General features: G+C 56.1%; 53 protein-coding genes, 1 tRNA gene, 5 pseudogenes and 1 riboswitch (1 of these 60 only partly in view). Of the genes and pseudogenes, 36 read left to right on the top strand and 23 right to left on the bottom strand.

Features of this window, described 5'->3' with window-relative positions; translation table 11 throughout:
• Positions 1-74 precede the first annotated feature (74 nt).
• The 13 genes and pseudogenes from HA48_RS03910 (at position 75) to HA48_RS03975 (ending at position 8,273) form a co-directional block, all read left to right on the top strand.
• On the top strand, positions 75-653 hold the full coding sequence (locus tag HA48_RS03910; protein WP_128599874.1) for a recombinase family protein: 579 nt from the start codon (positions 75-77) through the stop codon (positions 651-653).
• 80 nt (positions 654-733) lie between these two features.
• Complete coding sequence (locus tag HA48_RS03915) at positions 734-1,903, top strand: phage tail sheath protein (protein WP_128599875.1); 1,170 nt, start codon at positions 734-736, stop codon at positions 1,901-1,903.
• Between the two features lie 12 nt (positions 1,904-1,915).
• A complete protein-coding gene (locus HA48_RS03920; RefSeq protein WP_128599876.1) occupies positions 1,916-2,425 on the top strand; it encodes a phage major tail tube protein in 510 nt (169 codons plus the stop codon).
• A gap of 59 nt (positions 2,426-2,484) precedes the next feature.
• Positions 2,485-2,763 carry a phage tail assembly protein gene (locus HA48_RS03925; RefSeq protein WP_128599877.1) on the top strand — a complete coding sequence of 93 codons (279 nt, stop codon included), beginning with the start codon at positions 2,485-2,487 and terminating at the stop codon, positions 2,761-2,763.
• Between the two features lie 32 nt (positions 2,764-2,795).
• Entirely contained in the window at positions 2,796-2,921 is a 126-nt protein-coding gene (locus HA48_RS03930; protein WP_128599956.1) for a GpE family phage tail protein, read from the top strand.
• Positions 2,911-3,759, top strand: coding sequence for a phage tail tape measure protein (locus HA48_RS03935; RefSeq protein ID WP_128599878.1), 849 nt, complete (start codon positions 2,911-2,913; stop codon positions 3,757-3,759). The genes HA48_RS03930 and HA48_RS03935 overlap by 11 nt, the downstream gene beginning before the upstream one ends.
• 90 nt (positions 3,760-3,849) lie before the next feature.
• On the top strand, positions 3,850-4,842 hold the full coding sequence (locus HA48_RS03940; RefSeq protein WP_128599879.1) for a phage tail tape measure protein: 993 nt from the start codon (positions 3,850-3,852) through the stop codon (positions 4,840-4,842).
• 2 nt (positions 4,843-4,844) lie between these two features.
• Positions 4,845-5,314 (top strand): annotated as a pseudogene (locus tag HA48_RS03945) (phage tail protein).
• Positions 5,311-6,465 carry a phage late control D family protein gene (locus tag HA48_RS03950; RefSeq protein WP_425270656.1) on the top strand — a complete coding sequence of 385 codons (1,155 nt, stop codon included), beginning with the start codon at positions 5,311-5,313 and terminating at the stop codon, positions 6,463-6,465. Before HA48_RS03945 ends, HA48_RS03950 begins: the two are co-directional and overlap by 4 nt.
• Positions 6,466-6,546: 81 nt before the next feature.
• Positions 6,547-6,747: an ogr/Delta-like zinc finger family protein gene (locus HA48_RS03955; RefSeq protein WP_128599880.1), complete on the top strand. Its 201-nt coding sequence runs from the start codon at positions 6,547-6,549 to the stop codon at positions 6,745-6,747.
• Between the two features lie 467 nt (positions 6,748-7,214).
• A pseudogene (locus tag HA48_RS03965) lies at positions 7,215-7,414 on the top strand (cell filamentation protein Fic); the annotation flags it as partial.
• Between the two features lie 4 nt (positions 7,415-7,418).
• Positions 7,419-7,873: pseudogene (locus HA48_RS22385) on the top strand (phage tail tape measure protein); the annotation flags it as partial.
• A gap of 182 nt (positions 7,874-8,055) precedes the next feature.
• Positions 8,056-8,273, top strand: a pseudogene (locus tag HA48_RS03975) (ogr/Delta-like zinc finger family protein).
• Between the two features lie 41 nt (positions 8,274-8,314).
• Here the strand turns inward: HA48_RS03975 and HA48_RS03980 are convergent.
• The 3 genes from HA48_RS03980 to HA48_RS03990 form a co-directional block, all read right to left on the bottom strand.
• Positions 8,315-8,680 (bottom strand): hypothetical protein, encoded by a 366-nt coding sequence (locus HA48_RS03980; protein WP_128599881.1) that lies wholly within the window; start codon positions 8,678-8,680, stop codon positions 8,315-8,317.
• Between the two features lie 184 nt (positions 8,681-8,864).
• Positions 8,865-8,940, bottom strand: a tRNA-Ile gene (locus tag HA48_RS03985).
• A gap of 193 nt (positions 8,941-9,133) precedes the next feature.
• Positions 9,134-9,922 (bottom strand): SDR family NAD(P)-dependent oxidoreductase, encoded by a 789-nt coding sequence (locus tag HA48_RS03990; protein ID WP_128599882.1) that lies wholly within the window; start codon positions 9,920-9,922, stop codon positions 9,134-9,136.
• Between the two features lie 135 nt (positions 9,923-10,057).
• Between HA48_RS03990 and HA48_RS03995 the strand changes: the two genes are divergently transcribed.
• Together HA48_RS03995 and mug are read left to right on the top strand one after the other, a co-directional pair.
• Positions 10,058-10,645, top strand: a complete 588-nt coding sequence (locus HA48_RS03995; RefSeq protein WP_128599883.1) for a TetR/AcrR family transcriptional regulator — start codon at positions 10,058-10,060, stop codon at positions 10,643-10,645.
• Positions 10,642-11,151, top strand: a complete 510-nt coding sequence (mug, locus tag HA48_RS04000) for a G/U mismatch-specific DNA glycosylase (RefSeq protein WP_128599884.1) — start codon at positions 10,642-10,644, stop codon at positions 11,149-11,151. Before HA48_RS03995 ends, mug begins: the two co-directional genes overlap by 4 nt.
• Before the next feature lie 67 nt (positions 11,152-11,218).
• Here the strand turns inward: mug and rpoD are convergent, their stop codons facing one another.
• The 3 genes from rpoD to rpsU all read right to left on the bottom strand — a co-directional run bounded on the left by rpoD (position 11,219) and on the right by rpsU (position 15,398).
• Positions 11,219-13,063: an RNA polymerase sigma factor RpoD gene (rpoD, locus tag HA48_RS04005; protein WP_128599885.1), complete on the bottom strand. Its 1,845-nt coding sequence runs from the start codon at positions 13,061-13,063 to the stop codon at positions 11,219-11,221.
• Between the two features lie 255 nt (positions 13,064-13,318).
• Positions 13,319-15,064 carry a DNA primase gene (gene dnaG, locus HA48_RS04010; protein ID WP_128599886.1) on the bottom strand — a complete coding sequence of 582 codons (1,746 nt, stop codon included), beginning with the start codon at positions 15,062-15,064 and terminating at the stop codon, positions 13,319-13,321.
• A gap of 118 nt (positions 15,065-15,182) precedes the next feature.
• On the bottom strand, positions 15,183-15,398 hold the full coding sequence (gene rpsU / locus HA48_RS04015; RefSeq protein ID WP_001144069.1) for a 30S ribosomal protein S21: 216 nt from the start codon (positions 15,396-15,398) through the stop codon (positions 15,183-15,185).
• A gap of 279 nt (positions 15,399-15,677) precedes the next feature.
• Between rpsU and tsaD the strand changes: the two genes are divergently transcribed.
• The gene (gene tsaD, locus HA48_RS04020; RefSeq protein WP_128599887.1) at positions 15,678-16,691 is read left to right on the top strand and encodes a tRNA (adenosine(37)-N6)-threonylcarbamoyltransferase complex transferase subunit TsaD; all 1,014 of its coding nucleotides are present in this window, start codon (positions 15,678-15,680) and stop codon (positions 16,689-16,691) included.
• 30 nt (positions 16,692-16,721) lie between these two features.
• Here tsaD and plsY read toward each other — a convergent pair whose 3' ends face one another.
• Positions 16,722-17,324 carry a glycerol-3-phosphate 1-O-acyltransferase PlsY gene (gene plsY, locus HA48_RS04025; protein ID WP_128599888.1) on the bottom strand — a complete coding sequence of 201 codons (603 nt, stop codon included), beginning with the start codon at positions 17,322-17,324 and terminating at the stop codon, positions 16,722-16,724.
• A gap of 107 nt (positions 17,325-17,431) precedes the next feature.
• Here plsY and folB point away from each other — a divergent pair, with 107 nt between their 5' ends.
• Together folB and bacA are read left to right on the top strand one after the other, a co-directional pair.
• The gene (gene folB, locus HA48_RS04030) at positions 17,432-17,791 is read left to right on the top strand and encodes a bifunctional dihydroneopterin aldolase/7,8-dihydroneopterin epimerase (protein ID WP_128599889.1); all 360 of its coding nucleotides are present in this window, start codon (positions 17,432-17,434) and stop codon (positions 17,789-17,791) included.
• Between the two features lie 191 nt (positions 17,792-17,982).
• Complete coding sequence (bacA, locus tag HA48_RS04040; protein ID WP_128599891.1) at positions 17,983-18,801, top strand: undecaprenyl-diphosphate phosphatase; 819 nt, start codon at positions 17,983-17,985, stop codon at positions 18,799-18,801.
• Between the two features lie 18 nt (positions 18,802-18,819).
• Here the strand turns inward: bacA and HA48_RS04045 are convergent, their stop codons facing one another.
• Positions 18,820-20,052: a multifunctional CCA addition/repair protein gene (locus tag HA48_RS04045; RefSeq protein WP_128599892.1), complete on the bottom strand. Its 1,233-nt coding sequence runs from the start codon at positions 20,050-20,052 to the stop codon at positions 18,820-18,822.
• A gap of 141 nt (positions 20,053-20,193) precedes the next feature.
• Positions 20,194-20,817, bottom strand: a complete 624-nt coding sequence (locus tag HA48_RS04050; RefSeq protein ID WP_128599893.1) for a TIGR04211 family SH3 domain-containing protein — start codon at positions 20,815-20,817, stop codon at positions 20,194-20,196.
• A 205-nt stretch (positions 20,818-21,022) separates the two neighbouring features.
• Between HA48_RS04050 and HA48_RS04055 the strand changes: the two genes are divergently transcribed.
• From HA48_RS04055 to hldE, 3 genes are all read left to right on the top strand, one after another.
• Entirely contained in the window at positions 21,023-22,339 is a 1,317-nt protein-coding gene (locus tag HA48_RS04055) for a CYTH domain-containing protein (RefSeq protein WP_128599894.1), read from the top strand.
• A gap of 23 nt (positions 22,340-22,362) precedes the next feature.
• Complete coding sequence (gene glnE / locus HA48_RS04060) at positions 22,363-25,218, top strand: bifunctional [glutamate--ammonia ligase]-adenylyl-L-tyrosine phosphorylase/[glutamate--ammonia-ligase] adenylyltransferase (RefSeq protein ID WP_128599895.1); 2,856 nt, start codon at positions 22,363-22,365, stop codon at positions 25,216-25,218.
• Between the two features lie 139 nt (positions 25,219-25,357).
• A complete protein-coding gene (hldE, locus tag HA48_RS04065) occupies positions 25,358-26,782 on the top strand; it encodes a bifunctional D-glycero-beta-D-manno-heptose-7-phosphate kinase/D-glycero-beta-D-manno-heptose 1-phosphate adenylyltransferase HldE (RefSeq protein ID WP_128599896.1) in 1,425 nt (474 codons plus the stop codon).
• A gap of 44 nt (positions 26,783-26,826) precedes the next feature.
• Here hldE and ubiK read toward each other — a convergent pair whose 3' ends face one another.
• Positions 26,827-27,132, bottom strand: coding sequence for a ubiquinone biosynthesis accessory factor UbiK (ubiK, locus tag HA48_RS04070; RefSeq protein WP_034828368.1), 306 nt, complete (start codon positions 27,130-27,132; stop codon positions 26,827-26,829).
• Positions 27,133-27,303: 171 nt separating this feature from the next.
• Positions 27,304-27,453, top strand: a riboswitch (FMN riboswitch).
• Between the two features lie 109 nt (positions 27,454-27,562).
• Between ubiK and ribB the strand changes: the two genes are divergently transcribed.
• Positions 27,563-28,219 (top strand): 3,4-dihydroxy-2-butanone-4-phosphate synthase, encoded by a 657-nt coding sequence (gene ribB, locus HA48_RS04075; RefSeq protein ID WP_128599897.1) that lies wholly within the window; start codon positions 27,563-27,565, stop codon positions 28,217-28,219.
• 53 nt (positions 28,220-28,272) lie between these two features.
• Here ribB and HA48_RS04080 read toward each other — a convergent pair whose 3' ends face one another.
• Complete coding sequence (locus HA48_RS04080) at positions 28,273-28,656, bottom strand: cell wall hydrolase (protein ID WP_128599898.1); 384 nt, start codon at positions 28,654-28,656, stop codon at positions 28,273-28,275.
• A gap of 142 nt (positions 28,657-28,798) precedes the next feature.
• On the bottom strand, positions 28,799-29,566 hold the full coding sequence (gene zupT, locus HA48_RS04085) for a zinc transporter ZupT (protein ID WP_128599899.1): 768 nt from the start codon (positions 29,564-29,566) through the stop codon (positions 28,799-28,801).
• A gap of 199 nt (positions 29,567-29,765) precedes the next feature.
• Here zupT and ygiD point away from each other — a divergent pair, with 199 nt between their 5' ends.
• Positions 29,766-30,551, top strand: a complete 786-nt coding sequence (ygiD, locus tag HA48_RS04090; RefSeq protein WP_128599900.1) for a 4,5-DOPA-extradiol-dioxygenase — start codon at positions 29,766-29,768, stop codon at positions 30,549-30,551.
• A gap of 57 nt (positions 30,552-30,608) precedes the next feature.
• Here ygiD and HA48_RS04095 read toward each other — a convergent pair.
• The 3 genes and pseudogenes from HA48_RS04095 to tolC form a co-directional block, all read right to left on the bottom strand.
• Positions 30,609-31,769: pseudogene (locus HA48_RS04095) on the bottom strand (glutathionylspermidine synthase family protein).
• 8 nt (positions 31,770-31,777) lie between these two features.
• Positions 31,778-32,452 carry a DUF1190 family protein gene (locus HA48_RS04100; protein ID WP_128599901.1) on the bottom strand — a complete coding sequence of 225 codons (675 nt, stop codon included), beginning with the start codon at positions 32,450-32,452 and terminating at the stop codon, positions 31,778-31,780.
• Between the two features lie 141 nt (positions 32,453-32,593).
• A complete protein-coding gene (gene tolC / locus HA48_RS04105; RefSeq protein ID WP_128599902.1) occupies positions 32,594-34,066 on the bottom strand; it encodes an outer membrane channel protein TolC in 1,473 nt (490 codons plus the stop codon).
• A 213-nt stretch (positions 34,067-34,279) separates the two neighbouring features.
• Between tolC and nudF the strand changes: the two genes are divergently transcribed.
• The 10 genes from nudF (at position 34,280) to HA48_RS04160 (ending at position 46,473) form a co-directional block, all read left to right on the top strand.
• The gene (gene nudF, locus HA48_RS04115) at positions 34,280-34,915 is read left to right on the top strand and encodes an ADP-ribose diphosphatase (protein WP_128599904.1); all 636 of its coding nucleotides are present in this window, start codon (positions 34,280-34,282) and stop codon (positions 34,913-34,915) included.
• Positions 34,912-35,337, top strand: coding sequence for a DUF1249 family protein (locus HA48_RS04120; RefSeq protein ID WP_128599905.1), 426 nt, complete (start codon positions 34,912-34,914; stop codon positions 35,335-35,337). The genes nudF and HA48_RS04120 overlap by 4 nt, the downstream gene beginning before the upstream one ends.
• A 42-nt stretch (positions 35,338-35,379) precedes the next feature.
• Positions 35,380-36,207 (top strand): 3',5'-cyclic-AMP phosphodiesterase, encoded by an 828-nt coding sequence (gene cpdA, locus HA48_RS04125; RefSeq protein WP_128599906.1) that lies wholly within the window; start codon positions 35,380-35,382, stop codon positions 36,205-36,207.
• Between the two features lie 3 nt (positions 36,208-36,210).
• Positions 36,211-36,792 carry an esterase YqiA gene (gene yqiA, locus HA48_RS04130; protein ID WP_128599907.1) on the top strand — a complete coding sequence of 194 codons (582 nt, stop codon included), beginning with the start codon at positions 36,211-36,213 and terminating at the stop codon, positions 36,790-36,792.
• Between the two features lie 46 nt (positions 36,793-36,838).
• The gene (gene parE / locus HA48_RS04135; protein WP_128599908.1) at positions 36,839-38,734 is read left to right on the top strand and encodes a DNA topoisomerase IV subunit B; all 1,896 of its coding nucleotides are present in this window, start codon (positions 36,839-36,841) and stop codon (positions 38,732-38,734) included.
• 192 nt (positions 38,735-38,926) lie between these two features.
• A complete protein-coding gene (locus HA48_RS04140) occupies positions 38,927-39,826 on the top strand; it encodes a LysR substrate-binding domain-containing protein (RefSeq protein ID WP_128599909.1) in 900 nt (299 codons plus the stop codon).
• A 250-nt stretch (positions 39,827-40,076) separates the two neighbouring features.
• Positions 40,077-42,200, top strand: coding sequence for an Ig-like domain-containing protein (locus HA48_RS04145; RefSeq protein WP_128599910.1), 2,124 nt, complete (start codon positions 40,077-40,079; stop codon positions 42,198-42,200).
• 59 nt (positions 42,201-42,259) lie between these two features.
• On the top strand, positions 42,260-43,138 hold the full coding sequence (locus HA48_RS04150; RefSeq protein WP_128599911.1) for an OmpA family protein: 879 nt from the start codon (positions 42,260-42,262) through the stop codon (positions 43,136-43,138).
• A 207-nt stretch (positions 43,139-43,345) separates the two neighbouring features.
• Positions 43,346-46,090: an Ig-like domain-containing protein gene (locus HA48_RS04155; RefSeq protein ID WP_128599912.1), complete on the top strand. Its 2,745-nt coding sequence runs from the start codon at positions 43,346-43,348 to the stop codon at positions 46,088-46,090.
• Entirely contained in the window at positions 46,084-46,473 is a 390-nt protein-coding gene (locus HA48_RS04160; protein ID WP_128599913.1) for a hypothetical protein, read from the top strand. Before HA48_RS04155 ends, HA48_RS04160 begins: the two co-directional genes overlap by 7 nt.
• Positions 46,474-46,541: 68 nt before the next feature.
• On the opposite strand, the gene HA48_RS04165 is transcribed toward HA48_RS04160, so the two are convergent.
• Positions 46,542-46,850: a putative quinol monooxygenase gene (locus HA48_RS04165; protein ID WP_128599914.1), complete on the bottom strand. Its 309-nt coding sequence runs from the start codon at positions 46,848-46,850 to the stop codon at positions 46,542-46,544.
• Positions 46,851-46,885: 35 nt separating this feature from the next.
• The gene (locus tag HA48_RS04170) at positions 46,886-47,467 is read right to left on the bottom strand and encodes an NAD(P)H-dependent oxidoreductase (protein WP_128599915.1); all 582 of its coding nucleotides are present in this window, start codon (positions 47,465-47,467) and stop codon (positions 46,886-46,888) included.
• A 163-nt stretch (positions 47,468-47,630) separates the two neighbouring features.
• Here HA48_RS04170 and HA48_RS04175 point away from each other — a divergent pair, with 163 nt between their 5' ends.
• Complete coding sequence (locus tag HA48_RS04175; protein ID WP_128599916.1) at positions 47,631-48,395, top strand: transporter substrate-binding domain-containing protein; 765 nt, start codon at positions 47,631-47,633, stop codon at positions 48,393-48,395.
• Between the two features lie 88 nt (positions 48,396-48,483).
• On the opposite strand, the gene HA48_RS04180 is transcribed toward HA48_RS04175, so the two are convergent.
• From HA48_RS04180 to HA48_RS04205, 6 genes are all read right to left on the bottom strand, one after another.
• A complete protein-coding gene (locus HA48_RS04180; RefSeq protein ID WP_128599917.1) occupies positions 48,484-49,347 on the bottom strand; it encodes a ketose-bisphosphate aldolase in 864 nt (287 codons plus the stop codon).
• A gap of 156 nt (positions 49,348-49,503) precedes the next feature.
• Complete coding sequence (locus HA48_RS04185; protein WP_128599918.1) at positions 49,504-50,355, bottom strand: class II fructose-bisphosphate aldolase; 852 nt, start codon at positions 50,353-50,355, stop codon at positions 49,504-49,506.
• A 9-nt stretch (positions 50,356-50,364) separates the two neighbouring features.
• Positions 50,365-51,456, bottom strand: coding sequence for a PTS fructose transporter subunit IIC (locus HA48_RS04190; RefSeq protein ID WP_128599919.1), 1,092 nt, complete (start codon positions 51,454-51,456; stop codon positions 50,365-50,367).
• A gap of 11 nt (positions 51,457-51,467) precedes the next feature.
• On the bottom strand, positions 51,468-51,782 hold the full coding sequence (locus HA48_RS04195; RefSeq protein ID WP_128599920.1) for a PTS fructose transporter subunit IIB: 315 nt from the start codon (positions 51,780-51,782) through the stop codon (positions 51,468-51,470).
• Between the two features lie 16 nt (positions 51,783-51,798).
• A complete protein-coding gene (locus HA48_RS04200; protein WP_128599921.1) occupies positions 51,799-52,269 on the bottom strand; it encodes a PTS sugar transporter subunit IIA in 471 nt (156 codons plus the stop codon).
• 17 nt (positions 52,270-52,286) lie between these two features.
• A complete protein-coding gene (locus tag HA48_RS04205) occupies positions 52,287-53,849 on the bottom strand; it encodes a BglG family transcription antiterminator (protein ID WP_128599922.1) in 1,563 nt (520 codons plus the stop codon).
• Between the two features lie 407 nt (positions 53,850-54,256).
• On the opposite strand from HA48_RS04205, the gene parC reads away from it, so the two are divergent.
• Entirely contained in the window at positions 54,257-56,527 is a 2,271-nt protein-coding gene (gene parC, locus HA48_RS04210; RefSeq protein WP_128599923.1) for a DNA topoisomerase IV subunit A, read from the top strand.
• A 39-nt stretch (positions 56,528-56,566) separates the two neighbouring features.
• Positions 56,567-56,664, top strand: the beginning of a protein-coding gene (locus tag HA48_RS04215) for a 1-acylglycerol-3-phosphate O-acyltransferase (RefSeq protein ID WP_128599924.1). It continues 640 nt past the right edge of the window; only the first 98 of its 738 coding nucleotides appear in the window; it begins with the start codon at positions 56,567-56,569; the stop codon falls past the right edge of the window.

Below are 56,664 nucleotides of genomic sequence, written 5' to 3' on the forward strand. Positions count from 1 at the left end.
TTTCCGCGAAATAAACTACTACCCCGTTAAACCCCGCGGCTGGCACACTGCCTGGCATTTGCCGGGAGAAAACGATGCTGATTGGCTATATCAGGGTGTCAACAAATGACCAAAATACCGATTTGCAACGCAATGCATTAAACAGCGCAAATTGTGAGCTGATTTTTGAAGACAGAATCAGTGGTAAAACGCACGAGCGGCCGGGATTGAAAAAGGCGCTGCGTACGTTAAAGCCCGGTGACACGCTGGTGGTGTGGAAACTGGATCGGCTGGGGCGCAGCATGCGGCATCTGGTCGTGCTGACCGAAGAGCTGCGTGAGCGTGGTGTTAACTTCCGTAGCCTCACTGACAGCATCGATACCAGCACGCCGATGGGGCGCTTTTTCTTTCATGTCATGGGCGCGCTGGCGGAAATGGAGCGTGAGCTGATCGTCGAACGCACCCGCGCCGGGCTGGTGGCGGCGCGTGAAAAAGGGCGTGTTGGCGGCCGGCGGCGCATTATGACGCCTGAAGTTGTTCACCGCGCCGAAAGAATGCTGGCGAACGGTGCCACGCTGCAGCAGGTTGCGCTGGTGCTGGAAGTCTCCGTTAAAACTCTCTATCGCTACATACCCGCCGCGCAACAGCGAAATTTGCGCGCTTCTGTCTGTTGATATAACAGCGGGCGGCAATGAAATGCGGGCCCGGGCGCGGCCTGACATCCTAAGCACACCATTAACCAGGAGTGCAAAAGATGGCTGATTACCACCACGGTGTCCGCGTCGTTGAGATCAACGACGGTACGCGCACTATTTCCACTGTTTCAACCGCCGTTGTTGGCATGGTTTGTACTGCAGAAGATGCAGATGCCACTACGTTTCCCCTAAACCAGCCGGTGCTGATCACTAACGTGCAGGGCGCGATAGCGAAAGCGGGCAAAAAAGGCACGCTGGCGGCTGCGCTGCAGGCGATTGCCGATCAGTCGAAGCCTGTCACAGTTGTCGTGCGCGTGGCAGAGGGCACTGACGCCACCGAAACCACCTCCAATATCATTGGCGGGACGGATGAAAACGGCCACTACACCGGCATGAAAGCGCTGCTGGCCGCGCAAACCCAGCTGGACGTCAAACCGCGCATCCTTGGCGTGCCGGGCCTCGATTCACTGGAAGTGGCTACCGCGCTCGCCAGCATCGCCCAACAGCTGCGCGCCTTTGCCTATGTCTCGGCCTGGGGTTGCAAAACCATTGCCGAAGCGCGCTTGTATCGCCAGAACTTCAGCCAGCGCGAAGTGATGGTGATCTGGCCCGATTTCCTCGCGTGGGATACCACCACCAATCAATCGGCTACCGCCTTCGCCACCGCACGTGCGCTTGGCCTGCGCGCCAAAATTGACAACGATACCGGCTGGCACAAAACGCTGTCCAATGTTGGCGTCAATGGCGTGACCGGTATCTCTGCCTCGGTGTTCTGGGACCTGCAGCAGGTGGGTACCGATGCCGACCTGCTTAACGAAGCCGACGTCACCACGCTCATTCGTAAAGACGGTTTCCGCTTCTGGGGCAACCGCACCTGTAGCGACGATGCGCTGTTTCAGTTTGAAAACTATACCCGCACTGCGCAGGTGCTGGCCGATACCATCGCTGAATCGCACATGTGGGCCGTGGATAAGCCGCTGACGCCAATTCTGGTGCGCGAAATCATTGCCGGTATCAATGCGAAATTCCGCGAGCTGGTCAGCGCCGGTTATCTGTTGGGTGCCTCCGCCTGGTATGACGAAAGCGCGAACGATAAAGAGAGCCTGAAAGCCGGCAAGCTGTTTATCGATTACGACTACACGCCGGTGCCGCCGCTGGAAGATCTCACCTTCCGTCAGCGCATCACGGACACCTACCTGGCGACATTCGCCGCATCTGTAAACAGCTAAGGAGCAGAACACATGGCACTGCCACGTAAATTAAAGGCGATGAACCTGTTCAATGACGCCAACAGCTATCAGGGTGTGGTAACCGCCGTCACCCTGCCAAAGCTGGCGCGCAAGCTTGATCCCTACCGTGCCGGCGGCATGAACGGCGCGGCGCATATCGATAATGGCCTGGAAGATGACGCGCTCGACATTGAGTGGAGCATCGGCGGTATGGACGAACTGGTGCTGTCGCAGTGGGGCGCATCAGACGTGCCGCTGCGTTTCACCGGCTCTTATCAGCGTGATGACACCGGTGAAGAGATCGCGGTGGAGATTGAGGTGCGCGGCAAACATCAGAGCTTTGATTTTGGCGAAGCCAAACAGAGCGAGGATAGCGAAACCAAAATCACCAGTAAAAACAGCTACTACAAGCTGACGTTTAACGGCAAGGAGCTGATTGAAATCGATACCATCAACATGGTGGAGAAGGTCAACGGCGTGGATCGCCTGGCGCAGCGCCGTAAAAACATCGGACTGGTGTAACCCTGCCGCCAGCGTCCGGCGCTGCGTTTTCCCTCTTATTGCAAAGCGAGAACAACGTTATGGATCTCAACCAACCTATTGTGGTGCTGGAAACGCCAATCGTGCGCGGTGAAAGCGAAATCAAACAGGTCGAAGTGGTGCGACCAAATGCGGGTAGCCTGCGCGGTGTACGGCTGGCGGAGCTGTGCCAGTCTGATGTCGATGCGCTGCTGCTGGTACTGCCGCGCATCACCGTTCCGGCGCTGACGAAGCCTGAATGTCATGCGCTTGATCCGGTCGATCTGATTGCACTGGGCGGCAAGGTGATCGGTTTTTTGCAGCCGAAGTCGGCTGCATAAGCTGGGCGCGTGACCTGACGGTGAACGATTTGATGGCGGATATCGCCACGCTGTTTCACTGGCCGCCGTCCGTGATGTATGAGATGCCGTTAGCCGAACTGCTCGACTGGCGGCACAAAGCCTTTATTCGCAGCGGAGCCACTCCGGATGAGCAATAACACCAGTATACAGGCGCTGCTGAACGCGGTTAGCAACGCCGTGCGGCCCTTTAGCGCGCTCGAAAATGCCAGCAAAAATCTGAAGATCGAGATTCAGCAGACGCAGGAAGGCATTGCGGCATTGGATGAGCAGCTGGCACAGGTTAGCCGGTTCCGGCAGAGCAGTCGCGATCTGGCGGCTACCCGTCAGCAGTTGCAGGCAGCCAAAGCGGATACCGCCGCGCTGGCGCTGGCCTTCAAAAACAGCGCCAACCCGACACGGCAGCAGGCAGCGGCGCTGGATGAGGCGCGTAAATCGGTTTCGGCGTTGCAAATCCAGTCCGGCGCGCTGCGCTTGTCGTTGCAACAACAGCGGCAGGCGCTGCTGGCGGCTGACATTGCTCCGCGCAATCTGGCGCGGGCTCAGCAGCAGCTGAAACAGTCCGCCGCGCAGGCAAACCTAAAAATGGTGGCGCAGCAGCAAACGTTGCAGCAGACCACAGACCGGCAGGATAAACTTAACCAAACCCGCGAGCGTTATCGTAAAGGCCAGGCGCTGGCCGGGCAGATCCGCAGCGGCAGCTCTATGGTATTGGACGTGGCAAAGAGCGGGGTGCAGCGCGCGGCTTCGCTGCTGCGGCCGGGCTATGCATTTGCCGAAGCCAGCAGCCAACTGCAGAGCACGCTGGGCCTGGAGAATAACGCGCCTCAGCTCCAGGCATTGCAGGCGCAGGCACGCAGCCTGAGCCACAGCGGATCGTTCTCTGCAATCGAGGTCGTTCAGCAACAGCTCGCGCTGGCGCAGGCCGGCAGCAGTGCGGATGAGATTTTTGGCACAAACGCCGGCGGCGCTGACTAAGCCACCCGCCGGACCTGCTGCTCAGGCCGGCAGCGCATCGGTACCACGCGGGTTAACTGCCCCTGACAGCGCGGGCGCAATCTCAAGGCCCTGCAATCGGCTTACAGCAACATCAGCATCGATCTCTACGACAAACTGGATGGCAGCCTGCGCACCCTCACGCAGGACGCCACGCAGTTCCTGTTACTGGTTGACGGCTGGATTCAGAAGAATCCGGTGCTGGCCAGCGGTATGGCGCAGGTCGCGATGGCTGGTGTGATATTTATCGGTGCGCTTGGCACCGTTGGGTCGGTGGTGGCACCGCTGATTACCGGCGTCAACCTGTTGATGGCGGGGGCGGGCATGCTGGGCAGCGTTTTCAGCGTGGTGGGCGGCGCAATTGCCACCGTGCTCGGCGGATTAACGCTGCCAATTGTGGCAGTGGTTACGGCGGTGATCGCCGGTGCACTCATTATCCGCAAATTCTGGGAGCCCATCAGCGCCTTTATCGGCGGAGTGGCGCAGGGCTTCAGCGCGGCGATGGGCCCAATTGCCGACGCTTTTGCGCCATTACAGCCGGTGTTCAGCTGGCTTGGCGACCGGCTCAAAATGCTGTGGGACGGATTTGGCCGCTTACTGGAGCCTGTAAAGCTGACGCAGTCAGAGCTGGCTTCTGCCGGTGAACTGGGCCGTAAGTTCGGCACACTGCTGGCCGATGCGCTGAAAATCCCCGGTGAGGCGCTAAATCAGCTGCGCGGCGGCATTGATTGGGTGCTGCAAAAGCTGGGTGTTATTGACAGCAAATCCGACAACCTGAAAAACAAGGTGCCATCGCCCGATGCGATGGCTACTGGCGGCGCCGGTGTTGACAGCAGCGGACCGCGCTATGACGTGGCGCTGGGCGGTGCAACGTATCGTCCATTACCGGCGGCATCCGCATCCGCCGGTATTACTGATAACAGCCAGCATAGTTATCAGTATGAAATCCATCTGCCGCCGGGCGTTACAAAAGAGGACGTGCAGACAATAATTGAGCGCGATCGGGCCAGCCAGGCGCGCCAGCAGTGGGCGAATAGATACGGCATTCTGAGTACGGGGAATTAACGATGATGATGATTTACGGCATGCTGCCGTTTGTGCGTCAGACGCTGCCTTATAACCAGCTGCAGCACACCATCAACTATCGCTGGCCATCCAGCAGCCGCGTCGGGCAGCGCGCGGCTGCACAGTTTATCGGTCCGGGCGATGAAAATATCACGCTAAACGGTGAGCTGCGTCCGGAGATCACCGGCGGCGCCATCTCCCTGCTGGCGCTGCGTCTGCTGGCCGATCAGGGGCTGGCCTGGCCGTTGATTGCCGGCAACGGCACCATTTTCGGTATGTATGTGGTGGAGTCGCTGGACAACACGCAGAGTGAATTCTTTGCCAATGGCAGCGCCAGTAAAATCACTTTTACCCTGAAGCTAAAGCGGTAGATGCCTCGCTGACCGCGCTGTTTGGTGACTTGCAGGAGCAGGTTAGCGGACTGGCGGACGAGGCGAAAAATCTTGCGGCGCAGGTTAGGGGGGGGATGTGATAAATCCGCTCAGCAACGTGCTGCTGCAAACCGGTGCGCAACTGACGCCGGATTTTAGCCTCAGCGTGAATGCACAGGATATTACTACCAACGTACGTCAGCGCTTGATCTCGCTCACCCTGACTGATAACCGTGGCTTTGAGGCCGATCAGCTCAACATTGAACTGGACGATGCCGATGGTCAGCTAATGATGCCGGCGCTGGGCGAGGAGTTGCAGCTGTCGCTGGGCTGGCAGGGGTTTGCGCTAACGGACAAAGGCCGCTTCACGGTCGATTCGATACAGCACCATGGCGCGCCAGATGCTCTGACCCTTACCGCGCGCAGCGCTAACTTTCTTGGCTCACTCAATCAGCAGCGTGAAGTCTCGTACGATAACACCACGCTGGGGGAGATTGTGGCGCAGATCGCCGCGCGCAATCATCTGCAGCCGCATCTGGCTGCGGGGTTTGCCGGTATCAGCGTGCTGCACATCGACCAGACGCACGAGAGCGATGCCGGTTTCATGACGCGGCTGGCCACGTTGTATGGCGCGGTAGCCGCGGTGAAAGCCGGTAAGTTACTGTTTATTCGTCCCGGTAACGGCACCAGCGTGAGCGGCAAGCCAATTGCGCCGGTTATCCTGACGCGTAAAGAGGGTGACGCGCATTCGTTTAACCTGGCAGGGCGCGATGGCTACACCGGCGTAACGGCGCACTGGCTCTCAACCAAAGCGTCAAAACCGCAGCAGGTCAATCTGCAGCGCAAGACGAGCGAACAGGCTGCGTTCACGGTGGACCATCCTGCGGCCAAAACGCCTGGCATGCCCGCCGTGGCTAAACCGGGGCAAGAGAACTACCTGGCAGGCAGTAAAGAGAATGTGTTTACGTTGACCACGCTTTACCCTACCAAAGAGCTGGCGATGCGTGCAGCTGAAGCGAAATGGAAAAACCTGCAGCAGGGGCACGCGAGTGTTTCCCTTAAGCTGGCGAAAGGGCGAGCGGATCTGTTCCCGGAAACGCCGGTTACGCTATCCGGTTTCAAAACGGTGATCGACAGGCAGCCGTGGCTGATAACGAAAGTCACTCATCTGCTGAACGCCGGTGGTTTTATCACGCAGCTGGAGTGCGAGATCCTACTGGAAAATGCGGAGTACGAGGCAAAGGAGAAATGATGATTCACATAAAGTGAATTATTGTTGCTCTTTTTGTGAATGTGGCGCACTATGTTGACAAGCTTACGAGGAGACAAACCGATGATGCATTGCCCGCTTTGCCAGACTTCTGCCCATACCAAAAGCAGCCGTTACATCTCGAAAGAGACCAAGGAGCGCTACCACCAGTGCACCAATATCAACTGCAGCTGTACCTTTAAAACGCATGAGTCGATCACCGCGATGATTTCGAGTCCGGGGAATGTGAATAAAGGGCAGGCCACACCGCTAAGCCGCGCTTAATAGCAGCGAAATGACGTTTACCAGGTTAATGCAACGAGCGATGACAGTCGGTGCCGACGTTAAGTTAACCCTCCACGCTGCCTTAACCGCGCGTTAAGGCAGCGAATTCCGTTTTTATATTCAGCAAATTCACGCTGTAATTCACGCTGTAATTCACGCTTTAATCACTGATGCTCTGCCATCTAAATTGGGTGGAACTGCATCTGATATCGCTACAATCAAGGCGGCGGATTTTTACCCCAACCGTGCGATACGCGTTCTGACCTCGTTAAGGTGATGGCGCAGTGCCTCAAGACAAGGGGCGAAATTGGTGGAAAATCGCTCACAACAGCTGGCCACAGCAAAGAAGTTTTCACCGCGCGAGGTTTATGTCGCACTTGTAAAATCCTGATGGGAGGATCGGGTCACCAACTATCAGCGACAGCAAGAAAACAACGTTGTGAACTTGTTTAGGCGGAGGTAATGGCTTGTCAAAATATGCGCTAAATTCAGCAGAAGAGCGGTATCAGCCGGGTTCTGGTGACCAGGCACTTGCCAATAAGCTGGGGATCGCCGATGCAGAGGAGATGGGGGCGCTTGAGTCTGGCCTATTGCCGCTGCTGACAGCGTTCCACTTCTTCTTGATGGTTTCGAGAAGCAGTTTCTCGCTCGTTCTGATGAACTGAAATAAGGCATTTTTAGGCAGTGTGGTAGATACGTTTAAAGCCACCGGTCCCATCAGCGAGGCGTTTTCACTGTTCCAGCCGCTGTTTCAGTGGATTGGCGATAAGGTGCAGGAGATTTACGGCTGGTTTAAAGATTTGCTGACGCCAGTGCAGTCCACGGCGGCGAAGCTAAGTAGCGCCGCAGCGAAGGGCAAAGCATTCGGCAGGCGCTGGCAGACGGACTGAACATGGTGATGTATCCGCTGAACTCGCTTAAAGCCGGGATCGTCGAGCTACTGGATAAGTTCGGCCTCGTCAGTGAGGCTGCGGCGAAGACCCGACTGCTTGCCGCACCAGCAACGGCCATCGTGAAGTCCGGCGGCTTTCCTGCCTTTGCGGGGATGTACTACAGCGGCGGAAATATTCCGGCGAGCCAATTGGATGTCGTGGGTGAGAATGGGCCAGAAATCCTCGGCAGGCCGGTGATCGATGCACAGCCGTGGCTGATCAGTAAGGTCACGCACAATTTGAGCAGCGGCGAATATACCACACAGCTTGAATTTGAAGTGTTGCTATCGGATGTTGAGTACTAAGCAAAAGGTTAAAATTCACAATGAATGAATCTATAGTATTAAAGCTACGAGCCAACAGGGAGATTTCACCGATAATGCAATGCCCGCTATGCCAGAACACAGCACACGCCAAAAGCAGCAGATATATTTCCAAAGAAACAAAAGAACGTTATCACCAGTGTTCTAATATACATTGCAGTTGCATCTTTAAACACATCAATCAATTGCTGCGATGATTGTCTGTCCTGGCACAGTGAATATGGTTAAACCTCACAATCAACATAGTCAGCAATCGTTGGTATTACACTAAATTCGCAGGTAGCCCACCGAATATCCGGTGGGCTATTTCTTTTACCAGGTAAGCTTTTCGCCGCTGGCTTTTAAATTTTGCTGATACATCATTTCGATAGTTGTGTAGTTGCACATGTCTAAACTCCCATTGCAATAATCTTTGATTACACGATCCATTACTTTTCTATCTTTCGCTTGTGTGAGCTTTTTAAAGGCTGACAGGTTTTGCTGTTCCATCATGCGCAATGTAGTGGGCTGACACATATCTAATTGCCCATTACAATAATCAGCCTTAACCCGTGATTGAATGAAATCGATGACTTCCTGCTTTTGTGCATCGGAACCATTAAAGTCAAGTGGGTGAATGAAATCAGCCTGAGCGGCAAAAGTTGTAAGTAGGGCAGCTAACCCCAATAGTTTTTTCATGGCTTGTTCCTTGTTTAAAACTCAAATGGCTATGGCCAACTATCGGCAAGATGCGTGAAATTTTGAGGGCAGGGGGTTAAAGCGGTGGCGATCGCCATCGCCATTTTATCGCCACTCTGATTTCTCTAAACAAAAAAGCCACCCTCAAAGGTGGCTTAACTGCATGATTTTTTTTCACTAAATTTGGTGGCCCCTGCTGGGTTTGAACCAGCGACCAAGCGATTATGAGTCGCCTGCTCTAACCACTGAGCTAAGGGGCCAGCGGAGCGGGGATTATAAAGTATCTCGAATAGGTGATCCAGCATTCGCCAACCGGTTGGCGAAAATTAGCACAATCCCTGAGTCATTGATCTCTCAGCAAAAATCCTCAAGCTCTGCCTTTACAGCGGAATTAACGCACAATCCCAGCCGCTTTTTGAGACAAGGCTGGCTGCTGCCTTGTCTCAACCTGCTTTACTGCTGGCGATAACGTGAAGCCGGCTGGCTAAGCGAGATAAACGGCAGAATCGCACTGCGTGACTGCTCGAACGTCTGCCACAGGCCCATATCCTCTACCGAAGGGATCGTGATGGGCTCACCGGCATCCAGCCCGCGCAGCGCCGCCGCCACTAAATCCTCCACCTCCATCACCATGTGCGCCGGCAAGTCATCAATAGAGCGGCCGGTGCGCTGGAAGATCTCGGTACGCGTCAGGCCCGGTAGCACCGCCTGAATACGTAATCCGCTATCAGCCAGCTCACGCTGCATGTTACGCGTTAAAGAGAGCACATAAGCCTTGGTCGCGTTATAAGCGCCATTGGCGTTCTCGTTAACCAGCGCCAGTACCGAAGCGATATTCACAATGGTTCCTGCACCGCGGCTGCGAAAAGCTTGTGCCGCGGTATAAGCCAGCTGGGTAAGCGCGACCACATTTAGCGTCAGCATGGTCTGGGTTTGGGCGATATCCGCCGTCACAAACCCGCCATCCACCGTCATGCCCGCATTATTCACCAGCATGGTGATCTGAGGATTATCCTGCAACTCGCGGTCGATGCGTGCCAGCGCGTCCGGCTGGGTAAGATCGGCTGCCAGCACTTTCACCTCTACGCCGTGCGCATCCCGAATCGACTGCGCCAGCTGCTGCAGACGTGCCGCATCGCGCGCCACCAGAATCAGGTTGCTGCCCCGGGCGGCGAGCTGTGTTGCGTAAGTTGCACCAATGCCGCTGGATGCGCCGGTAATCAAAGCCAGTTGTTGTGTCATGTTTTTGCCTTTTAAATGATGGTTATCATATCTGCGTGCGGCCAATATGACGCTCATCATATATTTCGTCAAGCTGGAATATGATGGTCGTAATAATTACACTGATTGTCATTAACGATAAGCAGGATCTGAGAGATGGAAAAGCTGAACCACAAAGCGCAGACGCGTCAGCGCATTCTGAATGAAGCCGCCGTGGTAATGCGCGAGTGCGGTACGGAAGGGATCGGTGTGGCGGCCCTGATGAAGCGTGCCGGGCTCACGCATGGCGGCTTTTACGCGCATTTTGCTTCGCGTGAAGCGTTAGTAGAAGCAGTAATAGAACAGATGTTCGTGGATTCCACGCAGCGCTTCGCTGAATACACGCGCATCAGCGATCCGACACAGCGCCTGCATCAGCTGATTGATAACTATCTGTCTGAACATCACCGCGACACGCCGGGCGAAGGCTGCCCGATGCCGGCGCTGGTCAGCGAAATGGCGCATCTGCCGCTGGAGGCACGCAGGCTGTTCTCGGCGCGGCGTGCCGGACTGCGTCAGCGGTTGGTGGATACCCTGAATGAGCTCAACCATCCGCAGGCGGAAGCGGCTGCAACCAGCATGCTGGCGGAGATGGTCGGTACGGTGGCGCTGGCGCGCGCCTGTCCGGATGAGGCCGAAGCACGCGAGATGCTGGCGGTAAGCCGCCAGTCGGTAAAACAGCGTGCCGGGCTGGAGAGCGCATGAGTAATCACGACATTCGCGATATTGTCGCGCCGGCGTTGCAGGTGCTGTTCTGCGGCATCAATCCGGGAAAATCCTCAGCGCATATCGGCTATCACTTTGCACATCCCGGTAATCGCTTCTGGAAGGTTATTCATCAGGCTGGCTTTACCCGCGAGCAGTTAAAACCGGAGCAGGAGCAGCGGCTGCTGGAGACCGGCTGTGGCATTACCATGCTGGTGGAGCGTCCCACGGTGCAGGCTAACGAGCTGGCGGGCGATGAGCTGCGGGATGGCGGGGAGCGGTTACAGCAGAAGGTGCTGCGCTATCAGCCGCGTGCGCTGGCCGTGCTGGGGAAAGATGCGTTCCAGAAAGCGTTTCGTCAGCGCAAAGTGGAGTGGGGCGAGCAGCCGCTGATGCTGGGCGAGACGCAGATTTGGGTACTGCCGAACCCCAGCGGATTGAACCGGGCCTCGCTGGAGGAGATGGTAGCAGCGTATCGCCAGCTTTATGCGCGGTTGCAGAGCTAGCGTGTGGCAGGCACAAATAAAAAACCCCGGCTTGCCGGGGTTTTTCTTTGCGTATCGACAGATGTGATTAATCGTCGAGGAAGCTACGCAGCACTTCAGAGCGGCTTGGATGGCGCAGTTTACGCAGCGCTTTGGCTTCGATCTGACGGATACGCTCACGCGTAACGTCAAACTGTTTGCCCACCTCTTCCAGAGTATGGTCGGTGTTCATATCGATACCGAAACGCATACGCAGCACTTTCGCTTCACGCGCGGTCAGGCCAGCCAGCACATCGTGGGTGGCAGAACGCAGGCTCTCGGACGTTGCAGAGTCCAGCGGCAGCTCCAGCGTGGTGTCTTCGATAAAATCGCCCAGATGCGAATCTTCATCATCACCAATCGGCGTCTCCATGGAGATCGGCTCTTTAGCGATTTTCAGCACTTTGCGAATCTTGTCTTCCGGCATCAGCATACGCTCAGCCAGCTCTTCCGGCGTCGGCTCGCGGCCCATCTCCTGCAGCATCTGGCGCGAAATACGGTTGAGCTTGTTGATGGTCTCAATCATATGCACCGGAATACGGATGGTACGCGCCTGGTCGGCGATAGAGCGGGTGATAGCCTGACGAATCCACCAGGTGGCATAAGTCGAGAACTTATAACCACGGCGATATTCAAACTTATCAACCGCTTTCATCAGGCCGATGTTGCCTTCCTGAATCAGATCAAGGAACTGCAGACCGCGGTTGGTGTATTTCTTCGCGATAGAGATAACCAGACGCAGGTTCGCTTCAACCATCTCTTTCTTCGCACGACGCGCTTTCGCTTCGCCAATCGACATACGACGGTTAATGTCCTTCACCTGCTCGATAGTCAGGCCGGTCTCTTCTTCAATCTGATGCAGCTTCTGCAGCGAACGCATAACGTCATCTTCAACTTCTACCAGCTTCTCTGACCACGGCTTATTCATGGCCAGCGCGGCTTTGAACCAGCTTTCACTGGTCTCATTACCGGTGAACAGCGTGATAAAGTTCTTCTTCGGCATTTTGCACAGTTCAACGCACAGCTTCATGATCAGGCGCTCTTGCGTACGCACGCGCTCCATCATTTCACGCATGTTGTTGACCAGGTAATCGAACTGCTTCGGTACCAGGCGGAACTGTTTAAACACTTCAGAGAGGTTATTGATCTCAGCAACAGCGTCAGCATGGCTGCGACCTTTAGCCTTGATGACGGTGCGCGTGGCTTCGTATTGCGTACGCAGATCGCCAAACTTCTCGCGCGCCAGTTCCGGATCGATAGAGTTATCGTCATCGGAGCTGTCGTCATCGCTCTCTTCGTCTTCTTCTTCGTCGTCGTCGCGATCTTCTTCAGAGAGCTCAGAACCCACGTGCGTTGCGGTTGGGGCGAGATCTTCTTCCGCGTTCGGGTCAACAAAGCCAGTGATTAGATCGGACAGGCGGGATTCGCCCGCTTCTACGCGATCGTACTGATCGAGCAGATAGGTGATGGCTTCCGGGTATTCGGCAACGGAGCACTGAACCTGGTTGATACCATCTTCGATGCGCTTCGCGATGTCGATTTCGCCTTCACGCGTCAGCAGTTCAACGGTACCCATTTCACGCATGTACATGCGCACCGGATCGGTGGTACGGCCAATTTCAGATTCAACGCTGGATAAAACCTGAGCGGCGGCTTCCGCGGCATCTTCGTCAGTATCGGTGCTGTTCTCATTCAGCATCAGATCATCGGCATCCGGGGCTTCTTCCACCACCTGAATACCCATATCGTTGATCATTTGGATGATGTCTTCGATCTGATCGGAGTCGACGATATCTTCCGGCAGATGGTCATTGACCTCAGCATAGGTCAGATAGCCCTGCTCCTTACCACGGGTGACAAGCAGCTTCAGCTGTGACTGCGGGTTTTGCTCCATAAGACGGTATCCACACTTCTGTTAATTAGATTGGTGTCGGTCGGCAGCGAGCCAACTATAACAGTGAAGGCGTTGTGTTTTTGCCGCTGCCTTCAACGCGGCCAGGGCTTCGGCCCTTTATAATTCGGCACTTAAGCCGCTTAAAATTCTGTTTTATGCTTCCGGCTTCGCTTATAGCGTCTAAAAAACCGGAAACTATAACGGACCAGAGGGGGAGACGTTCATCGTACTCACCGTTCCGGCCCGAAAAAATGCTTATTTCTTCGCTAATGCCTGGCTTAATGCCCAGAATTCGCGACGTTCGGCGGCACTCAGGCCCTCGGTACGATCGCGTGCAATTAAGGCTTCGAGGCGCTGCTCCAGCGCAGAGTCGTAAATGCTGGCCAGCGAATCCTGAAAAACTGCTTCCGCCTCTTCATCCACTATCATGTGGTTCCAGGTGGCCAGTGTTTCAAGGGGCTGACTAAATTCTGTTCCGCGATATAACTCTAGTAGCTGTCCGGTGGTCAGGCCAGGATTCTCATTACAACGGCTGACTAACTCCACAAACAGGGGCAAACCCGCCAGCTTTGCCTGCTCCAGTCCGTCCAGCGCAGGAACGATGGCGGCAAATTGCGGATTCTGCACCAGCAGGGCAATCAGCACGCGCATGGTAGTGCGCTTTAACGGCGGTGCCGTGGGTGCTGCACCGCTCTCAGCCAGCTTCGGCATGAGCTTGTCTAACTGGTTATCGTCAAGAATGCCGAGTTTATTACCCAGCGTCTGACGCATATAGATACGCAGCGTTTCGCCCGGAATCTGGCTGATGAGCGGCAGAGCCAGCGTTGCCAGCTTGGTGCGGCCATCGCGCGTGCTCAGATCCACCTGCGGCATCAGGCTGTCGAACAGAAACGTGGAGAGCGGCATCGCCTGCTCCATCCGCGCTTCGAAAGCCTCTTTGCCCTCTTTACGCACCAGCGTGTCGGGATCTTCACCATCGGGCAAAAACATAAAGCGTAGCTGACGACCGTCATTCATGTAAGGCAGTGCGGTCTCAAGCGCGCGCCATGCCGCTTCACGTCCGGCCCGATCGCCGTCGTAACAGCAGATCACCGTATCGGTAGAGCGAAACAGCAGCTGAATATGTTCAGCGGTGGTAGAGGTGCCCAGCGAGGCGACGGCATAATCAATGCCAAACTGCGCCAGCGCCACCACATCCATATAGCCTTCAACAACCAGCAGACGCGCCGGTTGAGGATGACTCTTCTGTGCTTCATACAGGCCATACAGCTGGCGGCCTTTATGGAAAATCGGCGTTTCCGGTGAGTTCAGATATTTGGGCGTATCGTTGCCCAGCACGCGCCCACCAAAACCAATCACGCGTCCGCGCTTATCGCGAATCGGAAACATCACACGATCGCGGAAGCGATCGTAGGTGCGGCCCGAATCGTTACTCACCAGCATGCCCGCTTCCATTAAGGATTCGCGGTCCTCTTTCTGCTGGCCAAAGCGCTTCAGCACGTTATCCCAGCCGGCAGGCGCATAGCCGATAGCAAAGTGATCGATCACTTGCTGGCTGAGCCCGCGCGTCGCGAGATACTGCTGTGCAGATTTCGCCTGTGGACTGCGCAGGCTTTGCTGATAGAAGCCGTCGAGACCTTCCAGCAGTTGATACAGGCTTTGACGCTGATGGCGCTCCATCGGACTGGGACCATTGCCCGCTTCATACGGCACTTCTAAGCCGTGTTGCGTAGCAAGCTCCTCTACGGTCTCGACAAAATCCAGACGATCGTGATTCATCAGGAAGTCGATAGCGTTACCTTTGGCACCACAGCCGAAGCAGTAATAGAACTGCTTCTCACCGCTTACGGTGAAAGAGGGGGTTTTTTCGTTATGGAAAGGACAGCACGCGTGATAGTTCTTACCCTGCTTTTTCAGCTTAACGCGGGCATCGATAAGGTCCACGATATCCGTGCGGGCAAGTAAATCATTGATAAAAACGCGTGGGATTCGTCCAGCCATAGGCCCCGGATTTTCAGCTCATAAACGGCAACAAGCCGCGCTTCCTTTCGGAAAGCACGGCCTTTTACTTTACTCTGTCTGCGTGTAACACGCGGCGGAAGCGAACTTCCGAAAGAAATTAGTACAGACGAGTGCGGCGTGCGTTTTCGCGAGCCAGTTTCTTGGCGTGACGCTTAACAGCAGACGCTTTAGCGCGCTTACGTTCGGTCGTTGGTTTTTCATAGAACTCACGACGACGAACTTCAGCCAGAACGCCTGCTTTCTCGCAGGAACGCTTGAAGCGACGCAGTGCTACGTCGAACGGCTCGTTTTCACGTACTTTAATTACCGGCATGTAACTCTCACCTCAATAAAATTCGGTTTTGCTGCTGACTGCGGCGTCAGCACTTTCAAAATGGTGCAGCATTTTACTCCAGGCGCGGCTGGCTTGTAAAGCACCATGGATAATTTAGAACCAACAGGAGCGTTTGCCTGTGCGGCTGCCGGTTTTTTCAGGTCGGGGAGTATAGCGCACTCTTTGTGCGACACAAAAACACTTTTTCGCAGGCAAAGTTGCTCAGGCGGTGATTTGCCTGTGCTACACTGCGCGCCGCAAGAAGAGGGTGATAAAGCTATGCGAGTTCTGGGTATTGAAACGTCCTGCGATGAAACCGGCATCGCGATTTATGACGATGCGTCCGGTCTGCTGGCGAATCAATTATATAGCCAGGTAAAACTGCACGCCGATTACGGCGGCGTGGTGCCGGAGCTGGCATCGCGCGATCACGTGCGCAAAACCGTTCCGCTGATTCAGGCCGCGCTGAAAGAGGCCGGTTTGCAGGCGGGCGACATCGATGCGGTTGCCTACACCGCCGGCCCTGGCCTGGTGGGTGCACTGCTGGTGGGCGCAACCATTGGGCGCGCGCTGGCGTTTGCCTGGAACGTGCCGGCGGTGCCGGTGCACCACATGGAAGGCCATCTGCTGGCGCCGATGCTGGAAGAGAACCCGCCCGCGTTCCCGTTTGTGGCGCTGCTGGTTTCAGGTGGCCATACGCAGCTGATCAGCGTGACCGGCATTGGTGAGTACACGCTATTGGGCGAATCGATTGATGATGCTGCCGGCGAAGCCTTCGACAAAACCGCCAAGCTGCTGGGCCTGGACTATCCAGGCGGGCCGATGCTGTCGCGCATGGCGCAGCAGGGTACCCCTAACCGCTTTAAGTTCCCGCGTCCGATGACCGACCGCCCAGGGCTGGATTTCAGCTTCTCCGGCCTGAAAACCTTTGCGGCGAATACCATCCGCGAGCACGAAGGCGACGAGCAGGCGCGCGCCGACATTGCCCGGGCGTTTGAAGATGCGGTGGTGGATACGCTGATGATCAAGTGCAAGCGCGCACTGGAGCAGACCGGCTTTAAGCGCCTGGTGATTGCCGGTGGCGTCAGCGCCAACCGTACGCTGCGCGAGCGTATGGCGGAGATGATGCTGGCACGTGGTGGCGAAGTCTTTTATGCCCGTCCTGAGTTCTGCACCGATAATGGCGCGATGATCGCCTATGCGGGCATGGTGCGGCTGAAAGGCGGCACGCGTGGTGAGCTGGGCGTTAGCGTGCGGCCACGCTGGCCGCTGGCGGAATTACCCGCCATCTGAAAAGAAAAAACCGGCCTCATGCCGGTTTTTTTATTTCTGCCGCTTTTTCCGCTTCCACACGCGGTTTTCCTGGCCGCGCCACAGGCGCTGGATGTTGTCGTGATGTCGCAACAGAATCAGGCAGCTCAGCATCGAAACCGGAAAGGTAAACTGGGGTTTGAACCACCAGACGTAAAACGGCGCAATCAGCGCACTGACAATCGCGCCCAGCGAGGAGTAACCGCTCAGCAGCACCGTCAGCAGCCAGGTACCGGTCATCAGGCCGGTTAAATCCCAGCCAATCGGCGCAATCGCGCCAAATGCCGTCGCCACGCCCTTGCCGCCGCGAAAGCGGAAGAACACCGGATAGATGTGACCAAGACAGGCTGCAATCGCCGTCAGGCCGAGGTACATCGGCGTCACGTGTAGCAGATACGCGATCCAGACCGGCAGCATCCCTTTCGCGACATCGAAAATCAGCACCGCAGCGGCGGCGGCTTTGCCACCCACCCGCAGGACGTTTGTCGCGCCCGGATTGCCGGAGCCAGCGGTACGGGGATCGGGTAAACCGGCGAGTTTACAAACCAGTATCGCACTGGAAATCGAACCGCAAAGATACGCGAAAATAATCATACCAAGCGCGATAGCACTCATAGCGTCGTACCGTTCCTTTTGGGTCGTTTTGTTCTCGATAAGCGTGGATAATACGCATAATCCGCCGGGAGTGGTATCCGGCAAGGCCAAAAACAGAGACTGACATCATGGATATCGTATTTATAGAACAACTCACCGTGTTCACCACTATTGGCGTTTACGACTGGGAGCAGGGCATGCAGCAGAAGCTGGTGCTCGATGTCGAAATGGCGTGGGACAACCGTCGTGCCGCGGCCAGCGACGATGTCAACGACTGCCTGAGCTACGCCGATGTCACTGAAGCCATCCTTGCCCATCTGCAAGGGCAGCGTTTCGCGTTGGTGGAGCGTGTGGCAGAAGAAATCGCCGATCTGTTGATGATTCGTTTCAAAACACCCGGTGTGCGCATCAGGGTAGGAAAACCGGGCGCTGTGGCGCAGGCAGCATCCGTTGGCGTCCGTATTGAGCGCGGGACTATTCCTAAATAAATTCTGCGTGATTGCCATCACAATGAAACCAAACCAAATTAGTGTGTGTCTCACTTGAGGCCGTTGCGCTAACGGATGCAAAGTTGCCGAAATCGTTAAGGTTTCCTTCAGCCATGCGCAGGCATAATTTCAGGCGGTAGCCGCGTGCGACCGCCTTTTTACTGTTTAAAACGGATAGAGGAAAAATTTTGATGGCAGACATTCATCAGCTATGGGTAGCTGCAATCCTGGGGGTTGTGGAAGGGCTTACGGAGTTCCTGCCGGTCTCTTCCACAGGCCACATGATTATTGTTGGCCATCTGCTGGGGTTTGAGGGCGAAAAGGCCGAAACCTTTGAAGTGGTGATTCAGCTGGGGTCGATCCTGGCGGTGGTAGTGATGTTCTGGCGTCGTCTGTTTGGCTTGATCGGCATCCACTTTGGTCAGGAGCGTCACGAAGGTGTCGGTACTGGCAAACTGACGCTGATCCACATCCTGCTGGGTATGGTGCCAGCGGTAGTCATTGGTCTGCTGTTACACGATCAGATCAAAACCCTGTTTAACCCCATCAACGTGATGTATGCGCTGGTGGTGGGCGGTGTGCTGTTGCTGGTCGCCGAGTTCCTGAAGCCAAAGCAGCCGAAAGCGGTCGGCATTGACGATATTACCTATCGCCAGGCATTTATGATTGGTTGTTTCCAGTGTCTGGCGCTATGGCCGGGCTTTTCGCGTTCGGGAGCGACCATCTCCGGGGGAATGCTGATGGGCGTGAGCCGCTATGCGGCTTCGGAGTTCTCGTTCATTCTGGCGGTGCCGATGATGATTGGCGCAACCGGTCTGGATCTCTACAAGAGCATGGGATTCCTGACCATGCAGGATTTCCCGATGTTCGCCGTGGGCTTCGTCACCGCTTTCATCGTCGCGTTACTGGCGATCAAAGTGTTCCTGGAACTGATTAAACGCATCTCGTTTGTGTCGTTCGCCATCTACCGCTTTATCGTCGCGGCAGCGGTCTACGCCGTCTTTATGTAGTGCGCGAGGCGCGGCCGGTTACGCTGGCCGCGCGTCAATCAGTCCTTTCTGTACGGCAATAATGCGGCGACGCGTTAACTCTTCCCGCACTTCCATCCCTTTAAATCCAGCCTCGACCACCGCTTTTGTCGGTACCGCCTGTGCAAGGGCAAACGCCTGACGCAGATAATCACCCTGTGGATAGGGCATGCTCTCCAGCGTTGCGCGGCCACGCGCATCGGCTTCGCTGGTCAGCGCCATTTTTTCCACGCGATCGGGCTTACGCCACGCGTCAATGCGGTCAAACAGCGCCACCAGCGAATCGGCTGACTGCCGTTCGATGGTGTGCACCACGTCGTGAAACTCGGTGACAATCAGCGCCAGATCGCGCACCTGATTCGGCACGCGCAGCCGCTGGCACAGCGCCTCCACCAGAGGAACGCCCGCCAAACCGTGCCCGTGATGGCTTGGCCACTTCTCCGGGGGCGTGAGCGCTTTGCCCACATCGTGAAACAGCGTGGCGAAGCGCACATCCAGCTCGTCAGAGAGTGCGGCGGCCATGGTCAGCGTCATCAGCGCGTGCACGCCGGTGTCGATCTCCGGATGCCATTTGATGGGGGCCGGGATGCCGTACAGATTGTCAATTTCCGGGAACAGCACCTGCAGCGCGCCGCAATCGCGCAGCACCTGGAAATAGACCTGAGGATTGCGCGTCAGCAGCGCTTTTTCTGTCTCTTTCCACACGCGCTCCGCCGTCAGGTGGCTGAGTTCACCGCTCTGGGCCATCTGTTGCATCAGCGCCTGCGTCTCATCCGCTACGCGGAAGTTGAGATGTGCAAAGCGCGCAGCAAAACGCGCCACGCGCAGCACGCGCAGCGGATCCTCATTAAATGCGGCGGAAACATGGCGCAGCGTGCGGCTTGCCAGATCCTGCTGACCGTACCAGGGGTCGATCAGCGTGCCATCATCAGCCTGAGCAATGGCGTTGATGGTGAGATCGCGGCGCTGTAAATCCTGCTCCAGCGTCACATCCGGTGCGAACTGTGTGACAAAGCCGGTATAGCCGTTGCCGCTCTTGCGTTCAGTACGCGCCAGCGCGTACTCCTCTTTGCTGGCAGGATGCAAAAAGACCGGGAAATCACGACCAACCTGTTGATAACCTTGATCCAGCATGGTCTGCGGCGTCGCGCCAACCACCACCCAATCTCTATCTTTTACCGGCAAGCGCAGTAAGGCATCGCGCACTGCACCACCGACCAGAAACGTCTTCACTCAACTACTCCAGAGGCAATCATCTTTTGCGTGCGGGGCACGCTTGTTGCGTTATTGTTGCATATTTCGGCTAAAAAGCGCACACGCCAAAAAGGGCATCTTGCGATCCCCTTAAAGATAACCCCAAAACAGGTTGCTGGCTTAGTTCATCCAGCGATCGCTTTTCTTGCGGCGCGGCACCATGTGCGGCAGTAACAGGCCCAGCAGCAGACCAACGCCCAGCACGCCACCGCCATACATAAACCACTGCATGATAATGGTGCGCTGCTTGTCATCCAGCTGCACGTTAGCGGCACTGACCTTTTTCTGCGCGACAATCAGCTCGTTTTTCAGCTTCTGATTCTCTTCTTTCAGACCGTTGATGGTGCCATCGCTGTTGGCCACTTTGTTCTGCATCTCCGACGTGCGCTGATTCCAGCTATTGTCGATATTGGCCAGCTTATCGGTCAGATCTTTTACCTGCTGCTCCAGCTGTGGTACGCGGGTACGCAGGCTGGGGCTGGCGCTGAGCTGCGAAAGCGGAATCCAGTTGGTTTTGCCTTCGGCATCGCGGATCTGGCCATACTGCGAATCGCTGTTAGTCTGCAGCAGGGTGACCTCCTCCCCGGCATTCAGCTTGCCCACCAGGCGATATTGATCGCCCGGGCCGCTTCGTACCCAGGTGGATAATTCATCGGAGATATAACGCTTTTCATCCGCAGCGTGGGCAGGTGTGATGGCGCTGAAAGCCAGCAAAGAGAGGGCGGCGAGTGTGATTTTTTTCATTCGATGTCGTTATTTCTTAAAGGGCGTAAATTTACCGGCACAGTCTGGATTTGCTTCGCATAAATCTGAATGAGAACTATCCTGGTCTCAATCCGGTGCGAAATGGGTCGTAAAAGCACAAGAAAGCAGAGACAGCGGGCTTGCGGTGCATTACTCTTCGCCAGATTAAACTCGTAAGTGCCAGCAGCGTATTGAATAAAAAATTATGACCATTGAAATTGAATTAAAGTTCATTGCCACACCGCAAGCCGCCGAAAAACTGGCGGAAAAGCTTGCCGCCTGGCCTCATCAGCACTTCGCCGCGCGCGAACTGAGCAACATCTATTACGAAACCGACGATAACCAGCTGCGCCGCTGGGATATGGGCCTGCGTATTCGCGGCGTGGATCAGCGCTATGAAATGACGCTGAAAGCGGCGGGTAAAACGCTGGGCGGCCTGCATCAGCGGCCAGAGTACAACGTCGATATCGATGAGCCCCAGTTGGATATTGCCCGCCTGCCGGCTGAAATCTGGCCACAGGGTACCGACGTCAGCGCGCTGCAGGCGCGTTTACAGCCCTTATTCAGCACCCACTTTGTGCGTGAAGCCTGGCTGGTGACCTTTAACGACAGCGAAATTGAAGTGGCATTTGATCGCGGTGCCGTGGCAGCCGGCGAACTGAGCGAGCCGCTGTATGAAGTTGAGCTGGAGCTGAAAAAGGGCCAGCGCGCGGACATGCTGCAGTTCGCTGCTGAGTTGGTCGCCATGGGCGGCCTGCGCCTCGGTAGCCTGAGCAAAGCGGCACGCGGCTATCAGCTGGCGCAGGGCGATGCCCAGCGTCCACTGCGCGCGCTGCCTTTGCAGAAAATCGCCGCGAAAGCGACGGTTGAGCAGGGCATGGTTAACGCCCTGAGCGCGGCGCTGAACCACTGGCAGTATCATGAAGAGGTTTGGCTGCGCGGTAATCCTGCGGGCAAAGCGGCAATCGCTGAGGCGCTGGAGACCCTGCGCCAGGCCTTCTCCCTGTTTGGTGCGCTGGTGCCGCGTAAAGCGAACAGCGAGCTGCGCCAGAAACTCACGCGTTTTGAAGAGCAGCTGGAAGAGAGTGATATCGACGCGGAGACCGTCTGTTTCTCACCGTGCTCGGTAGAAGCTCAGTTAGCGCTTACTCACTGGCTGGTTGAGTCTCAGTGGCAAAACTGGCTGGATGATAAGAGCAAAACCAAGCTGCAGGGATCGTTCAAACGTTTCAGCGATATTATGCTGGGGCGCATTAATGCCGATCTGAAAGAGACTTTTGTCGATGTGCAGCTGTTCAATGAGTTTCAGGACAAGGCCACGCGTCTCAACCGCCAGCTGCTGGCCGTGCACCTGTTAGCCGGCGCTTATCCGGCTGAAGAGGTTTACAGCTGGCTGGCGGGCTGGCAGGAGCTGCAGCATGCCATCCGTGAAAAGCAGGAGCGTGGGTTGATCCAGCTGGTCAACCTGGCCACGCGCCATGCGCCGTTCTGGCTGAGCAGCGGGGCAAAAGCTAAACCGTAGTTCACTCAAATCAGGGAGAGAAGATGTTGCTACCGTTACCGGCGCTGATGCAGGCGCACTTAGCCAGCGTGGCAGAACGACTCAATCTGCCGTTGTCCACCATTACGCCACAGCAGGCGGGTGCGCTGGCCTTCAGTGACTTTATCGTGGATAACCTGCAGCAGCATCCGCAGTGGTGGCAGCAGCTGCAGCAACAGCCGCCGCAGCCTGAAGAGTGGCAACACTACGCAAGCTGGCTGCACGACGCGCTGCAGCCGGTGGATAATGAAGCCTCCCTGATGCGCGAATTGCGCCTGTTCCGCCGCCATATGCTGGTGCGTATTGCGTGGATGCAGGTGCTTAATCTCTCCGGTACTGAACAAACGCTGACCCAGCTGAGTACGCTGGCGGAGAGTTTGATTGCCGCCGCGCGTGACTGGGTATGGCAGGATTGCTGCCGGGACTTTGGCACGCCGTGCAATGCGGCCGGTGAGGCGCAGCCGATGCTGATTTTGGGCATGGGGAAACTGGGCGGCGGTGAGCTTAACTTCTCGTCAGATATCGATCTGATTTTTGCCTGGCCGGAAAACGGCGTCACGCAGGGTGGACGGCGCGAACTGGATAACGCGCAGTTCTTCACCCGTATGGGCCAGCGGCTAATCAAAGTGCTGGACCAGCCAACGGTGGATGGCTTTGTCTATCGCGTGGATATGCGCCTGCGCCCGTTTGGCGACAGCGGTCCGCTGGTGCTGAGCTTTGCTGCGCTGGAGGATTACTACCAGGAGCAGGGGCGTGACTGGGAGCGTTATGCGATGGTCAAAGCACGCCTGATGGGCGACGATCGCGGGCGCTGGAGCCAGGAGCTGCAGCAGATGCTGCGGCCGTTCGTCTACCGTCGCTATATCGATTTCAGCGTGATTCAGTCGCTGCGCAACATGAAAAGCATGATCGCGCGTGAAGTGCGCCGACGCGGCCTGAAAGACAACATCAAGCTGGGCGCCGGCGGCATTCGCGAAACCGAATTTATTGTGCAGGTGTTTCAGCTGATTCGTGGTGGACGTGAGCGCTCACTACAGCTGCGATCGCTGCTGCCCACGCTACAGGCCATCGGCGAGTTAGCGCTGCTGACGCCACATCAGGTGGCGCATCTACGCAGTGCCTATCTGTTTCTGCGCCGGCTGGAGAACCTGCTGCAAAGTATCAATGACGAACAGACGCAGACCCTGCCCGCGCATGCGCTGGATCGCCAGCGTCTGGCCTGGGCAATGGGCGTTGCCGACTGGGATACGCTGATGCTGCAACTGGAGCAGCAGATGGCTGGCGTGCGCACTATTTTCGATGAGCTGATCGGGGACGACGCGCCAGATGTGGACGATCAGCCGCAGCTGGCTGACTTCGCCGGGCTATGGCAGGACACGCTGGAAGAGAGCGATCTGATCCCGGTGGTGCCGCAGCTGGATGATGCACAGCGCCACGCGCTGTTTAACGCGCTCAATAGTTTCCGGCAGGATGTCGGCCGCCGGACCATCGGCCCGCGCGGTCGCCTGGCGCTGGATCAGCTGATGCCACGCCTGCTCAGTGAGGTGTGCCCACGAGCCGATGCTGATGTGCTACTGAACCGTCTGACGCCTTTGCTGCTTGGCGTACTGACGCGCAGCACTTATCTGGAGCTGCTGACGGAGTATCACGGCGCGCTGCGTCATCTGATTCGCCTGTGCGCCGCCTCACCGATGGTTGCCAGCCAGCTGGCGCGCTATCCGCTGCTGCTGGATGAGCTGCTCGACCCCGCTACGCTGTATCAACCCACCGCAACCGATGCCTACCGGGATGAGCTGCGCCAGTATCTGCTGCGCATTCCTGCCGACGATGAAGAGCAGCAGCTGGAAGCGCTGCGCCAGTTCAAGCAGGCGCAGCTTTTGCGCATTGCCGCGGCTGACATTGCAGAGACGCTGCCGGTGATGAAAGTGAGCGATCACTTAACCTGGCTGGCTGAAGCCATCATAGAGTCGGTGGTGCAGCAGGCGTGGCAAATGATGGTACAGCGTTATGGCCGGCCGTCGCACCTTAGCAGCGAAAGCGAGCGTGGTTTTGCCGTCATTGGTTACGGCAAGCTGGGCGGCTGGGAGCTGGGTTACAGCTCCGATCTGGATTTGGTGTTCCTGCATGACTGCCCGGATAACGCCGAAACCGACGGCGAGCGCGTGATCGATGGCCGCCAGTTCTATCTGCGTCTGGCGCAGCGCATTATGCACCTGTTCAGCACGCGCACCTCCTCCGGCATTCTGTATGAAGTGGATGCACGCCTGCGCCCCTCTGGCGCGGCGGGCATGCTGGTAAGCACCTTTGACGCCTTTGATGATTATCAGCGCAGCGAAGCCTGGACCTGGGAACATCAGGCGCTGGTACGCGCGCGCATTGTGTTTGGCGAACCCGCCTTGTGTGAGCGCTTCAGCGACATTCGGCGCACTATCCTGTGCCTGCCGCGTGAGGCGGACACGTTAAAAACCGAGGTGCGTGAGATGCGGGAAAAAATGCGTGCCCATCTCAGCAATAAACACAAAGGCCGCTGGGAGATCAAAACCGATGCCGGCGGCATCACCGACATTGAATTCATCGCGCAGTATCTTGTCTTAGCTTACGCCGCCCGTCAGCCCGCTTTAACGCGCTGGTCTGATAACGTACGTATTTTTGAGCTGATGGCGCGTTACGGCATGATGGATGAAGAGGAGGCGCGGGCGCTGACGCATGCCTATGTGACACTGCGCGATGCGCTGCATCACCTGGCGCTTCAGGAGCTGCCGGGCCACGTGGCGCCCGAGCCCTTCTCCCGTGAGCGTGCTGTGGTGCACGCCAGCTGGCAGCACTGGCTGGTTGCGGATGAATCCAAAGACGCGGAATAACCGGCCCGCTTTCCCTGCTGCCCCTACGGCGGCAGGACCGTCATAAGGCTGAGAAGGGCCCGCGCAGCGGCGGCGCGAAGAATACCGGCGGTATGTTATTATCCGCGCAATATTTTGACTTAAGTCTGGAGTCTCAGGAATGAAAGTAACTCTGCCTGCGTTTGGCAAAGCCTCTGTGCTGGTTGTCGGCGATGTGATGTTAGACCGCTACTGGTACGGCCCTACCAGCCGTATCTCACCGGAAGCGCCGGTGCCCGTGGTTAAAGTGGATACCATCGAAGAACGCCCCGGCGGCGCAGCTAACGTGGCGATGAACATTGCCGCGCTGGGCGCTGCGTCACGGCTGATTGGGTTAACCGGTCAGGATGATGCAGCACGCGTACTGAGTGAGACGCTGGAGCAGGTGAAAGTGAATTGTGATTTCGTCGCCATCAAGAGCCATCCGACGATCACCAAACTGCGCGTATTGTCGCGTAACCAGCAGCTGATCCGCCTTGATTTCGAAGAGGGATTTGAGCAGGTCGATCCTCAGCCGATTCATGATCGTATGCGTCAGTCACTGGGGCAAGCCGGTGCACTGGTACTGTCTGATTACGCCAAGGGCGCGCTCAACAGCATTCAGACCATGATCCAGCTGGCGCGTGAAGCGAAGGTACCAGTACTGATTGATCCTAAAGGCACGGATTTTGAGCGCTATCGTGGCGCAACCCTGCTGACGCCTAACCTGTCTGAGTTTGAAGCCGTGGTCGGCAAATGTAAGACGGAAGAGGAGATTGTCAGCCGCGGAATGCAGGTGATCGCGGATTACGATCTCTCTGCGCTGTTAGTTACCCGTTCAGAGAACGGCATGACGCTTCTGCAGCCGGGTAAAGCGCCGCTGCACATGCCAACGCAGGCGCAGGAAGTTTATGACGTGACCGGCGCGGGCGATACGGTGATAGGCGTACTGGCGGCCGTGCTGGCAGCCGGTGATAGTCTGGAGGAGGCCTGCTTCCTGGCTAACGCTGCGGCAGGCGTGGTGGTAGGGAAACTGGGCACGTCTACCGTCAGCACCGTCGAGCTGGAGAATGCGATCCATGCGCGTCCGGAAAGCGGCTTTGGCGTGATGACGGAAACCGAGCTGAAAGCAGCCGTAGCGCTGGCGCGTCAGCGCGGCGAGAAAGTTGTTATGACCAACGGCGTGTTCGACATTCTGCATGCGGGCCACGTCTCCTATCTGGCAAATGCGCGCAAGCTCGGCGATCGTCTCATCGTTGCAGTGAACAGCGATGCGTCCACTAAACGGCTGAAAGGCGAAACGCGTCCGGTGAATCCTCAGGAGAACCGCATGATTGTGCTGGGTGCGCTGGAGGCCGTGGATTGGGTAGTCCTGTTTGAAGAGGACACGCCACAACGCTTAATTGCTGAAGTGTTGCCGGATCTGCTGGTTAAAGGCGGCGATTATAAGCCAGAGGATATTGCAGGCAGCAAAGAGGTATGGGCGAACGGCGGTGACGTGCGCGTGCTTAACTTTGAAGACGGTATCTCAACCACCAACATCATCAAAACGATTCGCAGCCATTAATCGCGTACAGCGGGAGGTTTAGCGCCTCCCGCTGTCTGTGTGCATTACTGCGGCGTATCGATTTTGCCAGCCGGATCGGGTGTTACCACCGCCGGTGCCGGTGCCGCCGGGCTTTCGCTCTCCAGTTTCGCCAGACGCTGCTCCAGCGCGGCTAACTTCTCACGCGTGCGCAGCAGTACCTGCGTCTGCACATCGAACTCTTCACGATTAACCAGATCCATGCGGGTTAACTGCGCCTGCAATACCTGACGAATTTTCTTTTCCACATCGTCGCCAAAGTCACGAATGCCTTTTGGCATCGCTTCATGGACCTGGCGCGCCAGTTGTTCAATTTTTTTCGTGTCGATCATGGTTATTTCCTGGTTACGGTGGCTGATAACAGCGCGTGTTCCGACTCTACAAGCAGTAAGTGTAATGCCAGAAACGAAAAGGTTAAACCTGAAATCCGCAACGCATGATGTGCAAAAGCATTTGCGCTTTTGTTGATTGCCCGACCAGATGATTGGCGTTATAGTGATTTCGCTTATTCTCAGGGCGGGGCGAAATTCCCCACCGGCGGTAAATCAGCTTCGGCTGAAAGCCCGCGAGCGCTTTTGCTGTAAGGCGAAAGGTCAGCAGATCCGGTGTAATTCCGGGGCCGACGGTTAAAGTCCGGATGGGAGAGGGTAACGACATCAGCCGGTTTTACGCCCGCGTCACGTTATTGCCATGTGTATTTTTCACGCACTCCTAAGCTCGCCCTGGTTCTGGTAACTCATATTATTTATAAGGTTTTTTACCATGAATCAGACGCTTCTTTCTGAATTTGGCACGCCGGAACAGCGTGTAGAACGCGCCATTGATGCGCTGCGCAACGGTCGCGGCGTGATGGTGCTTGACGATGAAAATCGTGAAAACGAAGGCGATATGATCTTCGCCGCTGAAACCATGACCGTTGAGCAGATGGCGCTGACCATCCGTCACGGTAGCGGCATTGTTTGCCTGTGCATCACTGAAGAGCGCCGCCAGCAGCTGGATTTGCCAATGATGGTAGAGAACAACACCAGCTCGTATGGCACCGGCTTTACCGTCACCATCGAGGCCGCTTCCGGCGTTACTACCGGGGTTTCTGCCACTGACCGCATCACGACGATCCGCGCAGCGATTGCTGAGGGCGCAAAACCGGGTGATCTCAACCGTCCGGGCCATGTGTTCCCGCTGCGTGCACGCGATGGCGGTGTGCTGACTCGTGGTGGGCATACGGAAGCTACCATCGATCTGGTGACGCTGGCGGGCTTCAAACCTGCCGGCGTACTCTGTGAGCTGACCAATGATGATGGCAGCATGGCGCACGCACCAGAAGCAGTGGTATTTGCGAAGCAGCACGACATGCCGGTTGTTACCATTGAAGATCTGGTGGCTTATCGCCGTCAGCGTGAGACGCGCCAGGCCAGCTAAGGCAGCGAATAGTATAAAAAGGCCGGGTGCGGACGCACCCGGCCTTTTTTACGTTAACGGCTGGCGTAAAACACGTGATTGCCAATCACAACGGTGCGCTCAAAGGTATGGCGCCACGCCGGCTTGACGCTGTGGGCATGAAAATAGGTTGCCCCTTTCGTCACGTCTTTTAACTCTCCCCCGACAATACGCTGTGCCAGCGTTTTCGCACGCTGCCAGCTTCGATCCTCGCGCGGCGGATAGCGATACGGGTGCTTTTGCAGAGACGTCCAGGAGAACTGTTTGGGTGCGTACACCACAGGGCAGATCTCTTTGACGTCCCAGTTGGCCCGATTCATCGTCACGGTGCCTACTGCAATTTGTCCCTTCACCGGCTCGCCGCGCGCTTCATGGTAGATATTCATTGCCAGACACAAAACGGCGCTTTGAATTAACATAACACTCCACGGCTATTCGACATCGCGTGGAGTGTAAGGAGTCAGCTTTTGCGGGTTAACAAGACCGGTCTGGAGTGCACCTTAATGCAGCACATATTCAGAAGCCCTGCTTCAAATGACCAATGATTCAGACATATCTCGCTTAACCGACGCCGCTGGTTTGCAACAGCGTCAGGCTCAGACCCATCACCGTCATGCCGCATAACACGCCGTAGCTGGGATTGTTATGCGGATCGATTTCGCGGGCCAGCGGCATCAGCTCGTCCACCGAGAGGGCCACCATTATGCCGGCTACCGCTGCCATAATTGCCGCGATCATCACGGGCGAAACCGCCGGACCGAGCAGCAGGAAGGCGATGATGCCGCCAAAAATTTCCGCCATGCCCGACAGGCAGGCCCAGAACAGCGCCTTCGCTTTCGAACCGGTTGCGGCATACATCGGTCCCGCCACCGCCAGGCCCTCCGGAATGTTGTGAATAGCCACCGCAAGCGCAATCCCCAGGCCCAGCTCCATATCGCTGCTGGCCGTTACGAACGTCGCAATCCCTTCCGGGAAGTTGTGCAGACTTATGCCCAGCGTCAGCAAAATCGCGGTGCGTTTCAGATTGGTTGGCTTACGGTTTACCGCCATCAAATCCTGCGGATGCTGATGCGGTAACAGGCGGTCCATGGCGAAATATCCCAGCAGGCCGAGCATAAACATCCCGTAGCCGAGCACCGGCGACATGCCCTCTGCATGCAACGCTGCGGGCAGCATCTCCATCAGGGAGATCAGCAGCATAATGCCGGCGGCAAAACCGAGCGCGAATGCCAGTACGCGGTTTGACGGCTTCTGGCCCAGCACGCCAAAAATAGCGCCAACAAACGTAGCACCGCCAGCCAGAATGGTTAGCAGCAGAGGAACTGACATGGCGATCTCCTTAATGATAATGATTCCCAGTTACAATATAGTTAACCCCATAAAATATCGAGTTATTTAGCGTAAAGTTATGTCGGGAAAGGATTGTTCAAATTACCTGATGGAGATCATCACGTTTATCAGCGTTAATCCCGCCAGGAAAGCGCGTATCGTGGCGGCAACCACGCAATTATTTGTCTGAGGATCAATCATGAGCCACCCGCGTATGCCTGCGCTGTTTCTTGGTCACGGCAGCCCGATGAACGTACTGGAAGATAATCGCTATACCCGCGCATGGCAGCAGCTGGGTGAAACACTGCCGCGCCCGCGTGCCATTCTGGCGATCTCGGCGCACTGGTACACGCGGGGCACCGCCGTAACGGCCATGCACCAGCCGCGCACTATTCATGATTTTGGCGGGTTTCCACAGGCGTTGTTTGACGTGCACTACCCTGCACCGGGTTCGCCGGCGCTGGCGCAGCAAGTGATAGAGGTGCTGGCACCGATCGCAGTGCAGGCGGACAGCGAATGGGGCTTCGATCACGGCTCCTGGGGCGTGCTGGCAAAAATGTACCCTGAGGCAGATATCCCGTTAATCCAGCTCAGCATTGATAGCACCCAATCTGCAGCGTGGCACTTTGAGATGGGCCGTAAGCTGGCGGCACTGCGTGATGAGGGCGTAATGATTGTCGCGAGCGGCAACGTCGTGCATAACCTGCGCATGATTCGCTGGCAGGGTGCGGAGCATGCCTATCCCTGGGCGGAGAATTTTAACCAGTTTGTACGCGATAACCTGCATTTTCAGGGCAGCAGCGCGCAACATCCGCTGGTGAATTATGAGCAGCATGAGAGTGCAAAGCTGGCGAATCCTACGCCGGAACACTACTTGCCGTTGCTCTATATTCTGGGCACGCGTATTGACGACGAGCCGGTTACTGTTCCGGTAGAAGGGATGGAGATGGGAGCGATCAGTATGTTATCGGTGCAGATCGGCTAGACGCGTAGCCTGATACTCCGTGGCGGCCACACCAGCAACGTGGCGGGCCGCCGGCGGTTATTCAATAAAGGTGTGCGGGTAGAAGCGTGACAGATCCTGCGTGATCAGCGCGCGATCTTCGCGCAGGCCGATACCGGCGGGTTGATCGTCAATCAGCCAGCTGCCGATCAGCGTATAGCTGTCACCAAATTTCGGCAGCGGATAGAACTGCTGCACGATCATGCCCTCTTCGCCGTACGGGCCGTCGCGCGCGCGATCTCCTGACCATTTTCCACGATGGTAATGTTGGCGCCTTCGCGTGAAAACAGCGGCTTCACCACATACTTATCCAGCTTCGGCGCGTTTTGGTCATCCGCAAAGTAGGCCGCCAGCAGATTAGGGTGGTTCGGGAACATCTCCCACAGCAGCGGCAGCAGCGCTTTATTGGAGAGAATGCTTTTCCACGCCGGCTCCAGCCAGCGTACGCCTGCATCGGCCAGCTTGGTGGAGAACACTTCGCGCAGCATAAACTCCCATGGATAGAGCTTAAACAGGTTACCGATCACCTGGTCGTGCTGATCGGTGAACTGGCCCTTTTCGCCCAGCCCAATCTCATCAATGTAGAGAAACTCGCTCGGCAGGCCGGCTTCGGTCGCGCAATCCTGCAGGTACTGCACTGTCGCGCGATCCTCATCGGTATCACGACAGCAGGCAAAGTGCAGCCAGTTAAAGCCGTGCTGCTGATGCAGCGTGGCAAAGCGCTCAATCAGCTTCTCTTGCAGGCTATTGAACTGATCGCTGCCCTGCGGCAGGTTGCCGGCATTGAGCTGATCTTCCAGCCAGATCCACTGGAAAAAAGCCGCTTCATAAAGCGAGGTTGGCGTATCCGCGTTGTTTTCCAGCAGCTTGATCTCACCTTTACCATCCCAGGCCAGATCGAGGCGGGAGTAGAGTGATGGCTGGCGCAGCTTCCAGGATTCGCGCACAAAATCCCAGGTGTGTTTCGGAATAGAGAAACGGGTCAGCAGCGCGTCACTGTTCACCACTTTCTCAACCGCCTGCAGGCACATCTGATGCAGTTCGGCCGTGGCATCCTCCAGCTGCTCAATTTGCGCCAGCGTGAACTGGTAATATGCGTCTTCACACCAGTACGCTCGCCGTACATGGTGTGAACTGGAAGCCAAACTCAGTGGCTTTCTCGCGCCAGTTGGGGCGTTCGCTGATGGCAATACGTTGCATGCGTCGGCTTAGCCTCCCAGCGAGCGGCTGCCAGTGCTGGTAGCACTGCTGCGCTGCATGGTGTTTTGCTTAGCAACGGTTTCACCAAAACCGCCACGGGTAATGGTTGAGGTGGTGGCCGGTTTCGGCGCCAGCGCCGTTTTCGGTACGTTCATGCTGCGACCGGAAGTCGCCGCACCGTAATTTTTACCGGAGGCATCAACAAACTGTCCATTCGCCGGGCTGTTTGGCGTTTTCGGCGAGAACAGCGGCTGCTGCGCAAAGCCGGCACCGCCGCCCATCATGCGGCCCATCATGTAGCCCGCCATCAGTGGCATCCAGAAGCTACCGCTCTGCTGCGCCTCTGCATTGTTTGCCGTTGTGCCTGCACCAGCCTGCGCAGGTGCCTGCTGGCACTGGTTTTCACCAAATTCAGCAACGCAGTCTTCGCGTGAGGCATATTTTGGTGCAGTGCGTTCGGCCTCTTTCAGCGCGTTGTTGTAGGCGGTTTTACATTGCGCGCTCTGGTCCGGATTGGCTTTCGCGCAATCATCAGCGTTTTGGTACATCGATACCGTTTCATCGCTCTGTTCGCAGCCTGCCAGCATAAATACGGCGGTAACGGCCAGTGCGACCGGTGTTAAGTGGCGTGCCTGCCAGCTTTTACGGAAAGCGGCATGACGGATATTTTTCGTCCGTTTCATTATCTTCATCCTGTGCCCAAAGGTGGGGCTTAGGATAGGTGATGAGTGGTGGAAAATGAAGCGGGAAGCCGGATGGCGAGGGGATCTTTACGTAGCTATACGTTTGAATGCGAAAGGGGCCGCAAGCAGCCCCTGACAATCTTAATTGGCGAAAGGATTTGCACTGCTGCGTGCGGCAGCCGGACGCGCTTGCGCAGCGGCGGAAGCGGAACCGGCTTGCGGGCCGTTATCCACACGGGCTGCCTGCTGGCTATTTTCCGGCGCGACGGCTTCAGGTGAAGTTGTCACCTCTTTGCCCAGCGTGCTGTTGAGCTGCTGCAGATCCTGCTCGTTCAGCGTGCCCAGCGCATATTTGATATTCAGCTGGTTGATCAGATAGCTGTAGCGCGCATTGGAGAGCTGCTGTTTCGCATTAAACAGCGTGGTGGTGGCATCTAACACATCAACGATGGTACGCGTACCGACCTGATAACCGGCTTCGGACGCATCCAGTGAGCTCTGCGCAGAAACCACGGACTGTTTGTAGGCATCGATGCTGCTGATAGACGCGTTCACGTTGTTGAAGGAGGAGCGAACGGTCTGAATCGCGCTACGGTGTGCGCCTTCCAGCTGCTCGCTGGCTGCCACAAAGTTGTACTGCGCCTGTTTCACCTGTGAAGTAACAGAACCACCGCTGTACAGCGGCAGAGAGAAGCTCAGGCCAACCTGGTTTGAACCGGTGATGGAGTCGCTTGTGCCGGTACTCTGGTTCGCGCGGCTGCCGCCATATTTGCTGTTTGAGAGACCGGTAGACGCGGTCAGATCCAGCGTTGGCATATGGCCCGATTCCGCAGAGCGAATCTGCTCACGCGCCAGATCCTGATTCAGACGGGCAGATAACAGGTTAAGGTTACGGCTCTCTGCCTGCTTCAGCAGCGTGGAGACCGCATCCGGACGGGCGGTTTTGAAACGATCAATATTCAGTGATGCCAGCGAAAGGTAGTCCATACCGGTGATCTGACGCAGTGATTCCACCGCGTTATCCAGATCGTTACGGGCAGTCACTTCGTTCGCCAGTACGGTGTCATACTGGGCGCGGGCGTTCTGCACGTCGGTGATGGCAACCAGGCCCACGTTGAAGCGCTGCGTGGTTTGATCCAGTTCGCGATAGATCGACTGTTTCTGTGCTTCAGTGTAAGAAAGCGTATCAATCGCCTTCAGTACGTTGAAATAGGCAGTTGCCGTGTTCAGAATCAGATCCTGCTGCGCAACCTGATAGGTGACATCCTGAATTCCGGCAGTTTTTTCCTGCAGCGTCAGCGCACGCCATTTCGACATATCGAAAAGAGTTTGGGTTAATTGCAGTGAGCCGCTGGTCGTGTTGGAATGAAGGCCGCTGTTGTCGCGATAACCACTGTTATAGGTATAATCTGCGCCCAGACCCAGCTGTGGCAGTAACGGGCTACGCGCTTCGTTGATTTTCTCAAAGGCCGCATCACGATCGGCGGCGGAAGCACGCAGATCGGGGTTGCTCAGGCGCGCCTGCTGGTAGACCTGCAGCAGGTTTTCTGCCTGGCTGGCAAGGCTAAATCCGCCCAGGCTCAGTCCAATAAAAAGTGGGAGCAGTTTTTTCATTTGCATTCCTTTTGATGCAGCCAAATGCATAGGTTGTGCTGCAGGTAAGCCAAAAAAATAATCGCCGATTCTACAGAGGCGGTGTCAGAGATAAGTTGGCTGAACGTGCCTTCTTCCCCTAATTTACGTAAATAATTCAGAAAGAACCACTCGGACGGAGCACAAGGGTTGGCTTTTCTTCGCTCCATCCCAATCTGCATAAGGAGCCAGACGATGGCGGGTCAAAAAAAATCCCCTGTGACTTTCACAAAAAACGATGTAGAAATTATTGCACGCGATACCCGCTACGATGGTTTTTTTTCCATCGTCAGTTACCGCTTCCGCCATCGCCGTTTTAATGGCGAAATGAGCGGTGAAGTGGTGCGGGAAGTTTTTGAGCGCGGGCACGCTGCCGTGCTGCTACCCTATGATCCCCTGCGCGACGAAGTGGTGCTGATCGAACAGATTCGCATCCCGGCTTACGACTCCAGTGCCACGCCCTGGCTGCTGGAGATGGTGGCTGGCATCATTGAACCGGGTGAAACGCCGGAAGATGTGGTGCGTCGTGAGGCGGTAGAAGAGGCGGGCCTCAAGGTTGGTCGCGTCAAACCGATAGTAAATTACTTAGCCAGCCCCGGTGGAACGTCCGAGCGTTTATCTGTGCTGGTGGGCGAAGTGGATGCCAGCCTGGCAGAGGGAAATCACGGGCTGGAGGAAGAGAATGAGGATATTCTTGTCCATGTGGTGAGCCGGGAACAGGCCTACCGCTGGGTGGAAGAGGGGATCATTGATAACGCGGCATCTGTCATCGCTCTGCAATGGCTGGCGTTGCACCATGAGAAACTACGACAAGAGTGGAAGCTTAAATGAAACAGCGCTATACCCCTGACTTTCCCGAAATGATGCGTCTGTGCGAAACCAACTTCGCCCAGCTGCGTCGCCTGCTGCCGCGTGGCGATGAGGCAGGCGCGTCGGTGATCTATCAGGTGAACGGCGCGCAGTACCAGTTGACGATAGAAGAGTCGACACGCTACACCACGCTGGTGGAGATTCGTCAGGTGGCGCCGGCGGTGAGCTACTGGAGCCTGCCGTCGATGTCGGTGCGGCTCTACCATGATGCGATGGTCGCTGAAGTGTGTTCCACACAGCAGATCTATCGCTTTAAAGCGCGCTATGATTATCCTAATAAAAAACTGCATCAGCGCGATGAAAAACATCAGATTAACCAGTTCCTTGCTGACTGGTTACGCTACTGTCTGACGCACGGTGCCGTGGCTGTGCCGGTCTGCTGATAGCGATGAATGCAATATTGGCGTGGAGATAAAGGAAACGCTTTGGATAGCCTGCTCACTCTTCCTGCGGTAAATGGGTCCGAAATCAGGATTTTGCAAATCACGGATACCCATCTTTTTGCAGGAAAACATCAATCGCTGCTTGGGGTAAATACCTGGTCGAGTTTTGATGCGGTGCTGGACGCCATCGCGGCGCAACAGCGCGAGTACGACCTGATCATCGCCACTGGCGATCTCGCTCAGGATCACACCGTCGAAGCTTATCAGCACTTTGTTGCAGGCATTGCGCGTCTGCCGAAGCCCTGCGTCTGGCTGCCGGGCAATCACGATTTTCAGCCAGCGATGGTGGATACGCTGGAGCAGGCCGGCATTGCGGCAGATAAACATGTGCTGCTGGGTGAGCACTGGCAGCTGGTGCTGCTGGACAGCCAGGTGCCTGGCGTGCCGCACGGCATGCTGAGCGAGTATCAGCTGGAGTGGCTGGACAGAACGCTGCGCATCTATCCGCAGCGCCACACGCTGGTTCTGCTGCACCACCATCCGCTGGCCTCTGGCTGTACCTGGCTCGATCAGCACAGCCTGCGCAATCCGCACCAGCTGGATGCGGTGCTGCAAAACTTTCCGCTGGCACGCCATCTGGTCTGCGGCCATATACATCAGGAGCTGGATCTCGACTGGCATGGCCGTCGTGTGCTGGCTTCCCCCTCAACTTGCGTCCAGTTCAAACCGCACTGCACTAATTTTACGATTGATACCGTGGCGCCGGGCTGGCGCTGGTTAACGCTTCAGCCGGATGGTGCATTACACACTGAGGTCAACCGTCTGCAGAGCGATATGTTCCGTCCGGACCTTGATTCCGAGGGTTACTAAACGATGGCGGCGCTGATCTACCTGCATGGCTTCAACAGCTCCCCCCAGTCGGCCAAAGCTACGCAGCTGCAGCAGTGGTGCCATGCGCACCATCCGCATATTAATGTGATGGTACCGCAGCTACCGACTTTTCCCGCCGAGGCCGCCAGTATGCTGGAAGAGCTGGTGATGCAGTACGCCGGCGAACCACTCGGGCTGGTCGGATCGTCGCTGGGCGGCTATTTTGCGACCTGGCTGTCGCAATGTTTTATGCTGCCGGCCGTGGTGGTCAATCCGGCGGTACGCCCGTTTGAGCTGCTGGTGGATTACCTTGGGGAGAACCGGAATCCCTACACCGGCCAGCAATATGTGTTAGAGTCTCGCCACATTTACGATCTGAAAGTCATGCAGATTGAGCCGCTGGAAGCGCCTGATTTGCTCTGGCTGTTGCAACAAACCGGCGATGAAGTACTGGACTATCGCCAGGCGCTGGATTACTACAGCGCATGCCGCCAGACGGTCGAACAGGGCGGCAATCATGCCTATATCGGATTCGAACGCCATTTCGCGCAGATCATCGATTTTCTGGGATTAAATTCTCTCTGATCCTGCGGGATGGTTCCTTTTTCATATTGCTAATCAGACAGTTACGATGAGCCAATCAAGCTATAATGCCGATGCCATTGAGGTCTTAACCGGCCTTGAACCGGTGCGTCGTCGTCCGGGGATGTACACCGATACCACGCGCCCGAACCACCTTGGTCAGGAAGTGATCGATAACAGTGTCGATGAGGCGCTGGCCGGTCACGCAAAACGTGTGGAGGTGATTCTGCACGCTGATCAGTCACTGGAAGTGATCGACGACGGCCGCGGAATGCCGGTAGATATCCATCCCGAAGAGGGCGTCCCGGCGGTTGAGCTGATCCTGTGCCGCTTACACGCGGGCGGCAAATTTTCCAATAAAAACTACCAGTTCTCCGGCGGCCTGCACGGCGTAGGGATCTCGGTGGTTAATGCCCTGTCGACGCGCGTTGAGGTAACCGTGCGCCGTAACGGCGAGATCTACCAGATTGCCTTTGAAAATGGCGAAAAGGTGCAGGATCTGAAGGTGATCGGCACGGTGGGCAAACGCAACACCGGCACCAGCGTTCACTTCTGGCCGGACGGCAGCTTCTTTGACAGCCCGCGCTTCTCCGTATCGCGTCTGAAGCACCTGTTAAAAGCCAAAGCGGTACTCTGCCCGGGCGTAGAGATTGTCTTTAAAGACAGAGTGAACGACACCGAGCAGACCTGGATGTATCAGGATGGCCTGACGGACTATCTCTGCGAAGCGGTGAACGGCCTGCCGACGCTGCCGGAGAAACCTTTTGTCGGCAGCTTTGCCGGCGATGTGGAAGCGGTGGACTGGGCGCTGCTGTGGCTGCCGGAAGGCGGCGAACTGCTGACCGAAAGCTACGTTAACCTGATTCCGACCATGCAGGGCGGTACGCACGTCAACGGCCTGCGTCAGGGCCTGCTGGATGCGATGCGCGAGTTCTGTGAGTACCGCAATATCCTGCCGCGCGGTGTGAAGCTCTCGGCGGAAGATATCTGGGACCGCTGCGCTTACGTGCTATCGGTCAAAATGCAGGATCCGCAGTTTGCCGGTCAGACCAAAGAGCGTCTGTCATCGCGCCAGTGTGCCGCTTTTGTCTCGGCCGTGGTGAAAGATGCGTTCAGCCTGTGGCTCAACCAGAACGTCCAGGCCGCCGAGATGCTGGCGGAGCTGGCGATCTCCAGCGCGCAGCGTCGCATGCGTGCAGCGAAGAAGGTGGTGCGTAAAAAGCTCACCAGCGGGCCTGCGCTGCCGGGCAAACTGGCTGACTGCACGGCGCAGGATCTCAATAAAACCGAGCTGTTCCTCGTCGAAGGGGACTCCGCAGGCGGGTCGGCCAAACAGGCGCGCGATCGTGAATATCAGGCGATCATGCCGCTGAAGGGTAAGATCCTGAACACCTGGGAAGTCTCATCGGATGAAGTGCTGGCCTCGCAGGAGGTGCACGATATCTCGGTGGCCATTGGTATCGATCCGGACAGTGAAGATCTCAGCCAGCTGCGCTACGGCAAAATCTGTATCCTCGCGGATGCAGATTCCGATGGCCTGCATATCGCTACGCTGCTGTGTGCCCTGTTCGTGAAGCACTTCCGCTCGCTGGTGCTACAGGGCCATGTCTATGTGGCGATGCCGCCGCTCTACCGTATCGATCTGGGTAAAGAGGTCTATTACGCGCTGGACGAGGACGAGAAAGAGGGCGTACTTGAGCAGTTGAAGCGTAAAAAAGGCAAGCCGAACGTGCAGCGCTTTAAAGGCCTGGGTGAAATGAACCCGCTGCAGCTTCGTGAAACCACGCTCGATCCCAACACCCGTCGTCTGGTGCAGCTGACGGTTGAAGAAGAGGATGTGGAGCAGACGCTGCGCGTAATGGACATGCTGCTGGCGAAAAAACGGTCAGAAGACCGTCGTAACTGGCTGCAGGAGAAGGGCGATCTCGCCGATCTCGAAGTGTGATTCCGGAAGGACGCTGCGGCGTCCTTTTTTGTCTGTAAAAGCGTCATTCTCTGCGTGGTTGACACCGCGCGTCTCCTGTTTTAGGGCATTGTGTTATTCTGCTGCGGCGAAGTGCGGCTTAATCTACCCCTGTTGGGTAGCCGCTAACGCTAAGACCGGTCTCGAAGTCGTGGTGCGCTGAGGAGGGAGTACGTGAAAATTACACTGGAAGAGTTACGCGCCTGGGTGGCGGTGGTCGACACCGGTTCCATCACCGCCGCAGCGGAGCAGCTGGAGCAGACCAGCTCCGGCATCAGCCGTGCGCTAAGCCGGCTGGAGAGCAAGCTGCAGACCACGCTCATGCACCGTACCACCCGCCGGTTAGCCCTGACTGAAGAGGGGTTGATCTTCCTCGACCACGCGCGGCAGATTCTGGCCTCGGTTGAACAGGCTGAGGAGCATATCGCCCAACGCCGCGATATCCCTGCCGGTCGCCTGCGCATCAACGCCAACACACCGTTTACGCTGCACGTGATTGTGCCGCTGATTGAGGCGTTCCGTCAGCGCTATCCGCACATTCAGCTGGAGTTGAACACGGACGACATCGTTATCGATTTGCTGGAGCAGCAAACCGATATCGCCATTCGCATTGGCGAGCTGCGCGATTCAACGCTGCGCGCGCGGGTGCTGGGCAGCAGTGCGATTCGGCTGTTAGCCAGCCCAGAATATCTGCAACGGGCGGGCACGCCGCAGAGCGTGGCGGCGCTGGCGGAGCATCAGCTGCTGGGTTTCAGCCAGCTGGATGCCCATAATGTCTGGCCGGTGTGGCAGCGCGAAGGCGAGTTTTTGCGCATCAAGCCGACGCTGTGCGCCTCCAGTGGTGAAACGCTGCGCCAGCTGGCCTTAGCCGGACAGGGTATTGTTCGCTTATCCGATTTTGTCAGCCGTGAAGATCGCGTCAGCGGCCGTTTAGTGCCGGTACTGGAAAGTGAAACGCGCGAGCTGCGCCTGCCGATCCATGCAGTCTACTATCGCAATCAATCACTCAGCTCTCGCATTACCTGTTTTCTGGATTTTTTACGGGAAAAAATTCAGGAAAATCAGCTGTTATAAGTCTATTCGCTCGAAACAGAGCGCCCTCCCTTTTTAACGGTTATTGCAGAATATCGCGTTAATTCAATCAATTAATCGATCCATTACTTTTCTGACAACCATATCAATTATTTTTTCCTAACGGGACGTTTCTTATGTCTCGGAATTATCTCTTTCCGGAATATGTCGCCACTTTGAGTCCGCATTCGCGGGCAGAGCCAGGGAAGCAGTGAACCACACTGCTGACATCAATGTTCGGAAGGGAATTATCATGAGCGTTTCGCCCGTAAGTGTTGCGGTTATCGATAAAAAAACGATAACGAAAGCCGAAGTGCTGCGTGCCGGTAAAGACGGTAAAGCGGTAAAAATTCAGGCCATCGCCAACGGTAAATATTTACTGACCCACAGCAACGATGGCGTTGCGCCGGAAAATATTACCGTTAAGCGTGTAGGAAAAAACCTGCTGGTTATGCTGGAGGGCGCCGATGCCAGCAAACCCGATTTAATTATTGAAGACTTTTTTGCCAAATCCGGCACGCTGGTGGGTAAAGCGGAAGACGGTGAACTGCATGCATACGTCGCTACTGACGGCAATGCCGACCACGAAGCGGTGGCGCTGGCCGATGGCGAAACCTCGGCGCTGGCGCTGGGCGAAGGCAGCGTTGATGATAATGCCGGTTATGTACTGGCCAGCGGTTTCGAGTGGTCGCCGGCGCTGATTGCGCTCGGCGGTCTGGCCGCGATTGTAGCAGCAGCGGGCCTGGGCTATGTGGTGGCAAAAGATCACTACCAGGATAAAGACAGCGGACAGCAGCAGGGTGCTGGCGGCGGCGACAGCGGCGGTGATGATCTCCACGTGCCGGTGATTGCAGAAGTGGTGGACAACGTTGGTGATGTCACCGGCCCTATCGCCAACGGTGGAGCCACTGACGACACCACGCCAACCTTCAACGGTACCGGCACGCCAGGTAACACCATTGAGATTCGGGACGGTGAAACGCTGATTGGCGAAGTGCTGGTTGGCAGCGACGGCAGCTGGAGCTTTACGCCGGATAAAGCGCTCAGCGCGGGCAGCCACAGCATTACCACGCGTGAGCGCAATGCAAACGGCGTTGTCAGTGAGCCGAGCGATCCGTGGGAATTCACCATCGATCTGACCGCGCCGGCAAAAGGCACGATTGGTGGCGTATTTGATGACACCGCAGAGCCCGCGAAAGCCATCAGCAATGGCGGCCTGACAAAGGACAATACGCCAACCCTGACGGGCAAGGCAGAAGCGGGTTCAACTGTGCAGGTGTGGGATAACGGTAAACTGCTCGGGACCACCAAAGCAGATAAAGACGGTAACTGGAAATTCACCACGCCGGAGCTGGTCGATGGTAAGCACGATCTCAGCATCGTGGTTGTCGATCCGGTTGGGAACAAATCCCTGCCTTCGGATGCATTCATTATTGACGTCGATACGATCGCCCCGGAAAACAGCGGCATCGGTAAGATCATCGACAGTGATGGCAATCTGATTGATGACGGTTCTGCCACCAAAGATCCACACCCGACGCTGGAAGGCAGCGGTGAGAACGGTGAAGTCGTTATCATCATCGACAACGGCAAAGTGATCGGCTCAACGGTGGTGGAAGGGGGCAAATGGACCTTCACCCCAGATAAGCCGCTCGATTCAGGCCGCCATGAACTGGAGGTTGTGGTGCGCGATCCGGCAGGGAACGAGTCCGCACCATCGGATAAAGTGATTATCGATCTGGAGGGCGCGAATCCACCGGTTGACCCGGAGCCTATCGATCATCTGCCCGATCCGGATGTACCGCTTGCCGGGACCATCGATACCATCTTCAAGGATAATAATGATGCCGGTATCCGTTACCCGATTGAGAACGGCGGCGCGGTAAACGATCAAACCATCATTATTACCGGCACCGGTGTTCCTGGCGATCTGATTACCATCTACCTGCTGGGCGAAGAGGGTAACTCTTATATCTTCAGCACTACGATCGGTGCGGACGGCAAATGGGAGTTCACTACGCCAGAGCTGGCCGAAGATAATTACGATATGCGCGGTGTGTTCTCACATGATGGCGTGGTGACCGGCAAAACTGACATCTTTAACGTTACCGTTGATGTGACGCCGCCAGAGCAGCCAGAGGTAGGAATTGAAGGGCTATTTGGCGCGCTCTCACTCAACGATCTGCTGGCGGCTGAAGGTCACGCGCTGTTTGCAGAAGAGAGTAATAGCGCAGAAGGCCAGGATATTAAGACGTCATTATTAAATGGGCTCGAATTTAATGAGTCAGTAAATATGCTGACGCAGCAGGGCGTCGCCATTAATGACAGCATCAGCGAGCCGCTTTCAGGCGTGCATTATGATGTGCAGGATATCTAAGGGAATAACGGAATAACCAACAGGACCAGGCAGGCGCTGAGTGCGCCTGCAATCTAAATATGAAAAAATTATCAACGCTTATATTCGCCACAACGCTGGGTGTGTCTGCTTTATCCACGCTAAATGTTTACGCAGGCAATAATTTCGGCCAGGCCTGGCGCTCAATGCCCGCCGCCGCCGCCGAGCAGGCTCGGATTGTTTATTATCGTCCTGCTGAGGCGACTGGTGCAAAACCGGCACATATCTATATCGACGGCGAATTCCAGAGTGCACTGCTGCCCGGCGGCTATACCGTATTTTGCCTGGCACCGGGAACGCACTCCCTGGGCAGCTTTGTCGATGATGCGCCGCATTATCAGGGTAAACAGAGCCAGCCGTGGCGCGATAGCCTGGCCGCCGGTAAAACCTACTACATTCGTGCCAGCCTTGATAACTCAGGCCGCCCGCTGGTGATCCCGGCAGAGACAGCTCAGCAGGAGCTGGCAGGCACACGCCAGCAAACGCATCTGCGCTCCCGGGCATCTGCCGTCGTAGCCTGTCAGGCTGGCACTACACAGTCTTATGATAATTATGCGTTCTCATCTGATCTGCTGTTCCGCTTTGGCAGTGCCAACAGTACTGATATCTCCGCTGACGGCCGGGCTGCTATCCAGCAGTTCGCAACCATGCTGAAAAATCAGCCCTCACCGCAGCATCGTATTATCGTCACTGGCTTTACCGATCCTATCGGCGAAGAGAAAAACAATATGCGCCTGGGGCAGCTGCGCGCTGAGGCGATTAAGCAACTATTGATCAGTAACGGTATCTCTGGTGCGTTAATTACTTCCCAAAGCATGGGCGCCAGCCAGGTGACTAAGCAGTGTAGTGGTTCACGTAAAAATCAGATTAGCTGCTATTCCAGCGAGCGTCGCGTCATTATTAGCGTTGCAAATAAGTAATTACCTTATCGCTTTCTGATAATTAACCAAGGGTCTCCATGTTATTTATGGAGACATATTTTAATGCCCGGCGTTTCTTATTAGTGGAAGCGCTAAAAAATGATTCTTTAAGACGTGTCTCGTGTAACAGGAATCGTTAATAGCAACAGAATAGTCGCGTTCAGAAGGAGGATTCTGAACGTGAAACCCAAATAAAAGGAATGAAGAATGGCTAACGAAAATACGATTGGACAAGTTAAAGTCCTTAACTCTGGCAGAAATGAAGCCGTAATCTCTGAAACAAATATTAAAAACGCGGGCTGCACCGCTTATATCTTTGTGGATGGCAAAGAGTATAAAGTTCCCGTTGATGAAAAAGGCAAATGGAGCTTCACGCCACCAGGCGGCTGGGGTGAAGGCCGCCACGTTGTATCAATCGAAATCGTTGACCGCGCCGGTAACATCGGCAACCCAACCTTTGAAATCGTCAACATCGATACGTCAGGACCTGTTAAACCAGAGATCTTCCGTGTGGTTGCCGGTAACGACTACCTCACGCCTGGCGAAGCCACCGGCGATCACAAACCGGTGATTTCTGGTGTGGCTGAACCTCACGGCATTGTGCGCCTGTACGGTTCGGATGGCGTGACCGTTATTGGCTCAACCCGTGCCGATGCTATGGGTGCCTGGACGATTACTCCTGAGCTGGCAGACGGTGAGCATAAGCTGACGGTTAAAGTAGAAGATGGCCTGAAGCGCGTGAGTGACAGCTCTGATACCTTTATTGTGAACGTTAACAATGGCGCAGTAACACAGGCGGTAAAAGAAGCTTCGGATGAGGCTGCGCAAACCGTTGAGCCGCTGGCGGGCGATGTGGGCATCCATGACAACATCAAGCCTATCGGCATTTACAAAGACAACTTCACCCTGAGCGGAACTGCTGAGCCGGGTACCGTCGTTCAGGTGCTGATCAACAATGCGATCTACACCATTACGGTTGGCGCAGACGGTAAGTGGAGCCACAGAGCCACCGATCTGGATGATGGTACCTACATCACTCAGTTCCGCTATAAAGATCGCGCCGGCAACTGGGGCCCGGTCACACAGCGCGTGATCGAAATCATGCCAACGGAGCCGGAAGCACCGCAAATTATGCGCGTGCTGGACGATGTCGGCCAGAATGATTATCTGGCGCCAATGAGCTACACCAACGACAAAACGCCAACGCTCTCTGGCGTCGCTATGCCAGGCAGCACCGTGTATATCTATGAAAACGGTGTGAAGATCGCCAGCGTTGTCGCAGGCCAGGACGGTCGCTGGACGACGACGATTGAGCTGAATGAGAGTCTGACCACGCACAATCTCACTGCTAACTATGTGGATCCATTTGGAAAAACCAGTAAAACCTCAGACATCTTTAATCTGATGCTGGATCTGAGCACCCCAACGCAGCCTGAGCTGAGTGAAGTTTACGATGACGTGGGCCGTTATCAGGGCGTGCTGAAATCCGGTGACACCACCGATGACACTTCACCAACCCTGACCGGTAAAGCGGATGCGGGCACCCTGGTGCGCATCTGGAACGGCAATGAGCTGCTGGGCTCGGTGATCGCCAACGGCCGTGGCGAGTGGAAGATCGATCTGCAGCTGGAAGATAAGAAGAGCTACACCCTGCGCATCGACTCCGTCAGCAAAGGCGGAAACGTATCTGCACCGACTCCGGACTTTGAACTGAGCGTTGATGCCAGCATTCTGCCGCCAGCAGACATCGATGCGGTCTACAACAACAACGACGGCAAAATGGACCCGATCACTAACGGTGGCCAGACTAACGATGACACGCCGCTGCTGACCGGAACAGGCAACGATGGCGATATCATCTACGTAGAAGTGGATGGCAAGCAGGTCGCTTCCACCAAAGTTGAAAACGGCAAATGGCAGATCGAAGTGCCGAAGCTGGCAGAAGGCGCGCACGATCTGACCGTTGTGGTAGAGGATCCAAGCGGCAAAGTCTCCGAGCCATCCGCGCCGTTCAAAGTCATTGTCGATGTTACGCCGCCGGATCAGCCGTCTAAGCCTGGCACCATCATTGATAACGAAGGTCCGGTTACTGGCCCGATTGAAGAGGGTAAACCAACTGACGATCAGCGCCCGGTATTTGAAGGTTCTGACGGTGAGAAGGGTGACCAGGTCGAGCTGATTATCGTTGATAAAGATGGTAATCCGATTAAAACCATCGGTACCGGTACCGTAGGCGATGACGGCAAGTGGACCGTACAGCCCGATCAGGATCTGGGTAACGGTGAACACAACGTAGTGGTTGTCATTACTGACCCGGCCGGCAACAAATCGAACCCGTCCGATCCGGTTAAAGTGATCGTAGATGACTCTAAGCCGGCGCCGCTGGAAAACTTCGAACTGTTCGATGACGTTGGCCCTTACACCGGCCCGATCAAAAATGGCGATGTGACCGATGATAAAAACCCAACGCTGCAGGGCTCTGCACCGGCGGGCAGCAAGGTTAACGTGTATCTGGATGGCAAGCTGGTTGATACCGTTGATGTAGGCGCTGATGGTAAGTGGAGCTATGAGTTTAAAGATCTGAACGAAGCGAACCACAATGTGTACATCCGTCCAGTCAGTCCGGCTGGCGTGATTGGCGATGCCAGCGCACCTGTCAGCTTTACCGTTGATGTCACCCCACCGACCACCGGCACGTTTGATGGCGTCTACGATGACAACAAAGGGCTGGAGCAACTGGTGCCTATTATTGATGGTGAGTATCTGACGAACGATCCGGACCTGATTCTGAAAGGTACCGGTCAGGCGGGCGATATCGTTCTGGTCTATAGCGATGTTGCGCATCAGAATCTGCTGGGCTCCACGGTGATTGGCGCGGATGGCAAATGGCGCTTCGAAACCTCAGAGATGGTGGTTGAAGGTGAAGATAAAACCTCGATTTCAATGTGGTGATTCGTGATACCGCAGGTAATGAGCTTAATCTGCCAACCAACTATCAGGTACGAGTCGATCTCGAAAAACCTGAAGCCCCTGATGTCGGCATTGAATCTTTCGGTGTATTTGAAACGCTGATGGATCTCTCTCTGAACGACATCATGGCACTGAACAGCGACTCACTGTTCATCGACAACGGCAAATCGCAGGTTATCGTTAGCGGCAACGCCGGTGACGACGTGAAGCTGGAAGATATTCTGCCGAAGGGCGAGGATATCTCTAACTGGAACCAGGCAAACGGCACGGTAACCGTGGCAGGCGTTGAGTATAACGTTTACCAGAACACCGCTGGCGATGCCGAAGTTCTGGTGCAGAACAACCTGCACAACGAACAGCACTAATCCCTGATTAGACGCGAATAAAAAGCCCCGGTGAGATCACCGGGGCTTTTCTATTGGTGCGGGTAAAATTATGCGGTCGGCTCCAGCACCAGAATCTTCACATCCACCACATCATCTTTGATCACGGCACGGTGCGCATCCATGTGCGGCATCTGCTGATGCTGCTCCAGATGGCGCAGTGATTGCCACTGCTCCAGCATGAAAATTGAATCAGGTGAGTTCTGTTTCCACGGCACCTGTGCCTGATGGTCAACCAGCGCATCGTATTGATGGCAGCCATCCTCTTCCAGTACGGCAGGGATCAGCTTATGAATCGCTTCCAGCACCGCCTGACGACGGCCCGGCTTAACGCAAATTTCTGCAACCACAGTTAACATAACGCTTCCTTCTCTTTTTCCCGGTGTGCTTACAGTTAAGCAAAGATTTGGCTGAGATGAGTCCGATAACGTTCGATATCGCGCGGCACATCCGGCTGCTTAATCACATCGTTACAGATAAAGGTTGGCAGACCTTCCATGCCGAGGAACTGGTTAGCTTTATGGAAATGCAGGTAGAGACCATCCACGCCAACGCCTTCAAAGAACTGCTCCGGATCGTTGAACGCTTCCAGCGGCGCGTTCCAGGTCAGCGACAGCATATACTTTTTGCCCTGAATCAGGCCGCCAGAGCCATATTTTTTCCCGGCATCGCTGCGGGTACGGCCATCGCTGGCGTACAGGGAACCGTGGCCTTCGGTAAATACATCATCAATGTATTTTTTGACTGTCCACGGCTCACCCATCCACCAGCCCGGCATCTGATAGATCACCACGTCGCTGTCGAGGTATTTCTGCACCTCTTCTGCCACGTTGTAATCGCTATCGGCGAGGGTGATCTGCACTTCATGGCCGAGATCGCGCAACTGGCTGGCGGCAACGTCGGTCAGGGTATGGTTCAGTTCGCCTTTGGAGTGGGCGAAGGTCTTGCCGCCGTCGATAATTAAAATCTTGCTCATCGGGTAATTGCTCCGTTTCTCATGGTTGCCGCTCACTCTACGCGCGTGCGCGGAGGAGAAAAATGCGTGTTTGATCACAAGACTTTTGCTTATAGCGCAATAATGCTGCCGGTTATGAAACAATCCGTGCGTAAACCCTCATCAGCACAAAAAAGAAGAAACCATGAAAATCGTGATCCTGAGTGCATTACTTCTGGTAACCGGTGCCGCGCAGGCGCAATCCCACCTTGACGACATCCGCGTCAGCAAGACGCTAAAAGTCTGTACCACCGGGGATTACAAACCCTACAGCTTCCTGCGCAGCGACGGTCAGTATGAAGGGCTGGATATCAGCATGGCGCAGTCGCTGGCGGCCAGCCTCGGTGCCCGCGTGCAGTGGGTGCCCACCACATGGAAAACCCTGAGTGAAGATTTTGTCGCGAAGCAGTGCGACATCGCGCTGGGCGGCGTGTCGGTTACGCTAAAACGTCAGCAGATCGCCTGGTTTGCCCGGCCGCTGGGCGTGGATGGCAAAATCCCGCTGGTGCGCTGCGAAGATAAAGCGAAGTACCAGACGGTAGGTCAAATCAATAAGCCTGCGGTGCGCGTCATTGAGCCGGCAGGCGGCACCAACGAAGCCTTTGTGCATAGCCATCTGCCGCAGGCAACGCTGCAGCTGGCGGAGAATACCGGCATTTTTCAGCAGCTGGTGGATAAAAAAGCCGATGTGATGATCACCGATGCCTCAGAAGCGCGTTTCCAGCAGCAGCACTATCCATCGCTGTGCGCCATTAATCCGGATAAGCCGATGCAGTATGGTGAGAAGGCCTACATGATCCCGCGTGATGATATGGGCTGGAAGCTGTATGTCGATCAGTGGTTACACCTCAGCACCGCCACTGGCGAATATGCGCAGATCGCGAAGCAGTGGCTGGGTGTTATCCATTAATTTTACGTGCCGGCCTCGCCAGGGTCGCCATCGTGGCGACCCTGCAGGTCACACATTCATGCGCGCCTGCCTCTGCGCACTCAAACCATTAACGGTACAAACCCGCTTTCCCCAATCCGCCAAACAGATTCATCTTGTAATGAATCACCGCTTTTGCCGCGTCAATCGCGTCCGGGTAGATCACATTCGGATCCCACCAGGTCTCGCGCGCCAGGATCTCACGCAGCTTCGCGAAATAGGCATACTTCATATCGCTGGAGATATTGATCTTACCCACACCGAGCGTAACCGCCTCAGCAATCTCGGCGTCCGGGTTAGCAGAGCCGCCGTGCAGCACCAGCGGAATATCCACACGTTGTGAGATATCCTTCAGAATATGCATCTGCAGCGCCGGCTTCATATTCTTTGGATAGATACCGTGCGCGGTGCCAATGGCTACCGCCAGGGTATCCACGCCGGTGCGCTGCACAAAATCCTCCGCCTGTGCCGGCTCGGTGTAAATCACTTTACTCACTCCGCCTTCAACCGACGTGCCGGTGTCACCGATGGTGCCGAGTTCGCCCTCTACCGACACGCCGACAGCATGTGCCAGCTTCACGACCTCTTTCGTCAGCGCCACATTCTCTTCATACGGCAGCAGCGAACCGTCAATCATCACCGACGTGAAGCCGCACTGAATCGCGCGCAGCACCTGAGCCACCGAAGCGCCGTGATCGAGGTGGATCGTAAAAGGCACCGGGCTTTTTAACGTCCGTTCGCGCACATAGCCAAAAAATTCATCGGTCACAAACTCCAGTTCGCTTGGGTGGATGGAGATGATGGCGGGCGTATTAGTGGCCTCCGCCTCTTCTACCACGGCACGAATAAAGCAGCTGTCAGCCACGTTAAAAGCACCAATGGCGAAGCGATGTTCACGGGTAGGCGCCAGCATCTCTTTCATTGAAATCAACATGTCTATTTTCCTCAGGGTGAGTTTTACCAGAGCCGGCGCGTGCCGACCCGATGATGGATAAAAATGTGATAGTCATATGGCGCGCATGTATGCGCGTTTTGGGCTTGCCCGCTGCGCTTCAGCGGCACCTTTAGGGTGTTCGGCTGTGCCCGGCGTTCACACTCTGCCTGCCGAACCCGACCAGCTCAGATACTCTGTGACCACTTCGCGGCAGGCGGACTCCATGAGCCCAAGCAGATCGGCCAGCTCCGCGTGTGGATGCTGTTTTAACGCCTGGTGCATTGCGTGCTTGCCGGCCTCAAACACCGCTGCTCCAACGTTGATCTTGGCGACGCCAAACTCACTGACGCGGCGAATATCCCCGGCGGGCGTACCGGAACCACCGTGCAGCGCCAGCGGTCGGGTAGAGACAGCATGTAGCGCCTGTAAACGCTGAAAGTCGATCTTTGGCTTTACGCCCGGCGGATAGATCCCGTGCGCGGTGCCCACGGAGATCGCCAGCAGATCGATATGGGTCTGCTCGATAAACGGCAGCACATCGGCCACCTGTGTCATCTTCACGGAGGCATCCGCCAGTTCATATGTCGGCGCATCGGCGATATGCCCAAGCTCGCCTTCAACGCACACGCCAGCGGTATGCGCCATCTTTACCACTGCCGCAGTCTGGCGGATGTTCTCTGCCAGCGGCTCAGCCGAGGCATCAATCATCAAACCGGTAAAGCCGGCGCGAAACGCCTGACCAATCAGCGGAAAAGCTTTACCGTGGTCGAGCGCCAGCGCAACCGGCACGGCGGCGCTGGCTGCCAGGGCCTGCACCAGCGGCACCGCCACCACAGGAGGAAAGTGCGTAGTGTGGCCCTGATAGACATTGAGAATCAGCGGCGCACGCTGCTGTTCGGCAGCCTGAATCGCGGCGCGAGCGGTTTCAAGATTGAAGCAGTTGATCGCCAGCACCGCGTATCTCTGCCGGAAAGCGGCCTGAATCAGGTCGTTCATCATGGCAAACATGGTGGCTCCTTATTCCAGAGTGAATGTAATCTCTTCATCGCGGACGCCCGGGGCCTCCACATCATCAAACTCTTCATCCGCCTGGGTGACAGGCTTTTTGATCAGTGAGAGCATCACGCCGCACACCACGGTACCAATACCGAGTGCCAGGCAGAACATCAGCGGTTTAGTGAACAGCGGCACCACGAACATGCCTCCGTGCGGCACTGGCGCTTCCACGCCCCACACCATGATTAGCCCGCCGGCAATCGCAGAGGCCACCACGCAGCTGGCAACCACACGCAGCAGATCCCGTGCCGCAATCGGAATAACACCTTCGGTGATCATGCAGATCCCCATCGGGAAGGCCGCTTTTAGCGCCTCTTTCTCCGCTTTGGTGTACTTATGCCGCGTCAGCAGAAACGAGAGCGTGATACCAAAGGGTGGAATCATGGATCCGACAAACTTCACCGCTTCCGGTCCGTAGATGCCATCCACCAGCATGCCATCGGCGAACAGCGACATGGTCTTATTGATCGGCCCGCCGAAATCGAAGGTCGCCATCGCGCCAAGAATGGCGCCCATCACGAACTTCGAGCCGCCCTGCATCGATTCCAGCAGATGGATCAGCGCCTGCTGCAGCCAGGCAATCGGCTGGCCTATCAAGGTCATCATCAGTAAACCGGCGATAATGGTGCTCAATACCGGCAGTACCATAATCGGCATTAGTCCCTGCATGGAGTGCGGTAGCTTAATGGTGCGACGCAGCACCACCACGGTGTAGCCCACCAGAAAACCGCCCAGCATGCCGCCGATAAAGCCGGTGCCAATCTGTCCACAGATAAAGCCTACGATCAGCCCTGGCGCAAAGCCGGGGCGATCGGCAATCGAGTAAGCAATTGCCGCGCTGATTAGCGGCACAATCAGCCCCATGCCCCAGCCACCAATCTGGTTAAGCATCCAGGCGAGCGTACCGGGATGTTTACCCACATCCGGCCCGCCAAGCACCTGACCAAGCGCAATGCAGATCCCGGCGGCGACAATCAAGGGGATCATCCATGAGATACCGGTAAGCAGGTGGCCTTTGATCTCCTGGCCGTACTGACGTTTACGATCGTTCATGATGGATCTCCTCAGGCGCGCGCCAGTGAATCCGCCACTTTTTCGAGGAATTTCACCGGTGATTTGATCACCACTTCGGTTTTCACTCGCACAATGGGTTTGCCCTGAAAGCGCTCTTCACCCTTAATCTTCACGTCAACAGCGAGGATCACCACATCAGCCGCTTCAATCTCCTCCCGCGTCAGCGGCGTCTCCGTGCCGATGGTGCCCTGGGTTTCAACATGGATGGTGTGCCCCAGCGCATGCGCCCCTTTAATCAGTTTCTCGCGCGCAATATAGGTATGCGCGATGCCTGCGGTGCAGGCCGCTACACAGACGATATTCATAAGTCACCTCAGTGGGTTAACAGAGATCGGTTTCGGCGTACTGACTAAACAGCCGGATGATATTGCCAGGGTCATTTTCCGCCAGCAGTTGGGCTATCACCTCATCATCGGCCAGCGCGCTGGCCACCTGCGACAACAGGCGAATATGGGTGGTGTTCTGATCTTCCAGCCGCACGGCAAACAGGATGATGCAGCGCACCTGGCTGCCATCCAGCGTTTCCCAGGGGATATCCTGCCGGGTACGACCGATGGCCAGGGTGGTTTGCTGCACGGCGGCGGATTTCCCATGCGGAATCGCGATATGGTTCTCAAAGCCGGTGGAGCCTTCGGCCTCGCGCAGCCAGACATCCTCAATAAAAGCGGCACGGTCGCTAATAGCCCCATCGTGAAAGAGCAGGTCAGTCAGTTCGTTGATCGCCTCCTCTTTACTGGTGGCGTTCAGCGCCAGGTTAACGCGGCGTGGCGTCAGAATGCGGGAAATATCCATCGTCAATCCTCATTCAATTAATGGGCGGCCAGCGCGCAGGGCGCACCGTCGGGCAACTGGCGTCCAATCATGGCGTCGGTTACCCGCCGGATATCGTCATCGTTAAAAAATGCACTGACATACACAGCCGGAGTGGCACCGGCATCAAGATGAATGGTGGTGATCACCAAATCCACGGGATGGCTCTGACAAAACGCGGCATGATTACTGGCCGATACCACGCCGGCAATCTCCCAATCCGGAAAAGCGCGCAGAATACGGCTCTTTAACAGGTGCGAAGTGCCCACGCCGCTGGAGCACACCACCAGAATGCGTTTATGGGCAATTTGCCGCTCCAGCGCCGCCTGAAAATGCACGCACAAATAACCAATTTCATCTTCCGCCACCGGTGAAAGCGCATAGGCACGCGCGGTTAATTGCATGGCCTGTTGCGTAAGCGAAAATATCTCCTGCATATCCTGCTTAATATCCTCCAGCAGAGGATTACGGATATGAATATGGTATTTGAGCCGGTTTAATAATGGCTTTATATGCACGAGTAATCCGTCAAATAACAGGCGATCCTGAATTAAATCCTGTTGAATAAATGCCGAGAAGCGATCGATTAATTCACAGGTTATTTTAACGGACTCAGCGGTTGAAAATTGGCTATGCGCAGGCACCTGATCGCCGCGCTCTTCGACGACAATGCCGGATGAGACGATATATTGATAAATAAAGCCGACCTCATCCGCCGGCAGTGCGCGGCCGATACGCTGCTCGATGCGTGCCACCATCTGCTGAGCAATAGCCAGCGTGCGCTGATCAAGATCCTGCATGCTGGTCTGTGTAGCCAGCGCCAGCGCGTTGCCCTGCGCCATCCGGTGCATCATGATCAGAATATGGGTGCAAAGATTGAGGTACCAGGCATCGCCCAGCGGGTAACTCAGCTGCTGCTCCATCTGCTGCAGCAGCGCCTGCACAAAAGCCACATCCTCATCGCCAAAATAGTGCACCAGCGCCTGCTGGCTGCCCGGATCGAGCCGCGGCAACAGCGGCGTACCGGCAACGTTTTGCTGCATCACATCGTTAATTAATGACACCATCGCCTGACGGAGCGTCTGTTCGTTACCCTCAATGTGCGTGCCGCCCGGACCGCGCTGCAGCGTTAAACCCAGCGGCTGCAGCCACTCTTCAATCACTTTCAGATCATTTACGATGGAAGCGTGGCTGATAAAGTAGCGCTCTGACAGCTTGCTGATCGACGTTACGCGCGGCGCTTCGCTCAGCAGCTGCGAGGCGATTTTAATCCGGCGGCTATTGTGGCTCAGCGCGTCTGAGCCTGACTCCTCGCTGTTGAGCTGCTGCTCCAGCTGCCAGCGCTGCTGAATATCGTCAGCCCGTAACCCTACGCCGCGCCCCGGAACGCGCTCCAGCTGCAGCGTCCAGTTGCTGAGCCAGCTCTCCAGCCCCTGTAAATCGCGCTGGATGGTTTTCTCTGAAACGCCCAGCAGCAAGGCTAACTGACGGGTTGGCTGCGGAGCGGCCTGTTGTAACAGCAGTTTCACTAATCGGTGTTGTCGCGAAGTCAGTATTTGCATGCGGTCACCCTTTATTTGGCAAAGGTATTTTTATTTAATTCTCGTGCTTACTCTCCGTGCCAGAAATCAGGAACTAAAAAAGATGCGTCTTATGGAGTATGAATTTAGGAAAGGAAGGCGGAAGCAACAATACTAAATGTTGTCCATGCGCCAGGACATCATTAATACGCTGGCGGAAAGAGAGAATTAAATGCGATTTCGCTCACAGCCTGACATGCAAATAAATTGTGATGTTGCTCCCATTCCGTTTTATTTTTCTAAGCCATATCACGTTATTTAACGCCGGACGCTTCTCAGGTTTACTCTCGGCTTCCCTGTGACTAAATCCTGCGGATAAGGTACTATCCTCGCCAAATGAGCGCCGGATGACCCGCCGTTGCGGGCCACGAAGTGAGGATGCAAGCTTAATGAGCGAATTGACGCAGGATGGTGCAGAGCGTCTTGCCCTGCACAAGTTTACCGAAAAAGCGTACCTGGATTACTCCATGTACGTGATCATGGACCGCGCACTGCCGTACATCGGCGACGGTCTTAAGCCGGTGCAGCGTCGCATTATTTATGCGATGTCAGAGCTTGGCCTTAGCGCCAGCGCAAAATTCAAGAAATCAGCGCGTACCGTCGGTGACGTGCTGGGTAAATACCACCCGCACGGTGACAGCGCCTGCTATGAGGCGATGGTGCTGATGGCGCAGCCGTTCTCCTACCGCTATCCGCTGGTGGATGGCCAGGGTAACTGGGGCGCACCGGACGATCCCAAATCCTTCGCCGCGATGCGTTATACCGAATCGCGCCTGTCTAAATATGCGGAAGTGCTGCTGGCTGAACTGGGCCAGGGCACAGCGGATTTCATCCCCAATTTCGACGGCACGCTGCAGGAGCCCAAAATGTTGCCGGCGCGCCTGCCGAACATCCTGCTGAACGGGACCACCGGTATTGCCGTGGGGATGGCGACGGATATTCCGCCGCACAACCTGCGTGAAGTGGCGCAAGCGGCGATCAAGCTGATTGAGAAGCCGAACACCACGCTGGATGAACTGCTGGAGATCGTACAGGGGCCGGATTTCCCGACCGAAGCGGAGATCATCACACCGCGCGACGAGATCCGTAAAATCTACCAGAACGGCAGAGGATCGATCCGCCAGCGCGCCGTATGGAAGAGAGAAGAGGGCGAAGTGGTGATCACCGCGCTGCCGCACCAGGTTTCCGGTGCGCGCGTACTGGAGCAGATCGCCGCGCAGATGCGCAATAAAAAGCTGCCGATGGTGGAGGATCTGCGTGATGAGTCAGATCACGAGAACCCAACCCGGCTGGTGATTGTGCCGCGTTCAAACCGGGTCGATCTGGATCAGGTGATGAACCACCTGTTCGCCACGACCGATCTGGAAAAGAGCTATCGCGTTAACCTGAATATGATCGGGCTGGATAACCGTCCGGCGGTGAAGAACCTGCTGGAGATCCTGTCTGAATGGCTGGTCTACCGTCGCGATACCGTGACGCGCCGCCTCAATTACCGTCTGGATCGCGTGCTGCGTCGCCTGCATATCCTGGAAGGTCTGCTGGTGGCGTTCCTCAATATTGATGATGTTATTCATATCATCCGTAGCGAGGATGAACCGAAGCCGGTGCTGATGTCGCGCTTCGACATCAGCGAAACCCAGGCCGAAGCGATTCTGGAGCTGAAGCTGCGCCATCTCGCCAAACTGGAAGAGATGAAGATTCGCGGCGAGCAGGCGGAGCTGGAGAAAGAGCGCGACCAGCTTCAGGCCACGCTTGCGTCTGAGCGCAAGATGAGCAACCTGCTGAAGAAAGAGCTGCAGGCCGATAGCCAGACCTACGGTGACGATCGCCGTTCGCCACTGCACGAGCGCGAAGAGGCCAAAGCGCTGAGCGAAAACGAGCTGGTGAGTGCGGAGCCGGTCACTATCGTGCTGTCGCAGATGGGCTGGGTGCGCAGCGCCAAAGGCCACGATATCGATCCAACCGGCCTGAGCTACAAAGCGGGTGACAGCTACCGTGCGGCGGCGCGCGGCAAGAGCAATCAGCCGGTGGCATTTATCGACTCCACCGGGCGCAGCTACACGCTGGATCCTACGTCGCTGCCGTCCGCACGCGGCCAGGGCGAGCCGCTCACCGGCAAGCTGACGCCACCGCCGGGCGCGGTGATGGAGCAGGTGCTGATGGAAGCGGACGATCAGAAGCTGCTGATGGCCTCTGATGCCGGTTACGGCTTTATCTGTACCTTTGCCGATCTGGTGTCGCGCAATCGTGCCGGTAAAGCGCTGCTGACGCTGCCGGAGAACGCCAAAGTGATGACGCCGCTGGCGGTGCACTCGGGCGACGACATGCTGCTGGCCATTACGCAGGCCGGCCGCATGCTGATGTTCCCGGTGGCCGATCTGCCGCAGATGTCCAAAGGTAAAGGCAACAAGATTATCTCGATTCCGTCCGCTGATGCGGCAGCCGGCGTTGATAAACTGCAGTGGCTGCTGATTCTGCCGCCGGGCAGTGCTATCACCCTGTACGTTGGCAAGCGCAAACTGATTATGCGCGATGAGGATCTGCAAAAAGTCCGTGCCGAGCGTGGCCGTCGCGGTAGCGTGTCACGCGGTCTGCAACGCATCGACAGCGTAGAAGTGAATGCGCCCGCACGACCGAAAGCGGATACCAGCGAAGAATAACGTCATAACAGGCAAAGGAATGCCTTATCTGAGGAAGCTATGTTACTAATTTTACGGTCGATAATCGTTGTTATCTATTCGATTCTGGTGTGCATATTTGGCAGTATCTGGTGTCTGTTCTCGCCGCGTAATCCGCG

The organism is Pantoea wallisii (genome assembly GCF_002095485.1).
In the GTDB taxonomy this organism is placed as follows: domain Bacteria; phylum Pseudomonadota; class Gammaproteobacteria; order Enterobacterales; family Enterobacteriaceae; genus Pantoea; species Pantoea wallisii.

What these genes read in the sequence shown, in the direction of transcription:
- HA48_RS03910 (WP_128599874.1), top strand. Translation starts at nt 75, where the DNA reads ATGCTGATTGGCTATATCAGGGTGTCAACAAATGACCAAAATACCGAT.
- HA48_RS03915 (WP_128599875.1), top strand. Translation starts at nt 734, where the DNA reads ATGGCTGATTACCACCACGGTGTCCGCGTCGTTGAGATCAACGACGGT.
- HA48_RS03920 (WP_128599876.1), top strand. Translation starts at nt 1,916, where the DNA reads ATGGCACTGCCACGTAAATTAAAGGCGATGAACCTGTTCAATGACGCC.
- HA48_RS03925 (WP_128599877.1), top strand. Translation starts at nt 2,485, where the DNA reads ATGGATCTCAACCAACCTATTGTGGTGCTGGAAACGCCAATCGTGCGC.
- HA48_RS03930 (WP_128599956.1), top strand. Translation starts at nt 2,796, where the DNA reads ATGGCGGATATCGCCACGCTGTTTCACTGGCCGCCGTCCGTGATGTAT.
- HA48_RS03935 (WP_128599878.1), top strand. Translation starts at nt 2,911, where the DNA reads ATGAGCAATAACACCAGTATACAGGCGCTGCTGAACGCGGTTAGCAAC.
- HA48_RS03955 (WP_128599880.1), top strand. Translation starts at nt 6,547, where the DNA reads ATGATGCATTGCCCGCTTTGCCAGACTTCTGCCCATACCAAAAGCAGC.
- HA48_RS03980 (WP_128599881.1), bottom strand. Translation starts at nt 8,680, where the DNA reads ATGAAAAAACTATTGGGGTTAGCTGCCCTACTTACAACTTTTGCCGCT.
- HA48_RS03990 (WP_128599882.1), bottom strand. Translation starts at nt 9,922, where the DNA reads ATGACACAACAACTGGCTTTGATTACCGGCGCATCCAGCGGCATTGGT.
- HA48_RS03995 (WP_128599883.1), top strand. Translation starts at nt 10,058, where the DNA reads ATGGAAAAGCTGAACCACAAAGCGCAGACGCGTCAGCGCATTCTGAAT.
- mug (WP_128599884.1), top strand. Translation starts at nt 10,642, where the DNA reads ATGAGTAATCACGACATTCGCGATATTGTCGCGCCGGCGTTGCAGGTG.
- rpoD (WP_128599885.1), bottom strand. Translation starts at nt 13,063, where the DNA reads ATGGAGCAAAACCCGCAGTCACAGCTGAAGCTGCTTGTCACCCGTGGT.
- dnaG (WP_128599886.1), bottom strand. Translation starts at nt 15,064, where the DNA reads ATGGCTGGACGAATCCCACGCGTTTTTATCAATGATTTACTTGCCCGC.
- rpsU (WP_001144069.1), bottom strand. Translation starts at nt 15,398, where the DNA reads ATGCCGGTAATTAAAGTACGTGAAAACGAGCCGTTCGACGTAGCACTG.
- tsaD (WP_128599887.1), top strand. Translation starts at nt 15,678, where the DNA reads ATGCGAGTTCTGGGTATTGAAACGTCCTGCGATGAAACCGGCATCGCG.
- plsY (WP_128599888.1), bottom strand. Translation starts at nt 17,324, where the DNA reads ATGAGTGCTATCGCGCTTGGTATGATTATTTTCGCGTATCTTTGCGGT.
- folB (WP_128599889.1), top strand. Translation starts at nt 17,432, where the DNA reads ATGGATATCGTATTTATAGAACAACTCACCGTGTTCACCACTATTGGC.
- bacA (WP_128599891.1), top strand. Translation starts at nt 17,983, where the DNA reads ATGGCAGACATTCATCAGCTATGGGTAGCTGCAATCCTGGGGGTTGTG.
- HA48_RS04050 (WP_128599893.1), bottom strand. Translation starts at nt 20,817, where the DNA reads ATGAAAAAAATCACACTCGCCGCCCTCTCTTTGCTGGCTTTCAGCGCC.
- HA48_RS04055 (WP_128599894.1), top strand. Translation starts at nt 21,023, where the DNA reads ATGACCATTGAAATTGAATTAAAGTTCATTGCCACACCGCAAGCCGCC.
- glnE (WP_128599895.1), top strand. Translation starts at nt 22,363, where the DNA reads ATGTTGCTACCGTTACCGGCGCTGATGCAGGCGCACTTAGCCAGCGTG.
- hldE (WP_128599896.1), top strand. Translation starts at nt 25,358, where the DNA reads ATGAAAGTAACTCTGCCTGCGTTTGGCAAAGCCTCTGTGCTGGTTGTC.
- ubiK (WP_034828368.1), bottom strand. Translation starts at nt 27,132, where the DNA reads ATGATCGACACGAAAAAAATTGAACAACTGGCGCGCCAGGTCCATGAA.
- ribB (WP_128599897.1), top strand. Translation starts at nt 27,563, where the DNA reads ATGAATCAGACGCTTCTTTCTGAATTTGGCACGCCGGAACAGCGTGTA.
- HA48_RS04080 (WP_128599898.1), bottom strand. Translation starts at nt 28,656, where the DNA reads ATGTTAATTCAAAGCGCCGTTTTGTGTCTGGCAATGAATATCTACCAT.
- zupT (WP_128599899.1), bottom strand. Translation starts at nt 29,566, where the DNA reads ATGTCAGTTCCTCTGCTGCTAACCATTCTGGCTGGCGGTGCTACGTTT.
- ygiD (WP_128599900.1), top strand. Translation starts at nt 29,766, where the DNA reads ATGAGCCACCCGCGTATGCCTGCGCTGTTTCTTGGTCACGGCAGCCCG.
- HA48_RS04100 (WP_128599901.1), bottom strand. Translation starts at nt 32,452, where the DNA reads ATGAAACGGACGAAAAATATCCGTCATGCCGCTTTCCGTAAAAGCTGG.
- tolC (WP_128599902.1), bottom strand. Translation starts at nt 34,066, where the DNA reads ATGAAAAAACTGCTCCCACTTTTTATTGGACTGAGCCTGGGCGGATTT.
- nudF (WP_128599904.1), top strand. Translation starts at nt 34,280, where the DNA reads ATGGCGGGTCAAAAAAAATCCCCTGTGACTTTCACAAAAAACGATGTA.
- HA48_RS04120 (WP_128599905.1), top strand. Translation starts at nt 34,912, where the DNA reads ATGAAACAGCGCTATACCCCTGACTTTCCCGAAATGATGCGTCTGTGC.
- yqiA (WP_128599907.1), top strand. Translation starts at nt 36,211, where the DNA reads ATGGCGGCGCTGATCTACCTGCATGGCTTCAACAGCTCCCCCCAGTCG.
- parE (WP_128599908.1), top strand. Translation starts at nt 36,839, where the DNA reads ATGAGCCAATCAAGCTATAATGCCGATGCCATTGAGGTCTTAACCGGC.
- HA48_RS04145 (WP_128599910.1), top strand. Translation starts at nt 40,077, where the DNA reads ATGAGCGTTTCGCCCGTAAGTGTTGCGGTTATCGATAAAAAAACGATA.
- HA48_RS04150 (WP_128599911.1), top strand. Translation starts at nt 42,260, where the DNA reads ATGAAAAAATTATCAACGCTTATATTCGCCACAACGCTGGGTGTGTCT.
- HA48_RS04155 (WP_128599912.1), top strand. Translation starts at nt 43,346, where the DNA reads ATGGCTAACGAAAATACGATTGGACAAGTTAAAGTCCTTAACTCTGGC.
- HA48_RS04165 (WP_128599914.1), bottom strand. Translation starts at nt 46,850, where the DNA reads ATGTTAACTGTGGTTGCAGAAATTTGCGTTAAGCCGGGCCGTCGTCAG.
- HA48_RS04170 (WP_128599915.1), bottom strand. Translation starts at nt 47,467, where the DNA reads ATGAGCAAGATTTTAATTATCGACGGCGGCAAGACCTTCGCCCACTCC.
- HA48_RS04175 (WP_128599916.1), top strand. Translation starts at nt 47,631, where the DNA reads ATGAAAATCGTGATCCTGAGTGCATTACTTCTGGTAACCGGTGCCGCG.
- HA48_RS04180 (WP_128599917.1), bottom strand. Translation starts at nt 49,347, where the DNA reads ATGTTGATTTCAATGAAAGAGATGCTGGCGCCTACCCGTGAACATCGC.
- HA48_RS04185 (WP_128599918.1), bottom strand. Translation starts at nt 50,355, where the DNA reads ATGTTTGCCATGATGAACGACCTGATTCAGGCCGCTTTCCGGCAGAGA.
- HA48_RS04190 (WP_128599919.1), bottom strand. Translation starts at nt 51,456, where the DNA reads ATGAACGATCGTAAACGTCAGTACGGCCAGGAGATCAAAGGCCACCTG.
- HA48_RS04195 (WP_128599920.1), bottom strand. Translation starts at nt 51,782, where the DNA reads ATGAATATCGTCTGTGTAGCGGCCTGCACCGCAGGCATCGCGCATACC.
- HA48_RS04200 (WP_128599921.1), bottom strand. Translation starts at nt 52,269, where the DNA reads ATGGATATTTCCCGCATTCTGACGCCACGCCGCGTTAACCTGGCGCTG.
- HA48_RS04205 (WP_128599922.1), bottom strand. Translation starts at nt 53,849, where the DNA reads ATGCAAATACTGACTTCGCGACAACACCGATTAGTGAAACTGCTGTTA.
- parC (WP_128599923.1), top strand. Translation starts at nt 54,257, where the DNA reads ATGAGCGAATTGACGCAGGATGGTGCAGAGCGTCTTGCCCTGCACAAG.